At 52.0% G+C, this 57,671-nt stretch carries 54 protein-coding genes (1 of these 54 running past the window's edge); 39 read left to right on the top strand and 15 right to left on the bottom strand.

The features are described from left to right. The 7 genes from HMPREF3119_RS14605 to HMPREF3119_RS14575 all read left to right on the top strand — a co-directional run. Positions 1-43, top strand: the 3' end of a protein-coding gene (locus HMPREF3119_RS14605) for a FecCD family ABC transporter permease (RefSeq protein WP_004238048.1). It extends 1,055 nt beyond the left edge of the window; only the last 43 of its 1,098 coding nucleotides appear in the window; its start codon lies beyond the left edge, outside the window; it ends in the stop codon at positions 41-43. A gap of 1 nt (position 44) precedes the next feature. Continuing rightward, positions 45-863: an ABC transporter ATP-binding protein gene (locus HMPREF3119_RS14600; RefSeq protein WP_032098688.1), complete on the top strand. Its 819-nt coding sequence runs from the start codon at positions 45-47 to the stop codon at positions 861-863. A gap of 276 nt (positions 864-1,139) precedes the next feature. Then, entirely contained in the window at positions 1,140-3,107 is a 1,968-nt protein-coding gene (locus HMPREF3119_RS14595; protein WP_070580119.1) for a ligand-gated channel protein, read from the top strand. A gap of 582 nt (positions 3,108-3,689) precedes the next feature. Then, a complete protein-coding gene (locus HMPREF3119_RS14590) occupies positions 3,690-5,069 on the top strand; it encodes an APC family permease (RefSeq protein WP_036406025.1) in 1,380 nt (459 codons plus the stop codon). Positions 5,070-5,192: 123 nt separating this feature from the next. Next, positions 5,193-5,978, top strand: coding sequence for a sulfite exporter TauE/SafE family protein (locus tag HMPREF3119_RS14585; protein ID WP_004238053.1), 786 nt, complete (start codon positions 5,193-5,195; stop codon positions 5,976-5,978). 112 nt (positions 5,979-6,090) lie between these two features. After that, a complete protein-coding gene (gene dld, locus HMPREF3119_RS14580; RefSeq protein WP_070580117.1) occupies positions 6,091-7,836 on the top strand; it encodes a D-lactate dehydrogenase in 1,746 nt (581 codons plus the stop codon). A gap of 57 nt (positions 7,837-7,893) precedes the next feature. Then, positions 7,894-8,190 (top strand): hypothetical protein, encoded by a 297-nt coding sequence (locus HMPREF3119_RS14575; RefSeq protein WP_225902840.1) that lies wholly within the window; start codon positions 7,894-7,896, stop codon positions 8,188-8,190. A 40-nt stretch (positions 8,191-8,230) separates the two neighbouring features. Here HMPREF3119_RS14575 and sbcB read toward each other — a convergent pair whose 3' ends face one another. Then, positions 8,231-9,649, bottom strand: a complete 1,419-nt coding sequence (gene sbcB / locus HMPREF3119_RS14570) for an exodeoxyribonuclease I (RefSeq protein ID WP_070580115.1) — start codon at positions 9,647-9,649, stop codon at positions 8,231-8,233. Between the two features lie 277 nt (positions 9,650-9,926). Between sbcB and tmaR the strand changes: the two genes are divergently transcribed. Then, positions 9,927-10,253: a PTS system regulator TmaR gene (gene tmaR, locus HMPREF3119_RS14565; protein WP_015422834.1), complete on the top strand. Its 327-nt coding sequence runs from the start codon at positions 9,927-9,929 to the stop codon at positions 10,251-10,253. A gap of 109 nt (positions 10,254-10,362) precedes the next feature. Here tmaR and rne read toward each other — a convergent pair whose 3' ends face one another. Next, entirely contained in the window at positions 10,363-13,518 is a 3,156-nt protein-coding gene (rne, locus tag HMPREF3119_RS14560) for a ribonuclease E (RefSeq protein WP_070580113.1), read from the bottom strand. A 533-nt stretch (positions 13,519-14,051) separates the two neighbouring features. Between rne and rluC the strand changes: the two genes are divergently transcribed. Then, the gene (rluC, locus tag HMPREF3119_RS14555; protein WP_004238062.1) at positions 14,052-15,011 is read left to right on the top strand and encodes a 23S rRNA pseudouridine(955/2504/2580) synthase RluC; all 960 of its coding nucleotides are present in this window, start codon (positions 14,052-14,054) and stop codon (positions 15,009-15,011) included. 67 nt (positions 15,012-15,078) lie between these two features. On the opposite strand, the gene HMPREF3119_RS14550 is transcribed toward rluC, so the two are convergent. Further along, the gene (locus tag HMPREF3119_RS14550; RefSeq protein WP_004238063.1) at positions 15,079-15,405 is read right to left on the bottom strand and encodes a hypothetical protein; all 327 of its coding nucleotides are present in this window, start codon (positions 15,403-15,405) and stop codon (positions 15,079-15,081) included. Positions 15,406-15,442: 37 nt separating this feature from the next. After that, positions 15,443-16,033, bottom strand: coding sequence for a Maf family protein (locus HMPREF3119_RS14545; protein WP_070580112.1), 591 nt, complete (start codon positions 16,031-16,033; stop codon positions 15,443-15,445). Positions 16,034-16,187: 154 nt separating this feature from the next. Between HMPREF3119_RS14545 and yceD the strand changes: the two genes are divergently transcribed. The 19 genes from yceD (at position 16,188) to HMPREF3119_RS14455 (ending at position 31,952) form a co-directional block, all read left to right on the top strand. Beyond that, a complete protein-coding gene (gene yceD, locus HMPREF3119_RS14540; protein ID WP_004238065.1) occupies positions 16,188-16,712 on the top strand; it encodes a 23S rRNA accumulation protein YceD in 525 nt (174 codons plus the stop codon). A 12-nt stretch (positions 16,713-16,724) separates the two neighbouring features. Beyond that, on the top strand, positions 16,725-16,895 hold the full coding sequence (gene rpmF / locus HMPREF3119_RS18880; protein ID WP_004240653.1) for a 50S ribosomal protein L32: 171 nt from the start codon (positions 16,725-16,727) through the stop codon (positions 16,893-16,895). Positions 16,896-16,923: 28 nt separating this feature from the next. Further along, the gene (plsX, locus tag HMPREF3119_RS14535; protein ID WP_071592728.1) at positions 16,924-17,958 is read left to right on the top strand and encodes a phosphate acyltransferase PlsX; all 1,035 of its coding nucleotides are present in this window, start codon (positions 16,924-16,926) and stop codon (positions 17,956-17,958) included. A gap of 5 nt (positions 17,959-17,963) precedes the next feature. After that, complete coding sequence (locus HMPREF3119_RS14530; RefSeq protein WP_004238069.1) at positions 17,964-18,917, top strand: beta-ketoacyl-ACP synthase III; 954 nt, start codon at positions 17,964-17,966, stop codon at positions 18,915-18,917. A 19-nt stretch (positions 18,918-18,936) separates the two neighbouring features. Continuing rightward, on the top strand, positions 18,937-19,869 hold the full coding sequence (fabD, locus tag HMPREF3119_RS14525; protein ID WP_004238071.1) for an ACP S-malonyltransferase: 933 nt from the start codon (positions 18,937-18,939) through the stop codon (positions 19,867-19,869). A 7-nt stretch (positions 19,870-19,876) separates the two neighbouring features. Beyond that, positions 19,877-20,611: a 3-oxoacyl-ACP reductase FabG gene (gene fabG, locus HMPREF3119_RS14520; protein WP_004240650.1), complete on the top strand. Its 735-nt coding sequence runs from the start codon at positions 19,877-19,879 to the stop codon at positions 20,609-20,611. 155 nt (positions 20,612-20,766) lie between these two features. Continuing rightward, complete coding sequence (gene acpP / locus HMPREF3119_RS14515) at positions 20,767-21,003, top strand: acyl carrier protein (protein ID WP_004238075.1); 237 nt, start codon at positions 20,767-20,769, stop codon at positions 21,001-21,003. Positions 21,004-21,071: 68 nt separating this feature from the next. After that, positions 21,072-22,316: a beta-ketoacyl-ACP synthase II gene (fabF, locus tag HMPREF3119_RS14510; protein ID WP_015422831.1), complete on the top strand. Its 1,245-nt coding sequence runs from the start codon at positions 21,072-21,074 to the stop codon at positions 22,314-22,316. A 159-nt stretch (positions 22,317-22,475) separates the two neighbouring features. Beyond that, entirely contained in the window at positions 22,476-23,315 is an 840-nt protein-coding gene (gene pabC, locus HMPREF3119_RS14505; RefSeq protein ID WP_064483522.1) for an aminodeoxychorismate lyase, read from the top strand. Between the two features lie 20 nt (positions 23,316-23,335). Then, on the top strand, positions 23,336-24,358 hold the full coding sequence (gene mltG, locus HMPREF3119_RS14500) for an endolytic transglycosylase MltG (protein ID WP_004238078.1): 1,023 nt from the start codon (positions 23,336-23,338) through the stop codon (positions 24,356-24,358). Beyond that, positions 24,355-24,993 (top strand): dTMP kinase, encoded by a 639-nt coding sequence (gene tmk / locus HMPREF3119_RS14495; protein WP_004238080.1) that lies wholly within the window; start codon positions 24,355-24,357, stop codon positions 24,991-24,993. Before mltG ends, tmk begins: the two co-directional genes overlap by 4 nt. Continuing rightward, a complete protein-coding gene (holB, locus tag HMPREF3119_RS14490; protein WP_070580110.1) occupies positions 24,993-25,991 on the top strand; it encodes a DNA polymerase III subunit delta' in 999 nt (332 codons plus the stop codon). The genes tmk and holB overlap by 1 nt, the downstream gene beginning before the upstream one ends. 10 nt (positions 25,992-26,001) lie before the next feature. After that, positions 26,002-26,781: a metal-dependent hydrolase gene (locus HMPREF3119_RS14485; protein ID WP_004238082.1), complete on the top strand. Its 780-nt coding sequence runs from the start codon at positions 26,002-26,004 to the stop codon at positions 26,779-26,781. Positions 26,782-26,824: 43 nt separating this feature from the next. Continuing rightward, the gene (gene hinT / locus HMPREF3119_RS14480; RefSeq protein WP_004238084.1) at positions 26,825-27,175 is read left to right on the top strand and encodes a purine nucleoside phosphoramidase; all 351 of its coding nucleotides are present in this window, start codon (positions 26,825-26,827) and stop codon (positions 27,173-27,175) included. A gap of 21 nt (positions 27,176-27,196) precedes the next feature. Continuing rightward, positions 27,197-27,784, top strand: a complete 588-nt coding sequence (lpoB, locus tag HMPREF3119_RS14475; protein ID WP_004238085.1) for a penicillin-binding protein activator LpoB — start codon at positions 27,197-27,199, stop codon at positions 27,782-27,784. Continuing rightward, entirely contained in the window at positions 27,774-28,616 is an 843-nt protein-coding gene (locus HMPREF3119_RS14470) for a protein kinase family protein (protein ID WP_004238086.1), read from the top strand. Before lpoB ends, HMPREF3119_RS14470 begins: the two co-directional genes overlap by 11 nt. A gap of 18 nt (positions 28,617-28,634) precedes the next feature. Continuing rightward, positions 28,635-29,657, top strand: coding sequence for a beta-N-acetylhexosaminidase (nagZ, locus tag HMPREF3119_RS14465; RefSeq protein ID WP_015422830.1), 1,023 nt, complete (start codon positions 28,635-28,637; stop codon positions 29,655-29,657). Further along, complete coding sequence (ycfP, locus tag HMPREF3119_RS14460) at positions 29,654-30,202, top strand: alpha/beta hydrolase YcfP (protein WP_004238088.1); 549 nt, start codon at positions 29,654-29,656, stop codon at positions 30,200-30,202. The genes nagZ and ycfP overlap by 4 nt, the downstream gene beginning before the upstream one ends. A gap of 445 nt (positions 30,203-30,647) precedes the next feature. Next, positions 30,648-31,952 carry an NAD(P)/FAD-dependent oxidoreductase gene (locus HMPREF3119_RS14455; protein ID WP_004238091.1) on the top strand — a complete coding sequence of 435 codons (1,305 nt, stop codon included), beginning with the start codon at positions 30,648-30,650 and terminating at the stop codon, positions 31,950-31,952. Positions 31,953-32,275: 323 nt separating this feature from the next. Here the strand turns inward: HMPREF3119_RS14455 and HMPREF3119_RS19185 are convergent, their stop codons facing one another. After that, positions 32,276-32,500 (bottom strand): hypothetical protein, encoded by a 225-nt coding sequence (locus HMPREF3119_RS19185; RefSeq protein WP_125460926.1) that lies wholly within the window; start codon positions 32,498-32,500, stop codon positions 32,276-32,278. On the opposite strand from HMPREF3119_RS19185, the gene umoD reads away from it, so the two are divergent. After that, the gene (gene umoD / locus HMPREF3119_RS14450; RefSeq protein ID WP_004240640.1) at positions 32,403-32,840 is read left to right on the top strand and encodes a UmoD family flagellar biogenesis regulator; all 438 of its coding nucleotides are present in this window, start codon (positions 32,403-32,405) and stop codon (positions 32,838-32,840) included. The two genes, HMPREF3119_RS19185 and umoD, sit on opposite strands and share 98 nt — an antisense overlap. An 84-nt stretch (positions 32,841-32,924) precedes the next feature. Here the strand turns inward: umoD and HMPREF3119_RS14445 are convergent, their stop codons facing one another. After that, on the bottom strand, positions 32,925-34,094 hold the full coding sequence (locus HMPREF3119_RS14445; RefSeq protein WP_070580108.1) for a pyridoxal phosphate-dependent aminotransferase: 1,170 nt from the start codon (positions 34,092-34,094) through the stop codon (positions 32,925-32,927). 148 nt (positions 34,095-34,242) lie between these two features. Beyond that, positions 34,243-37,683: a transcription-repair coupling factor gene (gene mfd, locus HMPREF3119_RS14440; protein ID WP_070580177.1), complete on the bottom strand. Its 3,441-nt coding sequence runs from the start codon at positions 37,681-37,683 to the stop codon at positions 34,243-34,245. A gap of 239 nt (positions 37,684-37,922) precedes the next feature. On the opposite strand from mfd, the gene lolC reads away from it, so the two are divergent. The 9 genes from lolC (at position 37,923) to HMPREF3119_RS14395 (ending at position 48,301) form a co-directional block, all read left to right on the top strand. Further along, positions 37,923-39,125, top strand: a complete 1,203-nt coding sequence (gene lolC / locus HMPREF3119_RS14435; protein WP_024473420.1) for a lipoprotein-releasing ABC transporter permease subunit LolC — start codon at positions 37,923-37,925, stop codon at positions 39,123-39,125. Continuing rightward, the gene (gene lolD, locus HMPREF3119_RS14430; protein ID WP_004238099.1) at positions 39,118-39,813 is read left to right on the top strand and encodes a lipoprotein-releasing ABC transporter ATP-binding protein LolD; all 696 of its coding nucleotides are present in this window, start codon (positions 39,118-39,120) and stop codon (positions 39,811-39,813) included. Before lolC ends, lolD begins: the two co-directional genes overlap by 8 nt. Further along, positions 39,810-41,057: a lipoprotein-releasing ABC transporter permease subunit LolE gene (gene lolE, locus HMPREF3119_RS14425; protein WP_036422738.1), complete on the top strand. Its 1,248-nt coding sequence runs from the start codon at positions 39,810-39,812 to the stop codon at positions 41,055-41,057. Before lolD ends, lolE begins: the two co-directional genes overlap by 4 nt. Positions 41,058-41,142: 85 nt before the next feature. After that, a complete protein-coding gene (gene cobB, locus HMPREF3119_RS14420; protein WP_024473418.1) occupies positions 41,143-41,991 on the top strand; it encodes a Sir2 family NAD+-dependent deacetylase in 849 nt (282 codons plus the stop codon). Between the two features lie 51 nt (positions 41,992-42,042). Further along, positions 42,043-43,275, top strand: a complete 1,233-nt coding sequence (gene pepT, locus HMPREF3119_RS14415) for a peptidase T (RefSeq protein WP_004238103.1) — start codon at positions 42,043-42,045, stop codon at positions 43,273-43,275. Between the two features lie 262 nt (positions 43,276-43,537). After that, a complete protein-coding gene (locus HMPREF3119_RS14410) occupies positions 43,538-44,110 on the top strand; it encodes a fimbrial protein (RefSeq protein ID WP_049241132.1) in 573 nt (190 codons plus the stop codon). A gap of 49 nt (positions 44,111-44,159) precedes the next feature. Continuing rightward, positions 44,160-44,828, top strand: a complete 669-nt coding sequence (locus HMPREF3119_RS14405; RefSeq protein WP_015422828.1) for a fimbrial biogenesis chaperone — start codon at positions 44,160-44,162, stop codon at positions 44,826-44,828. Between the two features lie 7 nt (positions 44,829-44,835). After that, positions 44,836-47,238, top strand: coding sequence for a fimbria/pilus outer membrane usher protein (locus tag HMPREF3119_RS14400; RefSeq protein ID WP_046025127.1), 2,403 nt, complete (start codon positions 44,836-44,838; stop codon positions 47,236-47,238). 151 nt (positions 47,239-47,389) lie between these two features. Beyond that, on the top strand, positions 47,390-48,301 hold the full coding sequence (locus tag HMPREF3119_RS14395; protein WP_246829286.1) for a fimbrial protein: 912 nt from the start codon (positions 47,390-47,392) through the stop codon (positions 48,299-48,301). Positions 48,302-48,362: 61 nt separating this feature from the next. On the opposite strand, the gene HMPREF3119_RS14390 is transcribed toward HMPREF3119_RS14395, so the two are convergent. From HMPREF3119_RS14390 to rluE, 8 genes are all read right to left on the bottom strand, one after another. Then, positions 48,363-49,484, bottom strand: coding sequence for a ribosomal protein uL16 3-hydroxylase (locus HMPREF3119_RS14390; protein ID WP_004238108.1), 1,122 nt, complete (start codon positions 49,482-49,484; stop codon positions 48,363-48,365). 112 nt (positions 49,485-49,596) lie between these two features. Further along, the gene (gene phoQ, locus HMPREF3119_RS14385; protein ID WP_070580104.1) at positions 49,597-51,066 is read right to left on the bottom strand and encodes a two-component system sensor histidine kinase PhoQ; all 1,470 of its coding nucleotides are present in this window, start codon (positions 51,064-51,066) and stop codon (positions 49,597-49,599) included. 32 nt (positions 51,067-51,098) lie between these two features. Continuing rightward, complete coding sequence (gene phoP, locus HMPREF3119_RS14380; protein WP_032098669.1) at positions 51,099-51,773, bottom strand: two-component system response regulator PhoP; 675 nt, start codon at positions 51,771-51,773, stop codon at positions 51,099-51,101. A 173-nt stretch (positions 51,774-51,946) separates the two neighbouring features. Next, entirely contained in the window at positions 51,947-53,314 is a 1,368-nt protein-coding gene (gene purB / locus HMPREF3119_RS14375; protein ID WP_070580102.1) for an adenylosuccinate lyase, read from the bottom strand. A gap of 21 nt (positions 53,315-53,335) precedes the next feature. After that, positions 53,336-53,965: a high frequency lysogenization protein HflD gene (gene hflD / locus HMPREF3119_RS14370; protein ID WP_004238114.1), complete on the bottom strand. Its 630-nt coding sequence runs from the start codon at positions 53,963-53,965 to the stop codon at positions 53,336-53,338. A 2-nt stretch (positions 53,966-53,967) separates the two neighbouring features. Next, positions 53,968-55,071: a tRNA 2-thiouridine(34) synthase MnmA gene (gene mnmA / locus HMPREF3119_RS14365; protein WP_004238115.1), complete on the bottom strand. Its 1,104-nt coding sequence runs from the start codon at positions 55,069-55,071 to the stop codon at positions 53,968-53,970. Positions 55,072-55,241: 170 nt separating this feature from the next. Then, entirely contained in the window at positions 55,242-55,706 is a 465-nt protein-coding gene (locus HMPREF3119_RS14360) for an NUDIX domain-containing protein (RefSeq protein WP_070580175.1), read from the bottom strand. Then, a complete protein-coding gene (rluE, locus tag HMPREF3119_RS14355) occupies positions 55,660-56,349 on the bottom strand; it encodes a 23S rRNA pseudouridine(2457) synthase RluE (RefSeq protein WP_070580100.1) in 690 nt (229 codons plus the stop codon). The genes HMPREF3119_RS14360 and rluE overlap by 47 nt, the downstream gene beginning before the upstream one ends. Positions 56,350-56,489: 140 nt before the next feature. On the opposite strand from rluE, the gene icd reads away from it, so the two are divergent. Then, on the top strand, positions 56,490-57,671 hold a 1,182-nt coding region (gene icd, locus HMPREF3119_RS14350), incomplete at its 3' end, for an NADP-dependent isocitrate dehydrogenase (RefSeq protein WP_246829285.1).

Raw genomic sequence — 57,671 nt, 5'->3', positions numbered from 1 at the left:
GTTCTTCCTGAGCATGATCCTGCGTCATAAAGGGAGCATGTAAGATGGATTTGAATGCAATGTCTGCTCAGAGCGGGTTACAGATTAAACACTTCAATGCCGGTTATCCGAAACGGAAAATCATTGAAGACCTGAATGTTGAGCCTCTGCCGCGCGGTAAAATCACCGTGCTGCTCGGGCCGAACGGCAGCGGGAAATCCACCCTGCTGCGCTCCCTGGCCGGTCTGAACAAGGCAGAGGGGCAGTTACTGCTCGACGGTCATGATCTGACGCGGATGAATTTTGCCGAACGCGCGAAGCAGGTGGTTTATCTGCCGCAGACACTGCCTGCCGGGGTGCACCTGCATGTGCTGGAATCCGTGATTGTTGCACAGCGGGCTTCAGGCGGTATTTCTGACCGCGACAGTGAGCAGGAAGTGATGTCTCTGCTGTCACAATTAGGCATTGAACATCTGGCGCTGCATTATCTGGATCAGTTATCCGGCGGTCAGAAACAATTAGTCGGGCTGGCGCAATCATTAATCCGTCAGCCGACACTGTTATTACTGGATGAGCCGTTAAGTGCGCTGGATTTAAATTATCAGTATCACGTAATGGATTTGGTACGCCGTGAAACTCAGCGCCGGAATATTATTACGGTGGTGGTTGTGCATGATATTAATATCGCACTGCGTCACGGTGATCATATATTAATGCTGAAAGACGGGAATTTAATTGCGGAAGGGGATCCGGAAGCGGTTATTACGCCGGACAGCCTGGCAACCGTTTATGGTGTGCGCGGCCGTATTGAGCACTGCTCGCAGTCTGTGCCGCATGTTGTTATTGATGGTCTGGTGCCGCGCGCGGTTGCGACACTGGCATAATAAAACCGGTTTATATTACATATTCTTTTTTATTCTCTGCGGAATATATTTCCGCAGAGGGTGATTATCTGCATGCTGCATATATTTTATGCGCTGATAATACATTGTTTTCTGTATGATTTATTTTTATAAAAACAAATAACCTTATAAAAGGTAATAAAATAATGACGGATGCCTGCAATGGCAGGGTCATTATTATTTAAAAAAAGGGATATAAATCCCTCAGAGCGAATGTCGATTGTCCATAAATATATTATCTCTTGGAGAATCAAAAGAATGGTTATTTTTTCAAAAAGAAAAGTGGCGGTATGTGTTATGGCAGCACTCGCCGCTCAGGTGATGGCTGCTCAGGCTGCAAATAAAGAAGACGTGATTGTGGTTACCACCGCATCCGGCTTCCAGCAGAAAATTGAGGATGCTCCGGCATCAATTTCTGTTATCTCTCGTGAGCAACTGGAAAATAAGGCTTATCGTGATGTAACTGATGCATTAAAAGATGTTCCCGGCGTATTAGTTACCGGTGGCGGCAGTAAATCAGATATCAGTATCCGCGGGATGGATGCGAAATACACTATGATCTTAGTCGATGGCAAACGGGTTGATACCCGGGGCACCCGTCCTAATAGTGATAACTCCGGTATTGAACAGGGATGGTTACCGCCGCTGACTGCGATTGATCGCATTGAAGTGGTGCGCGGACCGATGTCTTCACTGTATGGTTCGGATGCCATGGGCGGGGTTATCAATATTATCACGAGAAAAATCCAGTCAAAATGGGTCGGTAGTGTCAGAGCTGAAACAACTCTGACAGAACGAAAAAATGAAGGTAACAGCGTACAGAGCAGTTTATATGCAGCAGGTCCGCTAATTGACGGCAAGTTGGGTATGAAAGTCAATGCGCTTTATTCTCATCGTGGTGAAGACAAAATTATTGATGGTTTTAACCGCCAGATTATCCGCAGTGGTGGCGGTACATTGTCGTGGACACCGGATGAACAAAATACTTTAGATTTTGATTTCAAAGTTGATCGGCAAAACCGTGACTATCATCAGGGCAAATCCACAGAAGGTGAAGATGGTTATAGCCGTTATGAACGTACAAATTATGCGTTAACTCATGATGGTGTATATGACTGGGGGAATATCAATACGTTTGTTCAGCGTGATGAGTCTAAAAACCCGGGGCGTCAGATGAAATATACAGATACTCTGGTAAAAAATCAGACGGTATTTAATTTTGATACGCATACATTAAGTATTGGCGGACAATACCGCTATGAAGATCTGAAAGATGATAGTTCAAATCAGCTGGAAGGCGGTGCGAACGCATTAAATCGCTACAGCTGGGCATTATTCATGGAAGATGACTGGATGCTGACCAATGATTTTACCCTGACCGGCGGTTTACGTATGGATAAGGATGAAAACTTTGGTTCCCATTGGACACCGCGTGTTTATGGTGTATGGCATATTGATGAAATGTGGACATTGAAAGGCGGAGTCTCTGCGGGCTACCGTTCTCCGGATCTTCGCCAGGTATCACCAAACTGGGGACAAATTACCGGTGGTGGTGGTGACCCTGCCATTATCCTCGGTAATGCCAATCTGAAACCGGAAAAAAGCGTTACTGAAGAAATTGGTATTATCTGGAATAATCAGGATAACCTGAATCTTGGTTTGACGGTTTATAACACTGATTTTAAAGATAAAATCATGGAGACTCGGGCTTGTACTGATGGCGATGGCAAAAAAGCGCGGGGCGAGTGTGTTTACCAGGGGAAAAAATATAAATTTATCAGTACCCGTGAAAACGTAGATAAAGCCCGGATTACCGGTGTGGAAGCCACGATGAATTGGGATATTATTGATAATCTTGATTTGGCAGCGAACTATACCTTCACAGATTCTGAACAGCGCAGCGGCGATTTTACCGGTAAACCATTAAATAAATTACCGAAACACATGGGTAATGCCACGTTAACCTGGAATATAGATGCTGACTGGGAAACATGGACCCGCTATAACTTCCGCGGTAAAACATCTGATTTCCGTGGTCGCCGCGGCATGAGTGACGGTACGCCATCATACGGTTTCATGGATATCGGAGCCAGCTATAAGGCATGGAAAGATGTGACGATAGCTGCCGGGGTATACAATATCTTCGATAAACGTGTTGATTCCGAAAATTATGGTGCAGCTCTTGAAGGCCGCCGTTACAATATCGGCCTGAATTATAACTTCTGATGTAACCCTCATTCATTATTATGTGTCGAAACACGGCGTCCTTTTCCGGGCGCCGTGTTTTTTTATGACAGGCAGAGTGACTGCGAAATACACGATTAGCCGGATTTTTTAACGTTTCAGCTATAAATATTCAAAGTTTCATCACAGAAATTCTGCCGGTAAAGCGGTATGTAAAAAAATTACCGGATCAGGGCGAACAAAGCTTGAAATTTATGACTGAGGGGTGCAGAATGCGCCATCCAAAAAAATAACTGATGCATTTATACGCATCGGTTTTTTTTTTGCACTAAAATATTGTCACCGACAAAAAAAGGGGCCGATAGGCCGGATAACTGTTTACTGAATTACACCGGACGATAAACACCGGTATGAGGATGCGATAAATGGCGCAATTTTTCACTTTTGCACCTGTGCCAATCGGCGCTGGCTGCTGCAACGACGACTACGGAGCACGGCGCTCCTGCTCAGCACTCCAAACCCCTTCTTACTTCACTGCCTACAGGCAGATGCGAAGTCTTCCCGGTAACACGCCATCTGATAGTAGTATCAGTATGATTGTCGGTGTTACGGGAGGATTCGCTCATGTCGCATAATACTACCCTCGATATTGGCCTGAACCGTACAGCTGCCAATAACCGCGTACAACTCGCAAAAACACTTACCCTCGTTCAGGTTGTCATGATGGGGCTTGCGTACCTGCAGCCGATGACTATCTTTGATACGTTCGGGATTGTGTCCGAAATTACCAGCGGTCATGTTGCGACCTCTTATGCTATCGCACTGACAGCCATTCTTTTTACTGCGCTGAGTTACGGCAAACTGGTTAAACGGTTCCCGTCCGCAGGCTCGGCGTATACCTATGCCCAGAAATCCATGAGTCCGCATATCGGCTTTATGGTTGGCTGGTCATCGCTGCTGGACTACCTGTTCATGCCGATGATCAACATTCTGCTGGCAAAAATTTATCTTCAGGCAATCTTCCCTGACTGTCCGCCATGGATTTTCGTCGCGGGGCTGGTTTTCCTGATGACATTATTTAACCTGCGCGGCATCAATGTTGTGGCAAACCTCAATACCGGGATTGTACTGGTACAGGTTGCTGTGATGATTGTGTTTGTCGGTCTGCTGGTCCGTGGTGTGTCTGCGGGTGAAGGGGCGGGTACGCTGCTCTCCTTCCGTCCGTTTGCTTCCATTGATGCGGAACTGATCCCGATGATAAGCGGGGCGACCATACTGTGCTTCTCCTTCTTAGGATTTGACGGTATCAGCTCACTGTCAGAAGAAACACCGAATGCCGGGAAAGTGATCCCGAAAGCGATTTTCCTGACCGCACTGATTGGTGGTCTGATCTTTATCGCGGTGTCTTATTTCCTGCAGCTCTATTTCCCGGATGTATCCCGTTTCAACAATCCGGAAGAGTCACAGCCTGAAATTATGTACATGGTGGCCGGTGCCTTCTTCCAGTCTATCATCCTGGTGTTCTCCTGCGTGACCGTGCTGGCTTCCGGTATGGCGGCACAGGCAGGGGTATCCCGTCTGATGTATGTGATGGGCCGTGACGGCGTGTTCCCGGAGAAATTCTTCGGCTACGTGCATCCGAAATGGCGTACCCCGGCACTGAACGTGCTGTTGGTGGGTGTGCTGGCGATGAGTGCAGTCTGGTTTGATCTGGTTACCGCAACCGCACTGATTAACTTCGGGGCACTGGTGGCGTTCACCTTCGTCAACCTGTCTGTGATTTCACAGTTCTACATCCGCGAGCGCCGCAACAAGACGCTGGGCGACCAGATTAACTATCTGCTGCTGCCGATTATCGGTGCCGCGACAGTGACCGTGCTCTGGTTCAACCTCGATGCGAAATCGATGGAACTGGGTCTGAGCTGGGGCGCGCTGGGTCTGATCTATATGTTATGGCTGACCCGCCGTTTCCGCCGTCCGATGCCGCAGATGCCGGAACAGTAAGTCTTTAAGCAGTTATGTCGTGAAAACGGCGCACAGTTTGATGCTGTGCGCCGTTTTTTTATGTGTAATCGCGTATAGTAACCCGCTGAAAGTATAGAAAATGATAATAATTAAGGGATGCAGATGTATATTGAGCACAGTCTGATGGCAGACTATTTTTATGCGGGACTGGCACTGCTGGTCATCGCCTCTTTTGTGGCCGGATATATTGATTCCATTGCCGGCGGTGCAGGGCTGATTCTGATCCCGGCCTTTATGCTGACCGGTCTGCCGCCGCATATGGCGCTGGGACAGGAAAAACTGGTGAGCTCTGTCGGTACGCTGGCGGCCATTTCTAATTTCATTAAAAACAAATCGGTTTACTGGCAGATAATTCCGGCCGGGATTATTTCATCGTTCTTCGGGGCCTGGGTGGGCGCGAAAGCTATTATATATCTGCCGTCTGAAACGATTACCTATATTATTATCTGTATGCTGCCGATCGGCCTGCTGGCGGCCTTTTTTAAAGGAAAACTCGGTGGTGCACAACAGGGCAGCGCCGTGCGCAAATCTGTATGGCTGGTCTTTTTCACCTGCTTTATTGTCGGTTTCTATGACGGCTTTTTCGGGCCGGGTACCGGTAGTATCTTTATTATCTGTCTGTTTCTGATCAATAACCTCGATTTACTGAAATCCTCCGCGACCTCGAAAATCTTTAACCTGGCATCAAATGCCGGCGGACTGGTCGCCTTTATTATGGCCGGGCATATCGCGTTCCTGCTCAGTATCCCGATGATCGCCGCCAGTCTGCTCGGGAATCACCTCGGCAGCCAGCATGCTATCCGCACCAACGGAGAAATTGTCCGTAAAATCCTGATCCTGACAGTCGGGATTATGATGGTGACGCTGCTGATCAACCTGTTCAGATAAGCCGGATTCGTGGTTAATCTGTTAAATTTGTTAAAAATAGTATTTGTATTATAAATAAGATAAGAGGCATAATTACTTAGTGAACAATAAGTAATCTGAATCGGGGTAAAGTATGATCAACAATCAACAACCTGACGGCGCACGTCTTATTCAGGCACTGACAGATATTGTCAGTCACAAACACATTTTAACAGAGCCGCGTAAGACGGAGCGATACCGCAAAGGCTTCCGTTCCGGAGAAGGCAGCGCGCTGGCGGTGGTGTTCCCCAGCACGCTGTATGAACTGTGGCAGGTGTTTAAAGCCGCTGTTGAAGCTGACAGAATTGTGATCATGCAGGCGGCCAATACCGGTCTGACCGAAGGCTCCACCCCGAGCGGGGATGATTATGACCGCGAAATTATCATTATCAGCACACTGCGCCTGGATAAAATTCAGGTACTGACAAAACAGCAGCAGGTAGTGGCACTGCCGGGCAGCACCCTGTGGCACCTGGAAAAAGTCCTGAAACCGCTGGGTCGTGAGCCGCATTCAGTGATCGGTTCTTCCTGTATCGGGGCTTCCGTGGTCGGCGGGATTTGTAATAACTCCGGCGGTTCACTGGTGCAGCGCGGTCCCGCTTATACCGAACTGGCGCTGTACGGCCGCGTTAATGCGGACGGCAGCGCAGAACTGGTTAACCATCTGGGGATTGATTTAGGATCCACGCCGGAAGAAATTCTGAATTGTCTGGAATACCGTCAGTATCAGGATGCGGATATTGAGGACACGGATAAACCGGCCTCTGACCATGATTATCATCAGCGTATCCGTGATGTGGATGCGGACACCCCATCCCGTTTCAACGCCGACGAACGCCGCCTGTTTGAAGCCTCCGGCTGTGCCGGTAAGCTGGTGGTGTTTGCAGTGCGCCTTGATACCTTCCCGTCTCAGGGAGAGAACAAAGTTTTCTATATCGGCACCAATACGCCTTCTGTGCTGGAAGATATCCGCCGTCATATTCTCGCGGAGTTTGAGCATCTGCCGGTGGCCGGTGAATATATGCACCGCGAATGTTATGACATCGCAAAAGTCTACGGCAAAGACAGCTTCCTGATGATTGATAAACTCGGCACTGAAAAAATGCCGAAGCTGTTCACAATCAAAGGGCGGATGGATGCTGTTTTCAATAAAATCCCGCTGCTGCCGAAAAATCTGATTGACCGCACAATGCAGTTATTCAGTCATCTGTGGCCGAACCATCTGCCGCGCCGGATGGAAGAGTACCGCGATAAATATGAGCATCACCTGATGCTGAAAATGGCCGGAGAGGGGATTGATGAAGCCCGTAACTGGCTGAGCACTTTCTTTGACAATGCAGAGGGTGCTTTCTTTGAGTGTGATGCCAAAGAGGGGGCGGATGCTTTCCTGCACCGCTTTGTGGCCGCCGGTGCCGCCATCCGCTATCACGCGGTCAACAGCAGCAAAGTGGAGGATATCCTCGCACTGGATATTGCACTGCGCCGTAATGATCAGGCGTGGCTGGAAGTCCTGCCGCCGGAAATTGAGAGCAAACTGGTGCATAAACTCTACTACGGACATTTTTTATGCCACGTTTTCCATCAGGACTATATTGTGAAGAAAGGCGTGGATCCGCATGCGCTGAAAGAGGAAATGCTGGAAATCCTGAACACGCGCGGGGCGGAATATCCGGCAGAGCATAATGTCGGCCATCTGTATAAAGCGAAACCTCAGCTGAAAGCCTTCTATAAAGCCACCGATCCGACCAACACCCTGAACCCGGGACTGGGCAAAACCAGTAAATTAAAATATTGGGGGGAAGGGCACGAAGGATGTGGCTGCGGAAAGTATAATCAGTAATGTTAATAAGGGATTAAATTCACTATAATCAGCTTTTCTCCCTGTTTACTGATGATTATGTTTAAAAGACTCAAGAATGCCTTCGGCAAAGCGGTTCCGGTCAAGTGCCATAAAGCAGAGGTGCTGCATAACCTCAGCACGGATGAGCGGGCGCTGATTGTGTATATCCTGAATGCCCGTGGTGAAAATGTCAGTATCGGCATTAAGCACAGCAGTGCGGATTCACTGATCACCAAAGGGGTGCTGAAAGAACTGGGGCGGGATACAGAGAGCCGCACGCGGCTGGTCTCTGTTTGTCCGAAGTACAGGGAATCCCTGTGCCGGGTATTCTATACCGCCAATAAAGCGGGATGATTTCACTGCCGGGAGTCTCCCTCCCGGCAGTCTGTTCTGATTACTGCGCCAGGTGCTGCGCGTACTGCACCAGCTTCTTCAGTAATTCTGTCTTGTTTGCATCATGCTGATATTCCTGCATCATTTCACCAATCTGCTCAAAATAACGGGTTAAATTATCCTGATTAAAGACCTCACGGCGATGGGCAAGCCAGCGCTGCTGCTCATGCTCATCCAGTGTGCCGGGGAAATTCCGGGCGCGGTAGCGGAACAGTAACTCCGGCAGACGGGCATCCTGGTAACTCAGCGCCAGTGCCGGCAGATTCTTTGGAGCCGTTTCGCGGATAATCGTCATGGCCGCTTTATCCGAATCACTGAAAAAGCCCTGATAAATCATGCGATCCACATCATTCTGCGGCGGAAACTCACGTGGTTGTGCGAACACTGCCACGACTTTTTCGCGGATCTCCGGATGCTGATGCAACAGTTCTGCATTACGGGCACACAGGTCTTTATCCAGCCCGATACGCTGTGCATCCTGCGGGCGCAGGGTATTTTCCGGTGCCAGGATCGGGCACTTATTGATATGCACCAGTTTGAGCGGTACCGGGGACGCGCCTTCCGGCAGTTCATCACGGCGGGTGTACAGGGGTTCGCGCAGCGTATCCGCATCCAGCGTCAGCAGCGGGGTCAGGTCACCGGCGAGATCACACATAATCACGGCATTGCGGTTATCCGGATGCCATGCCAGCGGGGCTACCAGGCTGGTATTGGCGCGGACAGCCCCGAACATTCCGGAGACATGCACCAGTGGTTTCATGGACGGAATATCAATCAGTGCCGCGAGTTTGCGCTTATCGCGCAGACTGAAGAAATAATCGAACAGACGCGGCTGTGCACCACGCAGCTGTTTCGCCATGGCAATGGTGGCATACACATCCGCCATCGCATCGTGGGCATTTTCATGGGCGATACCGTTAGCGGCAGTCAGGTGTTCCAGCTTAAAGCTCGGCAGTCCTTCGTCATTCTCCGGCCAGTTTGTGCCATCCGGGCGCAGCGCATAGCAGGCGCGGGTGATATCAATCAGATCCCATCGGGAATTGCGGTTCATCCAGCTGTAGGCATACGGGTCGTAAAAGTTCCGGTAGAAAATATTACGGGTGACTTCATCATCAAAACGAATGCTGTTATAGCCGAGAATACAGGTGTCCGGCTGTGTAAAGGTGTCATGAATCAGCTTAGCAAACTGCGCTTCATTAACCCCTTTCTGCAGGGCTTCCTGTGGCGTGATGCCGGTTATCATCACAGCAGCGGGCTGCGGCAGATAATCATCCGCCGGGGCGCAGTAGGCGATCACCGGGTCGGCGATAATATTGAATTCACTGTCAGTGCGGACACCGGCAAACTGCGCCGGGCGGTCACCGGCAGGATCCTGCCCGAAGGTTTCGTAATCGTGAAAGAAAAATTGTGCTGAAGACACCGTATGGCCTGTTTTCTGATAAATGATGGGCTACAGGGTAACAAATCGGGAACAAAATACCAATTTCAGTCCTGATTATCCCGGCAATACGATTTGATGGCAGATCTCACAAAATGGCGGTAATTTGTGCGGAATTTATATTAGCTGAAACAATTCCGCTCAGAAATACGCTACACTGAAGAAAACCGCAGAAAACCGGCGGAATTGCTTGTCGGCAGTCATGGTTAACCTGTATTGTTTAATGAATCACATTTCAGATATGACTAAGGGTAGAATAATGGACAACACAACCAAGCCTTCCTTTCACAATGTCCTGGAGTTCGTTCGTATGTTTCGCCGTAAAAACAAAATACTGCGTGAAATAACTGACAACGAAAAGAAAATTCGTGATAACCAGAAACGTGTACTTCTGCTTGATAACCTGAGTGAATACATCAAGCCGGGCATGTCCATTGAAGATATCCAGGCTATCATTGCCAATATGCGCAGTGACTATGAAGATCGTGTGGATGAGTACATTATCAAGAATGCGGATCTGTCAAAAGAGCGCCGCGAAATCTCCAGAGAACTCAAAGCGATGGGCGATATCAAAGATATTAAGTAATCGCATACACTGAACAGCAGAAACCGTGAATTGAATATTCGCGGTTTTTTTTATCTTTTCCATAAAAAAATGGCTCCCGGGGGAGCCATTTTCAGTTCAGTGCGGATTATCAGAGCAGGGTTTTTGACGGCTCTGATGCGGCATGGTTAGTGGCCGCATGACCGCCTGCACCGTGCAGCGCATAGGCTTCGCGGGCTTCACGCTGGTATTCAGTGATAATAAAGGCTTCGCCGGTGGTTGCCGGAGCAGGGGCTTTGGTCATCGGTGAATAAGCATGACGGCCGGCAGCAACGACAGTTGTTTCAGTAACCGGAGCCGCAACCGGTGCGGTAACAGGTTCAGCCACAACAACTGCCTCAGGCTCTGCAATAACTTCTGGTTCTGCAACAACAACCGGTGCAACAGGTTCTGTGACAGCAACAGGCTCAGTAACAATCACGTCAGTCACAACAGGCTCATCAGCGATAATGTCAGCGGTTTCCTGTACAGGCTCTTCTGCCGGTACAGATTCAGTGACAGTATCCACAACCGGTGTTTCTTCCGGCGCTGTGGTCTGAGGCGCCTCAGATGCGACAGTCAGAGAGAACTGTTCTGCCACAACGGTGGTTTCTGCCGCTTCAGTCATCACCTGAGCGACAACCGCGGTTTCGGTAATCACAGCTGTTGTTTCGGTGATTTCCGGTGTCTCAGCTGCGATTTCCTGTTCTGCCTGTGCAGCAGGTGTCACAACCGGATACTGGATCCACACTTTACCGGAAGCCAGTTCAGGGGAAAATACAGCCATTTCCAGCGGAACCGGAGACTGCGTCAGCTGACGGTCTTCACGGTAACGGCGGCGGCGCTGACCACTCACACGCAGATGACGTGGTGAGCGGCGGGAGCGGCGCGGCAGGATGTTATCGCTGTGTGCTTCATCACCATTATTTTCAGCCGCTGCCGGTACGTCGGTATCCGCAGGAACTGCCACTGGTACATTATCGATAACAACCGGAACCGGTGCTGCAACAGCCGGTTTAGTCTGTGTTTCACCATCAGTGATACGGACAGAACCGTTCAGCTGGCGGCGGGTACGGCGCTGACGAACCGGTGTCGGTGCATCATCATCTTCCGTATTGCCGTCACTGTTCAGTGCATCCTGATCTTCCTGCTGGGCGCGCAGTTTCTTCGCATCCTGCTGGACACGTTTTTCGTCCTGACGGCGGCGCTGACGCTCTGCACGCTGTTCACGGCGTAACTGCTGCTGTGCTTCGCGGGCGGCCAGCTCTTCCGGTGTCAGATCTTCGTTCGGGGTATTCTGATTACGGCCTTTACGCGGCTCATTCACAGTATCGCGATCGCGTTTGTTGCGCGATTCGTTATCACTGCGTTCAGGGCGGTCAGCACGCTCGGTACGTTCGCCGTTGCGATCATTACGGTCACGGCGGTTACGGCGCTGTTTGTTACGATCATTCCCGCTGCGGCGGTTGTTGTCGTTAGTTTGTTTTTTCTCTTTCTGTTCAGTTTCTTCCTGCACAGCAGGTGCGGAGCCGAACAGTTTTTTGATGAGACGGCTGAAGAAGCCACCTTCAGAAGCCGCAGGTGCCTGCTTATCCTGACGGTTATCGCGTTTGCTTTCCGGTTTGCGGGTGGCGGCAGTCTGTGCCGGTACCGGTGCATCGGATGTGATAGCAAAGGCATTGATAGCCGGTTGTTCCGGTGCACGGCGTTCCTGAGTTTCCTCTTCTTCACCGGCAGCGGATTCCGCTTCGTATTTCTCCGGCAGGCGGTAGCTCAGGGTACCGATTTCATCACCTTTACGGACACGGACCACACGGAAGTGCGGGGTTTCCATCTGGTTGTTCGGCACGATAATCACGCTGACACCGGCCTGACGTGCTTCAATCGCACTGACAGCCTGGCGTTTTTCGTTCAGCAGATAAGAGGCGACCGGTACCGGCACAATTGCATGTACCTGATGGGTATTCTCTTTCAGCGCTTCTTCTTCAATCAGACGCAGAATGGAGAGCGCCAGTGATTCGTTATCACGCACAGTCCCGGTGCCGCTGCATCGCGGACACACATGATGGCTTGATTCACCCAGTGACGGGCTCAGACGCTGACGGGACATCTCCAGCAGACCAAAGCGGGAAATGCGGCCAATCTGGATACGGGCGCGATCCTGACGGACAGCTTCGCGCATGCGGTTTTCCACTTCGCGCTGATGACGGACCGGGGTCATATCGATAAAGTCGATAACAATCAGGCCGCCGAGGTCACGCAGGCGCAGCTGGCGGGCGATTTCATCCGCCGCTTCCAGGTTGGTGTTAAAGGCAGTTTCTTCGATATCACCGCCGCGCGTTGAGCGGGAGGAGTTGATATCGATAGCAGTCAGGGCTTCGGTGGTGTCGATAACAATCGCACCGCCGGACGGCAGACGGACTTCGCGCTGGAAAGCGGATTCAATCTGCGACTCAATCTGATAGTGACTGAACAGCGGCACTTCGCCCTGATACAGTTTAATTTTGCTGGCAAAATCCGCACGGCCGATAGCAGTGATGTGCTTGCGTGCCAGTTCCAGAATTTTCGGGTTATCGATGAGGATCTCACCGATGTCCGGGCGCAGGTAATCACGAAACGCGCGGACGATAACATTACTTTCCTGATGGATCAGGAACGGTGCAGGGCGGCCTTCAGCAACTTTTTTGATGGCTTCCCAGTGCTTGATACGGTACTCGAGATCCCAGCGCAGGGCATCGGCTGATTTACCGACACCGGCGGTGCGGACAATCAGACCCATTCCATCCGGGATATCCAGGGCAGACAGGGCTTCTTTCAGCTCGGTGCGGTCATCCCCTTCGATACGGCGGGAGATCCCCCCGGCACGCGGGTTATTCGGCATCAGAACCAGATAGCTGCCGGCCAGGCTGATAAAGGTGGTGAGTGCAGCCCCTTTATTACCGCGCTCTTCTTTGTCCACCTGAACAATGACTTCCTGACCTTCTCTCAGGACATCTTTGATATTCGGGCGGCCGGAAGCGTGGTAATTAGCAGGGAAATACTCGCGGGCAATTTCTTTGACGGGAAGGAAACCGTGACGCTCTGCGCCATAGTCAACAAAAGCAGCTTCTAAACTCGGTTCAATACGGGTGATTTTCCCTTTATAGATGTTTGCTTTTTTTTGTTCGTGACCGGGGCTTTCGATATCCAGATCATACAAGCGCTGCCCGTCGACAAGGGCAACACGCAACTCTTCCTGCTGAGTTGCGTTGATTAACATTCTTTTCATTATAAGTTACTCAATTTTTTCATTTAATTAGTGCGCTGCGGGCAATTTCGTTGCTACCGGAACCGATGACCTCGTGGCTTTTACCGCACCGTCAGCCTCCCGGCTGTCGATCGTATAGAGGTGCAAATTGTGTCGGTGAGGTTCAGTCTTGTCTGAATCCCCGTTGCCGGCTGAAAATCACGTTTATACGCGATACCGGCCCGGTAAGCTGCAACCCGCAGCCCGCTGATTATCTGACCGGAAATAACGTCTTACGCCATTGCTGCGTTGTCATCGGTCAGACAAAGATAAAATATCTGTTTTGCCAAAATCGGCGCATGCATTATTCCATTGCCGGTGTGGTTATAGCAAGGTGACATTGCATGTTTCGGTGAAAATTATGCAGAAATTTGTTAATGACGTTAATCCTTGGTCTTTTTCCGGAAAAAATGGGAAAATAGCCGTGTAAAACATTGATGCACATTTGCCGCCTGTTTCACCGGAAAAATATACCGGTTTACGGAGCAACGGTTCAGAGGATAGCCCCCCGTTTCATGAAAACTGATAATCAGACAGTTCAATTTGTTGTTGTGTCCGGCGATGAAGCCGGCCAGCGTATTGATAATTTCCTGCTCGCGCGCCTTAAAGGAGTGCCGAAGAGCATGATTTACCGCATCATCCGTAAAGGGGAAGTGCGTGTCAATAAAGGCCGGATTAAGCCGGAATACAAAATCGCGGACGGGGACAGCATCCGTATCCCGCCGGTGCGTGTGGCTGAGAAAAACGATGCCCCGGTGTCGGCGAAACTGGATAAGGTTTCTGCACTCGCAGAGTGCGTATTGTATGAAGATGATCATATTCTGGTGATTAATAAACCGGCGGGTACGGCGGTACACGGCGGCAGCGGTCTGAGTTTCGGTGTGATTGAGGCGATGCGCGCACTGCGTCCGGAGGCGCGCTTCCTGGAACTGGTGCACCGGCTTGACCGCGATACTTCCGGTATTCTGCTGATCGCCAAAAAACGTTCCGCGCTGCGGGCACTGCATGAGCAGCTGCGTCTGAAACAGATGCAGAAAGATTATCTGGCACTGGTGCGCGGCCAGTGGCAATCTTCAGTAAAAGTGGTGCAGGCACCGCTGCTGAAAAATATTCTCCAGAGCGGCGAGCGCGTGGTGAAAGTCAGCCCGGAAGGCAAGCCATCGGAAACACGCTTTAAAGTGGAGGAGCGGTTTGAGGCTGCCACGCTGGTCAAAGCCAGTCCGGTCACCGGGCGCACACATCAGATTCGTGTGCACACACTGCATGCAGGGCATCCTATTGCCTTTGATAACCGTTACGGTGATGCGCAGTTTGATGCTCAGCTGAAAGGGACAGGGCTTAACCGGCTGTTTTTACATGCGGCGGCACTTGCCTTTACCCATCCGTCCACCGGCGAGGCGATGCGCCTTCAGGCACCGCTGGATGAAAAACTACGCCACTGCCTGACGGTACTGCGGTCGAAACAGGCAAAATAAGCAGAGAGCAGAAATAAAGAACCCGCGCAGAACGCGGGTTTTTTCTTATACAGAAGGTATTCTGCGGTTACTGCGGCTGTACACCGATAATCTTTGTGGTACAGCTCTGTGCAATCTCTCCGATCGCCTGAGAGTCCTGTTCGGTCAGCGCCTGACCTTTGCGGACCCGGTCATCCAGTTTTTCCAGCCCGTCTTTGCCGAATTTCGCCAGTGAGTTGTCATACACACACTCACAGACTGCCGGGACTTTGCTGCGGTTATCCGGGTTTTTCAGGTTGGTCACAGCGCCTTTTGTACAGTCGGCAACAAAGGTTGTTTTATCCGCCAGTGACGGGGCAGCCAGACCGGCAGCACTGAACAGCAGCGTTGCGGCAGCGATCATTTTCAGCTTCATGTCAGTTCCTCAGAATCATCGGATGCCCCGGCGTGTGTCAGCGGGGGATCCGCAGTGGGTTGTATCCGGCCTGAATCAGTAATTCTGTCAGACGGATCAGCGGTAAACCTATCAGTGTATTAGGGTCATCTCCCTGAAGTTTTTTAAATAAGGCGATTCCTAAACCTTCAGATTTAAAGCTTCCGGCACACTGATAGGGCGTTTCCGCCAGCAGATAGGCACGGATTTCTTCATCATCCAGTGTACGGAAATGCACACAGTAAGGTTCACATATCGTGTGATCTTCCCCGGTGGCACTGTTGTACAGGCTCAGCCCGGTATAAAAGGTGATGCACTGACCGGAAGCTTTGCGCAGTTGTGCAAAGGCGGCATCATAATGATGCGGCTTACCGGTGATTTCCCCGTCCAGCACACAGACCTGATCAGAGCCGATAATCAGGCTGTCAGGGTACTGCTGCGTTAATGAACGGGCCTTTTCGCGCGCCAGGCGCATGACCAGAGACTGCGCGTCTTCTGCCGGATGCGGGGTTTCATCCGTACCCGGGGCTGCGGATACAAACGGGATGCCGAGTTTTTCCAGCAGGGCTTTGCGGTACAGGGAGGTGGAGGCGAGAACCAGTGAGATCATAAATATTCCGAAAGTCGTGGTAAAAAGAATAAACTCATTCTAAACTATGCGCCGCTTATTGAGTGTATTTTTAGCGGGAAGGCAGGTTACCGCCCTCTTTGCTGTCTATATTTTCTTTGACTATATCGTCTTACGAATATAAGATGCGCGCCTTATGCAAAAGATAAAATTACCTCTGACTATTGATGCAAAGCGCGCCGCGCAGAAGCGTCTGGATTACCGGGGGTGCTATGCACCTGAGCAGGTTACGCGGTTAGCCGAATCGGTAGTCAGTGTGGACAGCGATGTTGATGTTGATTTGACGTTTGAAATCGATCCGCAGCGTCTGACAGTCATTAAGGGAACAGCAGAAACTGATGTTTCACTTGAGTGTCAGCGGTGTGGTAATATCTTCCCGCTTCATGTCCGCGCAACGTATTGTTTCAGCCCGGTTGTCAGCGATGAACAGGCTGAGGCATTACCGGAAGAGTATGAGCCAATTGACGTAAATGATTTTGGTGAGACAGATTTACTGGCAATGATTGAAGATGAATTAATTCTTTCTCTGCCTGTGGTTCCGGTACATGATTCTGAACACTGTGAAGTGTCCGACGCGGTGAAAGTCTTTGGTGAGCTTCCTCCGGAAGCAGAAAAGCCAAATCCGTTTGCCGCATTAGCCAGTTTAAAGAAAAGTACTTAAGGAGTAAGGTCAATGGCCGTACAACAAAATAAACCAACTCGTTCCAAACGTGGTATGCGTCGCTCTCATGACGCACTGTCAGCAACTCTGGTTTCTGTTGACAAAACCTCTGGTGAAACTCATCTGCGCCACCATGTGACCGCTGATGGTTACTACCGTGGTCGTAAGGTAATCAACAAGTAATCTGCTGCTTTTTAAGCACGTTGATATCTTGACTAATCTAACCATCGCGTTAGATGCCATGGGTGGGGATATCGGCCCCCATGTCACAGTGCCTGCCTCGCTGCAGGCACTGGCATCTAATCCAAAGCTCACCCTGTTGCTGGTCGGGCACCCTGACTCCATTTCTCCTCTGCTTGCAAACCAGAATGCTGAGCTGCTCAGTCGTCTGCGGGTGATCCCTGCCTATGAGACGATTGCCGGTGATGCCAAACCTTCTCAGGCTATCCGCCAGAGCAAAGGCACATCCATGCGTATCGCGCTGGAACTGGTGAAAGAGGGGGAGGCACAGGCGTGCGTCAGTGCCGGAAACACCGGGGCGCTGATGGGGCTGGCAAAACTGATGCTGAAATCGATTGAAGGCATCGAGCGTCCTGCACTGATGACCGTGGTGCCGAATCAGAAGAAAGGCAAAACGGTGCTGCTTGATCTGGGCGCAAATGCGGAGTGCAGCAGTGAGATGCTGGTGCAGTTTGCTGTTATGGGCGCGGTGATGGCAGAAGATGTGGCCGGGATCCCGCATCCGCGTGTGGCATTACTGAACATCGGCGAAGAAGAAACCAAGGGACTCGACAATATCCGCGAAGCAGCCACTGTGCTGAAATCGATACCGGACATCAATTATATCGGCTATGCGGAAGGCAACGAACTGCTGACCGGTAAAACCGATGTGCTGGTCTGTGACGGCTTCGCGGGTAACGTTACCCTGAAAACCATGGAAGGGGTGATTCGTGTGATCCTTTCTATGTTTAAATCACAAAATGAAGGCAAATCCTCATCTCTGCTGTACAAACTTGTGAAGAAAGTGGTGACAAAATGGCTGAATAAACGCTTCAGCCACCTGAACCCCGACCAGTATAACGGTGCTTCTCTGTTAGGATTACGCGGCATTGTGATTAAGAGTCACGGTGCGGCGAATGTAAGTGCATTCAACGCTGCCATAACGCAGGCGGTTCAGACTGTTGAAAAGCAGGTGCCTGAACGAATCGCATCCCGTCTCGCTATGGTATTACCCAAGAGTAACTAACTAATATGTATACGAAAATTTTAGGAACCGGGAGCTATCTTCCTGCACAAATCCGCACAAATGCTGATCTGGAAAAAATGGTCGACACAACCGATGAGTGGATTGTTACTCGTACGGGTATCCGTGAGCGCCGTCTGGCCGGTGATGATGAAACCGTTGTTACAATGGGCCACCAGGCAGCACTGAACGCACTGGATATGGCGGGTATTCCTGCCGGTGATATCGATCTGATTGTTGTGGGCACCACTTCTTCCACGCACGGTTTCCCGAGCGCGGCCTGTGAAATCCAGAAACTGCTGGGCATTGACAGCTGCATCTCTTTTGATGTGGCGGCGGCATGTGCCGGTTTCAGCTATGCCATCAGTGTGGTGGATCAGTTCATTAAAACCGGGATGGCGAAAAAAGCCCTGGTGATCGGTTCGGATGTGCTGGCGAAAACGCTGGATCCGGCAGATCGCGGTACGGTTATCCTGTTTGGTGACGGCGCAGGTGCTTTTGTGGTTGAAGCCTCAGAAGAGCCGGGCATTCTCTCCACCCATTTACATGCAGACGGCCGCTACGGCGACCTGCTGACATTACCGAATAAAGATCGCAAAGACAGCGAAAAACCGGCGTACCTGACAATGGCAGGTAACGAAGTATTCCGTGTGGCGGTCCGTGAATTAGCCAACGTCGTTGAAGAAGCGCTGGTGGCGAACAATATTGATAAATCAGAACTCGACTGGCTGGTACCGCATCAGGCAAACCTGCGCATTATCAGTGCCACAGCAAAAAAATTAAATATGGGCATGGATAAAGTGGTGGTTACCCTGGATCGTCACGGCAACACCTCTGCAGCCTCTGTACCGACTGCATTCGACGAAGCGGTTCGTGACGGGCGCATCAAACGCGGTCAGCTGATTCTGATTGAAGCCTTCGGCGGCGGTTTTGCCTGGGGTTCTGCATTAATTCGTTTTTAATTTTTCAGGAAGCTAAATCATGTCTGCATATGCAATGGTATTTCCGGGACAGGGTTCTCAGTCAGTCGGTATGCTGGCGGACCTCGCGGCAAATTTTCCGGTCGTTGAGGCAACCTTTGCCGAAGCATCCGCTGAACTGGGCTACGATTTATGGGCACTCGTTCAGAACGGGCCGGAAGAAGAACTGAATAAAACCTGGCAGACCCAGCCTGCACTGCTGGCGGCCTCTGTGGCCATCTGGCGTGTCTGGCAGGAAAAAAACGGCGCCATGCCTGCCATGATGGCCGGTCACAGCCTGGGGGAATACTCCGCGCTGGTGTGTGCCGGTGTGATGGATTTTAAAGAAGCTATCAAACTGGTGGAATTACGCGGCCGCCTGATGCAGGAAGCTGTTCCGGCCGGTACCGGGGCAATGTATGCCATCATCGGTCTGGACAATGATGCTATCGCCAGAGCCTGTGAAGAAGCTGCACAAGGTCAGGTCGTATCACCGGTTAACTTTAACTCGCCGGGCCAGGTGGTTATCGCCGGTGAGAAAGACGCCGTTGAGCGTGCCGGGGCATTATGTAAGGAAGCCGGAGCAAAACGTGCGCTGCCGTTGTCGGTCAGTGTGCCGTCACATTGTGCATTAATGAAGCCGGCTGCTGATAAATTAGCCGTTGCGCTAAAAAATATCACATTTAATACACCAATCTTTTCTGTTGTGAACAATGTTGATGTTAAGATAGAGACTTCCGCCGATGCAATTCGTGATGCATTAGTCCGTCAGCTTTATAATCCGGTGCGCTGGACAGAAACTGTTGAGTTTATGGCCGCGCAGGGTATTGAAGATCTGCTGGAAGCAGGGCCGGGCAAAGTACTGACCGGGCTGACTAAGCGTATTGTGAAAACATTAACATCATCTGCTGTCAATGATATGTCATCATTGGAAACAGCACTTGAAAATCGCTGAGGTTGAGATGAGCTTTGAAGGCAAAATTGCCCTTGTCACCGGTGCGAGCCGCGGAATCGGCCGTGCAATTGCTGAGAAATTAGCAGCACGTGGTGCAACTGTGATTGGTACTGCGACCAGCGAAAGCGGTGCGGCTGCTATAAGTGAATACTTAGGCGCAAAGGGTAAAGGCCTTGCCCTGAACGTGACCGACAGCGCATCCATTGACCATGTATTAGAAAATATTCGCGCTGAGTTTGGCGAAATTGATATTTTGGTTAATAATGCAGGTATCACACGTGACAACTTACTGATGCGTATGAAAGACGATGAGTGGCAGGATATCCTCGACACTAACCTTTCATCCGTATTCCGTCTGTCCAAAGCGGTTATGCGCGCCATGATGAAAAAACGTTGCGGGCGCATCATCACCATCGGTTCTGTTGTCGGAACGATGGGGAACGCCGGACAGGCTAACTATGCGGCGGCGAAAGCCGGGCTGATTGGTTTCAGTAAATCACTCGCCCGTGAAGTCGCGTCGCGCGGCATCACCGTCAACGTCGTTGCCCCGGGTTTTATCGAAACCGATATGACTCGTGCATTGACAGACGACCAGCGTGCAGGCATTTTATCTCAGGTTCCTGCTAACCGTTTGGGTGATGCTGAAGAGATTGCCAGTGCTGTAGCCTTCTTAGCTTCTGATGAAGCGGCTTACATCACAGGCGAGACATTGCATGTCAATGGTGGCATGTACATGATTTAATGTTTGAGCTAACCATTTGCTGTTTTTGTGTAAACACACGCAAAAGTGAGTATTTATATGGTTAGACCAGCCGGGATTGGGTTGCATCTTTTCCTGTATTTTATAAACTACGAAAACCATCGCATATAGCGAGTTTTGATAGGAAATTTAATAGTATGAGCGCTATCGAAGAACGTGTTAAGAAAATCATCGTTGAACAACTGGGTGTTAAAGAGGAAGAAGTAAAAAACGAAGCTTCATTCGTTGATGACTTAGGCGCTGATTCTCTTGACACAGTTGAGCTGGTGATGGCTCTGGAAGAAGAGTTCGACATCGAAATCCCAGACGAAGAAGCAGAAAAAATCACAACTGTACAGGCTGCTATTGACTACGTTGAGAACGCAGGCAAGTAAGCATCCCTCATGTCCAGGCGGTCACCCGACCGCCTTGTTTCTTTTATTTTCCCCCCCGGAGGATAAGCGTGTCTGAGCGTCGTGTAGTCGTGACCGGACTTGGCATGTTATCTCCTGTCGGTAATACAGTCGATTCATCCTGGAAAGCTGTGTGTGCCGGGCAGAGTGGTATCAGCCTGATTGATCATTTTGACACCTCTAACCATGCGACCAAATTCGCAGGTATGGTAAAAGATTTCAATCACGAAGATTTTAATATTTCGCGCAAAGATGCCCGGAAGATGGATCTCTTCATTCAATACGGTATTGCAGCCGGTATCCAGGCAATTGCGGATTCCGGAATCGAAGTAACAGAAGCCAATGCAACCCGTATCGGAGCTGCGATTGGTTCTGGTATTGGTGGTCTCGGACTGATTGAAGAAAACTGCAGCTCTCTGGCTGCCGGCGGCCCGCGTAAAGTGAGCCCGTTCTTTGTTCCCTCAACTATCATCAATATGGTTGCCGGACACTTAAGTATTATGTACGGCCTGCGCGGACCAAGCATTTCCATTGCCACTGCCTGTACATCCGGCGTGCATAACATTGGTCATGCTGCCCGGATCATCGCTTACGGTGATGCGGATGTGATGGTTGCCGGTGGTACTGAAAAAGCCAGCACACCATTAGGTGTTGCCGGGTTCGGTGCTGCGCGTGCCTTATCCACCAATAATGACAATCCTCAGGGCGCAAGCCGTCCGTGGGATAAAGATCGTGACGGGTTTGTGCTCGGTGACGGTGCCGGTATGCTGGTGCTGGAAGAGTACGAACACGCGAAAAACCGCGGTGCGAAAATCTATGCGGAACTGGTCGGTTTCGGGATGAGCAGCGATGCTTATCACATGACATCACCACCGGAAAACGGTGACGGTGCCGCACTGGCCATGGCAAATGCGATTCAGGATGCAGGCATTCCTGCTGACAGCATCGGCTATATCAATGCGCACGGCACATCCACCTCTGCGGGTGATGTGGCGGAAGCGAAAGCCGTTGAAACGGTATTTGGTGAAGGAACCAACGTTCTGGTCAGTTCCACCAAATCCATGACTGGTCACCTGCTGGGTGCGGCCGGTGCAGTGGAATCCATTTTCACCATTCTGGCACTTCGTGATCAGATTGTACCGCCGACCATCAACCTGGATAATCAGGATGAAGCGGTCTGCAAACTCGACTTTGTACCGGGCAAAGCCCGCAAAGTGGAAGGTATGGAATACGCACTCTGTAACTCTTTCGGCTTCGGCGGCACCAACGGTTCCCTGATTTTCCGTAAGATCTGAGTCTGTTTTCTGAGAGAAAAGCGCCTGACGGCGCTTTTTTTTTACCTGACGGGTGACGCTATCGCAGTTTTGCACAAAAATCACAGCTGTACTATTATACAGGTCTGTCCGCATACTGAGTGACGGTTAAATAATAACCGTTAAAACAATGAGTTGGCTATGACACAACAGACGCATTACTGGGTCAATGGTGTACCGCAGCACACCATTGCGATTTCTGATCGCAGTGTGCAGTTTGGTGACGGCTGTTTTACCACGATGCGCATTGTGAACAGCAAACCGTCGCTGCTTTCACGTCACCTGCACCGGCTCCGCAGTGGTTGTGCCGGGCTGGGGCTGACACCGCCGGATGACGCGCTGCTGCCCCAGTGGATAATGCAGGCCGCAGAGGGTACAGCGGATGGTGTGCTGAAAGTGATTGTTTCCGCTGGTGAGCAGGGACGCGGTTATCTGCGTGCGGATGTACCGCCGCTGGTGATCCTGATCCGCTCCGCATATCCGGAAAGCTATCCGGTATTGCAGGAGCGCGGGTTATCGGTGGTGAAAAGCCAGGTGCCATTGTCGGTCAATCCGTATCTGGCCGGTATCAAACACCTGAACCGGCTGGAGCAGGTGCTGATCCGCCGTTATACGGCAGAACAGCAGGCCGATGAAGCCATTGTCTGTGATACTGACGGCCTTCTGACCGAAGGCTGCAGCGCCAATCTGTTCTGGCGCTGCGGCGATGATGTGTTTACCCCGTCACTGAGCAAATGTGGTGTGGCCGGTGTGATGCGCGCGCATATCATGGATGTGCTGAAAGGCAGCCGTTACCGCTGTTATGAAACCGAACGTTTTCCGCAGGTGCTGGCAAAAGCGGATGAAGTGATTATGTGCAACGCGCTGATGCCGGTCATGCCGGTCAATGATATCCGCGCGGATGCCCGTCATCACTGGCATTATACCTCCCGCTCGCTCTTTACCTGGCTTTTGCCGCACTGTCCGGCAGCAATACCCTGAATTAACAGAGTTAATGACTGATGAAAAAAACACGGATTTTCCTTGTGACATTTTTGGTGCTGCTCGCAGTTGCGGGCGGCGTGGCGTACTGGCTTTATCATCAGGTGAACGCATTTTCCGGACAAAAAATTTCTGTCACTGAAGAAACCATTTTCACCATTCCGCCGGGCACCGGTCGTGTGGCGCTGGAGAAAAAACTGGCGGAAAGCGGGATTATCCCGGAATCACACAATTATGACTGGCTGCTGCAACTGGAGCCGGATCTGGCAAAAATCAAAGCCGGTACTTACCGACTGACGCCGGATATGACGGTCAAAAGCATGCTGCAACTGTTTGTCAGCGGTAAAGAGGCACAATTTAGTATCCGTTTTGTTGAGGGCAGTAAATTAGCGGACTGGCAGAAAATCTTGTCAGAAGCCCCTTACCTGAAACAGACCCTCGCGGATTTACCGGCAGATAAACTGACAGAAATGCTCGGCCTGCCGGCCGGCAGCCACCTGGAAGGGCGTTTCTACCCGGATACCTATCTCTATACAGCCGGAACAGAAGACACGCAAATCCTGAAGCGGGCACATCAGCAGATGGAAACCAAACTCGCGGCAGCCTGGAAGACCCGTAATACCGACTTACCGTATGCGGATCCGTATGAAATGCTGATTATGGCCTCGCTGATTGAAAAAGAGACCGGCGTGGACGGTGAACGTAAAAAAGTGGCGTCGGTCTTTATGAACCGGCTGAAACTGAAAATGCGCCTGCAAACCGACCCGACGGTAATTTACGGCATGGGTGAGCGTTATCAGGGCACGATTTACCGCAGCGACCTGGTGCGGGTAACGCCGTATAATACGTATCAGATTGACGGCATGCCGCCGACACCTATCGCCATGCCGGGCAGTGCCTCGCTGGATGCGGCAGCCAAACCGGACACCACGGGTTACCTTTACTTTGTCGCGGACGGCAAAGGCGGACATGTATTTACCACGAATCTGCGGGATCACAACCGGGCGGTTGCGGATTACCGTAACGGATTAAAAAAACAATGACAGGCAAATTTATTGTAATTGAAGGGCTTGAAGGTGCCGGAAAAACCACGGCACGTCAGGTGATTGTTGATACGTTGCGTGAAAACGGCATCACTGACCTGGTCTATACCCGTGAGCCGGGCGGCACACCGCTGGCAGAAAAGCTGCGCACCCTGATTAAAGACGGAATCGACGGCGAAACGGTTACTGATAAAGCGGAAGTACTGATGTTATATGCCGCGCGTATTCAGCTGGTGGATAATGTTATCAAACCGGCACTGGCGCGCGGACAATGGGTGATCGGCGACCGTCATGATCTCTCCTCTCAGGCCTATCAGGGCGGCGGACGCGGTATCGACCGCAAACTGATGGAGTCACTGCGTGATACCGTACTGGGGGATTTTTATCCTGATTTCACCCTGTATCTCGATCTGCCGCCGGAAACCGGCCTGGCCCGCGCCCGCAGCCGGGGCGAGCTGGACAGAATCGAACAGGAATCACTGGATTTCTTCCGCCGCACCCGGGCCCGTTATCTGGAGCTGGCTGAATCCGATCCGCGCATTGTAACCGTTGATGCTTCGCAATCAATAGATAACGTCCATCAATCAATCCGCACTGCCGTACTGAACTGGCTGGCACAGCAGGAAGAGGCGTAATGAACTGGTATCCGTGGCTTAATCCGGTTTACCGCCAGCTGGCAACCGCGTGGATGTCCGGTCAGGGGCATCATGCTCTGCTGCTGTACGGTATGCCCGGCACCGGCACTGATGAGCTGGCCTATGCCCTGACACGGCTGCGGATGTGTCAGCAGCCGCAGGGCATCAAAAGCTGCGGGGAGTGCCACAGCTGTAAACTGATGCTGGCAGGCACCCATCCGGATTTTTATCTGCTGCAGCCGGAAAAGGGTAAATCCGCCACCGGGATTGATGCTGTGAGAGCCGTGACAGAAAAACTGTATGAGCACGCCCAGCAGAGTGGTGCCAAACTGGTGCATATTCCGCAGGCGGAACTGCTGACCGAAGCAGCCGCCAACGCCTTACTGAAAACCCTGGAAGAGCCGACAGAGAATACCTGGTTTGTGTTACAGAGCCTGCGGGCGGAGCAGTTGCTGCCGACACTGCGCAGCCGCTGTTTTGCTTATCATCTGGCACCGCCGTCAGCGGAGACCGGTTTACAGTGGTTACAGCGCGAGCATCCGCCGTCTGATGCGGTGTCGCGGCAGACTGCGCTGAATCTTTGCCACAATGCCCCGGCGGCGGCACTGTCACTGCTGACCACCGCTGACTGGCAGAACCGGCTGAATCTGTTTACCCGGCTGGCAGAATCCGTGCGCAGCGGGGATTTTCTGTCGCTGTTATCTGAACTGAATCATCAGGATGCGGAAAAGCGCATCAGCTGGCTGACCACCCTGTTTATGGATGCGGTAAAATATCAGCAGAATATGGCACCTGCCTGTCTGAATCAGGACCAGTCTGCTCTGATTGCACAACTGGCAGCGCATTACAGCAGTGCACACTTACTGAATGCAGCGGAAAGCTGGCTGACCTGCCGCCACCGGCTGATGACCATCACCGGCGTGAATCAGGAACTGCTGCTGACAGAACAATTGTTACACCAGGAAACCCTGTTTTCTGCATCACCTAATTTAAAATAATGAGTTAATTATGTTTTTAGTAGATTCCCACTGCCACCTCGATTGCCTTGATTATGAAAAAAAGCATGAAAGTGTGGATGATGTTATGCAAAAGGCCGCGCAGCGAGATGTGAAATACGCACTGGCGGTGGCGACAACCCTGCCGGGTTACACAAAAATGCGCGAGCTGATTGGTGAGCGCCCGGATGTGGCCTTTTCCTGTGGTATTCATCCGCTGAATCTGGATGAGCCGTATGATTTCACACAGCTGCGTGAACTGGCGGCGGATAAACGGGTGGTGGCCCTCGGCGAAACCGGGCTGGATTACTACTATCAGAAAGAGAATGCCGCGCTTCAGCGTGAGGTTTTCCGCGAGCATATCCGTATCGGACGTGAGCTGAATAAACCGGTGATTGTGCACACCCGGGATGCCCGTGAGGATACCCTGGCGATTATCCGCGAAGAACAGGCCGGGGAGTGCGGCGGCGTGTTACACTGCTTTACCGAAGACAAAGAGACGGCATCAGCGCTGCTGGATGAAGGTTTTTATATCTCCTTTTCCGGCATCGTGACGTTCCGCAATGCGGAGCAGATCCGCGAAGCCGCCCGCATTGTCCCGCTGGATCGCATTCTGGTGGAAACCGATTCGCCGTATCTGGCCCCGGTACCGTTTCGCGGTAAAGAGAACCAGCCCGCGTATGTGCGTGATGTGGCGGAGTATATGGCTGTATTAAAAGGGGTGAGCGTTGAGGCGCTTGCTGAGATCACCACTGACAATTTCTGCCGTCTGTTTCAGGTGTCTGTCCGGTAAATCCGCACACATCTGTCAGGCTGATTAATTACAGGAGCAGGTTATGGCCGAAGAAACTATTTTCAGTAAAATTATTCGTCGTGAAATTCCGTCTGATATCGTCTATCAGGATGACAGCGTGACGGCGTTCCGGGATATTTCCCCGCAGGCACCGACACATATTCTGATTATTCCCAACCATCTTATTCCTACTGTGAATGATGTTACGCCGGAAGATGAACAGGTTCTGGGTCATATGATCACGGTCGCGGCCAAAATCGCACAGCAGGAAGGTATTGCGGATGACGGCTACCGCCTGATCATGAACTGTAACCGCCACGGCGGACAGGAAGTGTTCCATATTCATATGCATCTGGTCGGCGGCCATCATCTGGGGCCGATGCTGGCGAAATAACCGGCTGACAGGAGAACGGTGATGAAACGTCTTTTATGTGTGATAGCGTCAGTCTGGCTGCTCGCCGGGTGTCCTTCAACGGCACCGGTAACACCCCCGGTACCGGTGGGTACCGTAACACCGCCGCCGGATACCACGCCGCCGCCACTGCCGCTGCCGCCGCCGGATACGGTGCCGGTTCCGCCGAAAATGAAAAAAATCGAGTGGGAACAGAGTATTACACCACTGGTTAATCAGATGGTTCACAGCGACGGCGTGAATCAGGGCCGTACGCTGCTGGTGAATAAAGTCGGTAATAAAACCAACAGCAGCCTGCAGACCAGCGTTGCGACCGGTGCGCTGATGAATACCATCGGAAAAACCGGAGTACTGAATGTGATCCCGGCCGGTGCGGTCAGCAGTGCCATGTCGGTGCTGGGTATGGGTGATAACGATACACTGACCCTGCGCAGCAAAGCTATCGGTCTGGCGCGTTATCTGAATGCCGACTATGTGCTGTACAGCGTGGTGACCGGTACCCGTGATGCCCGTCAGATGGAGATGCAACTGATGTCTGTCAGCAGCGGTGAAATCATCTGGTCCGGTAAGGGCGCGGTGCTTGAGCAGTAACCGCGCGTTACTGTTATGCCTCGCTGAACACTTTCCCGCACTGCCTGCCGCCGGCTGGACAATCCGTCCGCTGAACGGGCTGACGCGGGAAAGTGTCAGTATTGAACAAAAAGGTGTATCTCTGATTGGCAGAGCACAGACCGTGCACAGTGCGGATATCGGTGTCAGCCGTCAGAAAGAGGCGCGTATCCTGCACCGGCTGCGTGACAGCGGTCTTGCTCCGCGCGTGGCCGGGTTCAGCCACGGCTGGCTGCTTTTGTACCGGGTGGAGGGTGAAACACTGCCGCCGGAACGGATACAGCAACCGGATTTTATTCCGCAGCTGGCGGCGCTGGTCAGCAATCTGCATAATCAGCCGCTTACCGGGTATCGTCTGCCGCTCAAAGCGCAGGCAGACCGCCACTTTCACCTGACCGACAAACGCCGCCGCACCCCGCAGCTGTTGCGTATTCATCGTCACTTTATGCGCGAAGCAGAGCCTCAGCCGCTGAAACTGGCGCCTGCACATATGGATATCCACCCCGGCAACATTGTGACGGCGGCAGGGGAACTGCATCTGATTGACTGGGAATATGCTGCTGATACCGATATCGGTCTGTCTCTCGCCACACTTTTTCGTGCCAATCACTGGTCACTGACGTTAATTCACACTTTTCTGCGTTATTATTCTGCTTATCACTGTCCGCAGCGCGTACTGGCGCAGACCTGCCGCTGGCAGGCACGGGCAGATTATATGATGGTTATGTGGTTCGAGAGCCGCTGGGGACAAACCGGCGACCCGCAGTTTCTGCAATACCCGGCCGCGCTGAAAGCCGCCGCCGGGCTCAGGTAAATACAACGAGGTTTCACCATGGGTCCTGTAATGTTAGATGTTGAAGGGTATGAGCTGGACAGCGAAGAGCGCGAGATCCTGCGCCACCCTTCAGTCGGGGGAGTGATTCTCTTTACCCGTAATTTCCATGACACGGCACAGCTGCGGGAACTGACGCGGCAGATCCGTGAAGCCACCCGCGACAACCGGGTTGTGATTGCGGTTGACCAGGAGGGCGGCCGCGTCCAGCGGTTTAAAGATGGCTTTACCCGCCTGCCGGCGGCACAGTCTTTTGCACAGTTTAATGACCTGCTCACCGGCTCTGCGCTGGCGGAAGAGGCGGGCTGGCTGATGGCGGCGGAAATGATCGCTATGGATATTGATATCAGTTTCGCGCCGGTGCTGGATCTGGGGCACGGCAGCGCGGCTATCGGCTCACGCGCGTTCCATGAGGACGGCGACATTGCGGCGCAGATGGCGGAACGCTTTGTGCGCGGTATGCGCAGTGCCGGGATGTCGAGCACCGGTAAACACTTCCCGGGGCACGGCGCAGTCAGTGCGGATTCTCACAAGGAAACGCCGCGTGATGAGCGCGACCCGGCGGTGATCCGTGGTAAAGACATGGCGATTTTCCGCGAATTTATCCAGCGCGGCCTGCTTGATGCTGTGATGCCCGCACATGTGATCTACACACAGATTGATGATCGTCCGGCGAGCGGTTCATCTTACTGGCTGAAATCGGTGCTGCGTCAGCAACTCGGGTTTGACGGGGTGATTTTCTCGGATGACCTGTCAATGGAAGGGGCGGCGGTGATGGGCGGCTATGCAGAGCGTGGTCAGGCATCACTGGATGCGGGCTGCGATATGATCCTGGTCTGTAATAACCGCAGAGGTGCTGTGACTATCCTTGATAATTTGCCTGTTATCACGGCACAACGTATTGATAAGTTGTATCATCGGGGTAAAGGTTATGATCTGACCGAACTGCAGCGCAGTGAGCGCTGGCAGCAGGCGAACAAAACCCTATCCGTATTACACGAACAATGGCAGGAGCGAGCATGATTATTTATCTTCATGGATTTGATTCAACCAGCCCGGGCAATCATGAAAAAGTGATGCAGCTGAAATTTGCGGATCCGGATGTCCGTTTTATCAGTTACAGCACGCTTCATCCGCGTTATGACATGAAATATCTGCTGACCGAAGTGGATAAAGCGGTAAAACAGAGCGAAGGACCGGCCATTGTGCTGGGCGTGGGTCTGGGGGGCTTCTGGGCTGAGCGTGTCGGATATCTGTGCGGGATCCGCCAGGTGATGGTGAACCCTAACCTGTTCCCGTATGAAAATATGGAAGGCAAAATCGACCGCCCGGAAGAGTATCTGGATATCATGACCAAGTGTATCTCGGATTTCCGCGAACTGAACCGGCAGAACTGTCTGGTGCTGTTGTCCCGCAATGATGAGGCGCTGGATAACCAGCGTGCGCATGACACGCTGTCACCGTACTATCAGGTTATCTGGGATGAAGAACAGACCCACAAGTTTAAGGATCTGTCCCGTCATCTGCAGGAAATCAAAGGGTTTAAAACCGCGTTTAAAAAAGCCTGATATCACCGCCTCTCTGTAAAACGGCCGCGCCTGCGGAAGGCGCGGTATTTTTTCCTCTGCAACTGAAGCGATTCCCGTCTCAAATCTGCCTCTCCTGTGATCTTTCTCTTACGTATCTTTCCGGTCATTGCGTTACATCAATAACTTTCTGGTGCTGAATCAGCAAGATAACAGGCTTTTTTCATCTGCTGTCACGAAAAGTTAATCCGGTGATTAAAGAAAGCATCAGAGGTAAACCAAAAGTAAAATAGTTTTGTTAAATTTAAAATAATGTTTGCATTTTTCCGCCGGATTACCCAGAATTTGATTATGATCAAATATGGTATGACCAAATTACCTGTTGTGGTATACCATGGTGTGACACGATTCAGTTTTATCTGATGTTATCTCACTGTTTTTCCTGAAGAGCCCTGAGATAACGTTAGATTATTTTTCAGAGGATGTTATGACTACACCGAATACGAAGATTGTGATTATCGGCGGTGGCGCAGGCGGGCTGGAACTGGCAACGCAACTCGGCCACAAATTAGGTAAGAAGAAAAAAGCGGAAATCACTCTGGTCGATCGCAACAGCAGCCACCTGTGGAAACCGCTGTTACACGAAGTGGCGACCGGTTCTCTGGATGACGGCGTGGATGCCCTGAGCTACCTGGCGCATGCCCGCAATCACTATTTCAATTTCCAGCTGGGGTCAATGACCGGGCTGGATCGCGACAGTAAAAATATCACCCTGGCGGAAATCCGTGACAACAACGGTGATCTGCTGGTACCGGAGCGTGAGCTGGATTATGACATTCTGGTGATGGCGCTGGGCAGTACCTCCAACGATTTCGGCACACCGGGGATCAAAGAAAACTGTATCTTCCTCGACAGCCCGTCACAGGCAAACCGCTTCCATAATGAGATGCTGAACCTGTTCCTGAAATACTCCGCCAGCCACGGCGAAGGCGACAAAGTGAATATCGCGATTGTCGGCGGCGGGGCGACAGGAGTGGAACTGTCAGCGGAACTGTATAATGCCGTTGAGCAGCTTCACAGCTACGGTTTTAAAGGCCTGAATACCGATGCACTGAATGTGACGCTGGTGGAGGCGGGTGAGCGTATTCTGCCTGCTCTGCCGCCGAAAATTGCCGGTGCCGCTCACCAGGAGCTCACCAAACTGGGTGTGCGTGTGATGACGCAGACCATGGTCACCAGCGCCGATGAATCCGGCCTGAACACCAAAGACGGCGAGCATATCACGGCGAGCCTGATGGTCTGGGCGGCAGGTATCAAAGCGCCTGATTTCCTGAAAGAGATTGGCGGGCTGGAAACCAACCGTATTAATCAGCTGGTGGTCAAACCAACACTCCAGACCACCCGTGATGACGCAATTTTCGCTATCGGTGACTGCTCATCCTGCCCGAAAAAAGAGGGCGGATTTGTTCCGCCGCGCGCGCAGTCAGCACATCAGATGGCGACCCGCTGCTATCACAACATCCTTGCGGTACTCAATGATAAGCCGCTGAAGGATTATGTGTTTAAAGATCACGGCTCACTGGTTTCCCTCTCCCGGTTCAGTACGGTCGGGAGCCTGATGGGTAACCTGATGCGCGGGAATATGATGATTGAAGGGCGTATTGCCCGTGTGATGTATATTTCTCTGTATCGTATGCATCAGATTGCGCTGCACGGTTATATTAAAACCGGGCTGATGATGCTGGTTGGCGGTATAAACCGGATTATCCGTCCGCGGCTGAAATTACATTAATTGATCTTCCCCAAAAATGACGCTTCCGGGCGTCATTTTTTATAATAATAAACCCTGCTCAGAACAGGGAAATATACATTGTACAGATTTGATATAAAGCCGGAAAATGCATTATTTAACAGGAGTTCAGTATCATCACTAACAGATAATTCCGGTGGTAATGAACAAAATAAGGCAGATACTGCTCTTTATTAATTATTGTTGATCGTTGTCAGTACACACACAGTCAGGTTGAATTAATAAATTACAGGGACAGAATTATTGTTTCATCATTATTATTTAACTTTTATTTAGCGGTGCTGTGGGAATATAGTCCGGTAAGATTAATCGTTAAAAATAAAACCGGGTTTGATAGGAATAATCCCAATTATTACCGCTGGATATTTATATAATTTGACAATGAATAAAAATGAACGAAAACCATTATCACGAATAACATTCACAGGGCTTGTGCTTCTGTTTGTTATTTTTGCGGTAATCATTTCTTTTGCTGTGACAAAGAATAAACATCCCGCTGTTGCTGAGGTTCTCTCATCCGAACCTATCATGGCAACGGTGCCTGTACGCCATGAATACTGTGACCTGACAACCATGCCGGGTCCGTACAAGCGTGAACTCCTGGATATCGTCCACCCGACTGAGCAGGTCTGCACCCCGTACCTGCTGTATGAAACCCTGCTGCATGCACCGAAGGTGTACGGTGGCCCGACATACCGCTCCTGTACGACGGCATACACCTATGAGCACCGGATTGTCGGCTATGATGTGGTGTATAGAATCAATGACACCGTCGGTAAGGTCAGAATCAATTATAATCCGGGTGATGTCATGCCGGTGGATAATACCGGGCGGCTGATCATTTTACCCGGGCTGAATACAGTAAAATAAAGTGTGTTACAGACAAAAAATAAGAATACCGGTTTATGTCATAAACCGGTATTCACCACGTTTTTTATTTAATGTAACCGGAAATTAAACCCAGCCCTTCTGACGAAACTGCTTTAATACCGCCACAAATTGCTGCATCTCTTCCGGCGTGCCTAATGTCAGGCGGCTCCAGCCGGTTACCGGCGGAAATTCACGGCCGACCATTATATGGTTTTCTTTCATCCGCTGCTGATAGGTTTTTACATCTCCGGTCACCTTATGGAAGATGAAATTAGCCTGTGAGGGCGCATAAGGCAGATTTAATTCCTTCAGTGCGGCAACCACAATTTCCCGTGAAACATCCGTTGAATGGCGGCTGTAATCAATAAACGGTTTATCATTCAGGGATACCAGTGCGGAAACTGCACCTGCTATATTAGTATTATCGATAGAATTGAAAATATTTACCTGTTCCGTTACTGCCGGTACGGAAATACCGTAACCGACACGAAGCCCGGCCAGGGCAAATATTTTCGAGAAAGTGCGTGTCACGATAATATTGGATTTTCCGGCAGCCACCCATTCAACCGCACTTTTAAATTGCGGATCAGACACAAATTCCGCATATGCCTCATCAATAATAAAATTCTGCTGCGGCGGTGCCTGGTTTACCCACTGTGCGAGTTGTGATGCCGGGGTGATCATAGCGGTCGGGTTATTCGGGTTACAGATATAGATAACGGAATGACCGGCAAAGTTATCGGCGATCGCCTGCATGGCTGTGAGGTCGAAAGAGAGATCGGCTTTCAGCGGCACTTTGACAATATTGACGCCCAGCGGCTCAGCATACAGTTCGGCATAATTGAATGTCGGATCCGGCACAATCAGCTGCACCGGCTGCTGTTTTTTCTGTGCATCCGCCACCAGCATCTGCACAGCCGCCTGAATGGTTTCCGAGGAACCATTTCCGAGGCTGATGTGTTCCGGTGTCAGTGAGAAATGCGCGGCAATCTGCTCAATCAGCGCTTCGCGGGCAGCATCCGGATAGCGGAACGCGCCGGGAAGGGCATCAATAATCGCCTGACGGGCTTTCGGAGACATCCCCAGTGAGTTTTCATTGAAGTTCAGCAGCAACGGATTTTCCGCGCTGAGCGGCGCTGCTTTGGCAGCTGGTGAGACAGTACCGGTGGCGGCTTGACTGGTGGTGACCAGAGAGGCGGCGGTTAATCCGCCGAGCGCGATCCCTGTTGATTTCAGAAACGAACGACGATCCATAGTATTTACCCTGTTGTTGTCATTATATTTTGGTAAATACTAACCGAACTAATAATCACCTTGCAAATTAATATTCACAATAAATGGATTTTTATTCATTTTTAAGGTGCCGGCCGAAACCGGCACCTGACATAGAGGATGTTGTACGTTATAGCGGATGGACGGCAAACGCGGTCAGTAAATCCGCGACGAACTCAATGCGTTTGGTGCGGTCGGTCAGGTCACAGATAAATTTCAGTTTTGACGGGCCGTCCAGCCGGTACTGTTTCGGGTTATTTTGCAACAGCCCGATAAGATACGCGGGGTCGACATGATTTTTCTCACTGAACTCAACAAAACCGCCTTTCTCCTGCGCCTCAATCCGGCGGATCCCCAGTTCCTGTGCCTGTAAACGCAGACCCGCTGCCGCCAGCAGATGACGACCGGCATCCGGCAGCAAACCGAAGCGGTCAATCAGCTCAATTTTCAGCTCGGTCAGTTCGGTATCGCTGCGCGCGCTGGCAATCCGTTTGTAGAAGGAGAGGCGCATGTTTACATCCGGCAGGTAATCTTCCGGCAGCAGGGCCGGCATACGCAGCTCCACTTCGGTCTGGCTCTGCGTGAGATCTTCCAGTGACGGCTCTTTGCCGCTTTTCAGGGAATCAACCGCACTTTCCAGCATTTCCATATAGAGTGTGAAACCAACGCTGGCCATCTGGCCGCTCTGATCCTCGCCCAGCAGCTCACCCGCACCACGGATTTCCAGGTCATGAGTGGCGAGAGCAAATCCGGCTCCTAAATCTTCCAGAGAAGCAATTGCTTCCAGGCGTTTATGGGCATCGGTGGTCATGGCTTTCGGGTGTGGCGTCAGCAGATAAGCATAGGCCTGATGGTGTGAACGCCCGACACGGCCGCGCAGCTGATGCAGCTGTGCCAGCCCGAAATGATCGGCCCGTTCGATGATAATGGTATTGGCGCTGGGAATATCGATACCGGTTTCAATAATCGTGGTGCATACCAGCACATTAAAACGCTGATGGTGGAAATCGGTCATGACCCGTTCCAGCTCGCGCTCACGCATCTGTCCGTGGCCGACTGCCACACGGGCTTCCGGTACCAGTTCCGCAATACGGTTGCGGGCTTTTTCAATATTCTCCACATCATTGTAGAGATAATAGACCTGGCCGCCGCGCAGTACCTCACGCAGAATCGCCTCCCGCACCACCAGCTCATCATGCTGACGGACAAAGGTTTTCACCGCCAGCCGTCTTGCCGGCGGGGTGGCGATAATAGAAAGGTCCCGCATGCCGCTCATCGCCATATTCAGGGTACGCGGAATCGGGGTGGCGGTGAGGGTCAGGATATCCACATTGGCGCGCATTGCCTTGATGCGCTCTTTATGGCGGACACCAAAGCGGTGCTCTTCGTCCACCACCAGCAGGCCGAGATCATGCCAGTGCACATCGCTCTGCAACAGCTTATGTGTGCCGATAATGATATCCACTTTTCCTTCTCTGGTATCATCCAGCACCTGCTGCTGCTCTTTGGCGCTGCGGAAACGGGACAGAACTTCAATCCGCACCGGCCAGTTGGCGAAACGGTCACGGAAGTTATCATAATGCTGCTGCGCGAGCAGAGTGGTCGGCACCAGCACAGCAACCTGCTTGTGGTTATGGACGGCGAGGAAGGCCGCCCGCATTGCGACCTCGGTTTTACCGAAACCGACATCACCGCACACCAGCCGGTCCATCGCCACCGGCTGACACATATCGCTCAGCACGGCATTAATAGCCTGCTCCTGATCCGGAGTGGTTTCAAACGGGAAAGACTGGCAAAACTCGCGGTACTGTTCGCGATCATGTTTAAAGGCAAAGCCGGGTTTGACGGCCCGCTGTGCATAAATATCCAGTAACTGTGCCGCCACATCGCGGACTTTTTCCGCTGCTTTCTGACGTGCTTTGCTCCAGGCTTCACCGCCGAGTTTATGCAGCGGGGCGCTTTCATCTGCCCCTCCGGCATAGCGGCTGATCAGATGCAGCGATGACACCGGGACATACAGTTTGTCTTCCCCGGCGTAGGTGAGGATCAGGTATTCTGCCTTGATCCCCCCGGCCTCCAGGGTGGTTAATCCCTGATAGCGGCCGACCCCGTGCTCCAGATGCACTACCGGCTGACCGGGGCGCAGTTCCGCGAGGTTGCGGATCAGGGTGTCGGTGTTAATTGTGCGGCGGGTGTCCTGGCGGCGGCGCACCACTCGCTCACCCAGCATATCGCTTTCGCAGATCAGGACGCGCTGACGGTTGTTATCAACAAAACCGTGCTCGGCGGCACCGATCATGACATAAATACCCGGCACGGTAGCATCCGTCAGACTGCGGATTTCCGCCGGTTTGATTTTGATGCGCGCCAGCAGTTCCTGTACGCTTTCGCGCCGTCCCTCACCTTCCACCGAGAAAATCACGGCAGCCTCTGTGCTTTCCAGGAAGCGGCGCAGCGGGTCAAGCGGGGATTTCAGCTGCGGATTGACTTTCAGATCCGGCAGAGCGGTATAGCCGAGGTTGGTATTGGCGGCTTTGCGTGGCAGTTTGTCATTATTGAGCTGCACACGCGGCAGCGTTTTCATCTGCTGATTGAGTTCTTCCGGTGTCAGCCACAGCTGTGACGGCGGCAGTAACGGGCGCATCGGATCCACACCCCGGCTCTCAAAACGCTGTTGCACATCACGGCGGAAGCGGTCGGCGGATTCCTGTAAATCCTGGGTCACCAGCAGGGTGTTATCCGGCAGATAGTCAAACAGCGGTACCAGCGGTGCGGTGAAAAACAGCGGCTGCCAGTACTCGATACCGGCGGGCAGGGTACCTTTGCTGACCTGCTGATAAACATGCTCCGGGTCGCGGCGCACCTCAAAGGTTTCCCGCCACTGACTGCGGAACAACTCGATAGCATCTTTATCCGTCGGGAATTCGTGAGCAGGCAGAAGATTGATCGCATTCACTTCATCGAGGGTGCGCTGGGTGTCGACATCAAAGGTGCGCAGGCTGTCGATTTCATCATCAAAGAAATCAATCCGGAACGGCAGTTCGCTGCCCATCGGAAACAGATCCAGCAATGCGCCGCGAATGGCAAACTCGCCGTGCTCCAGTACTTGTTCGACACTACGGTAGCCGCCCTGAACCAGCTCTTCACGCAGCTTATCCCGCGACAGCTTTTCCCCTTTGGCCATCACCAGCGCATGACTGGTGAGAAATTCAGGCGGACACACTTTCTGCATCAGTGTATTGACCGGCAGAATCAGTGCGCCTTTTTCGAGGGTCGGCAGACGGTATAATGTGGATAACCGGTTGGAGATAATCTCCTGGTGCGGCGAAAAGCTGTCATACGGCAGAGTTTCCCAGTCGGCAAGGGTTTCTGCCGGGAGCGCGGTAAACTGGCGGATCTCATCCCGCAGCCGCAGGGCATTCTGCATATCGCGGGTCACCAGGATGACGGGGCCGTCGTGTTGTTCAATTATCGACGCGGTTTCCACCGCACAGGCTGCACCGGTCATTTCACCGAGCTGGCGGGTGTCTGCGGCACGGGCCGGGAGTTCATAGCGTGTTTTCAGCGACATTCGGTTTTCCATCGGGCTGCGTGTTTCTGTCAGGTAACAAGGTTCTGCCATACCGGAGTGGCTTGTCCGGGCAATAAAAGGCCGCCGCGCTGCCGGTCCGGAGGTGGTCTGATACCGGCAACACGCTGACCGTCAATGAAAAAAAACTGCCGCAAACGGGCGGGAGTGGTTCCATTCATCAACCGGAGCCTTTATTATCCCTGAACACTTCGCTTTGGCAACAGGGGCGTTCAGATTTCATGTTTCAGTCTGTCTCATTTTTAATCGGTCTGCGTTACATGCGGGGACGCGGCACGGATCGCTTTGCCCGTTTTGTCTCGCTGCTTTCCGCCATCGGCATCACGCTGGGGGTGACAGCACTTATCACCGTGACATCCGTGATGAACGGTTTTGAACGCTCATTGCAGCAGAGTATCCTCGATTTTATGCCGCAGGCGGTAATCACCACCGGAAACGGTGTGCTGGATCCGCAGACACATCCGGTCTCACAATTAGCCGGGCTGCGTGATGTGGTAAAAACCGCCCCGATTGTCACCGGTGATGTGGTATTGCAGAGCACCGGCAATGTGGGGATCGCCTCCGTGACCGGAATTGATCCGCTGGGGGATGAACCGCTGATGAATTATCTGGTGAATACCCGGCCGTCTGAGCTGGCGGCAGGTCAGTATCATGTGGTGGTCGGCGAGGGCGTGGCGAAACGCATGGGACTCAAACGCGGGGATAGTGTCCGTATCCTGGTGCCGAATGTGTCACAGCTGACGCCGATGGGACGCATCCCGAGCCAGCGCCTGTTTACCGTGGCGGGCTTTTTCTCCTCCGGCAGTGAATCCGATAACACCCAGGTGCTGATGAATCAGGAGGATGCGGCACGTCTGATGCGCTATCCGGCGGGTAATATTACCGGCTGGCGTCTCTATCTGTCACAGCCGTTACAGGTGGACAGCCTCAGTCAGCAGACATTGCCGGAAGGGCTGGTCTGGACAGACTGGCGCGTGCAGAAAGGTGAGTTTTTCCAGGCGGTGCGCATGGAGAAAAATATGATGGGGCTGCTGCTCAGCCTGATTATCGCTGTGGCCGCGTTTAATATCATTACCTCACTGGCCTTGCTGGTGATGGAAAAACAGACCGAAGTGGCCATCCTGAAAACCCTGGGAATGACACGCGGCAAAATTATGCTGATCTTTATGATTCAGGGGGCGGGGGCAGGGATCCTCGGCTCGGTGATCGGCGTTCTGCTGGGCACGCTGCTTTCGTCACAACTGAATATTCTGATGCCGCTGCTGGGGCTGATCCCAAAAGGAATCGCGCTGCCGACGGTCATTGAGCCGCTGCGCGTCATCACTATCGGCGCGGCTGCCATGCTTATCTCTTTATTATCCACACTCTGGCCTGCGTGGCGGGCGGCAGCGGTACAACCCGCGGAGGCTTTACGTTATGAGTGAGTTATTACTGGCATGTCGTCAGTTATGCAAATCCTATCATGAGGGCACAGTGGAAACTGATGTCCTGAAACAGGTTAATTTTGAACTCCGGCGCGGGGATATGCTGGCGATTGTCGGCAGTTCCGGTTCAGGGAAAAGTACGCTGCTGCATCTGCTCGGCGGGCTGGATTCCCCGACCTCCGGTGAGGTGATTTTTAACGGCACGGCACTTTCCGCCATGAGCCAGAACGCTCTGTCGGCGCTGCGTAATCAGGAAATGGGCTTTATCTATCAGTTCCACCATCTTCTGCCGGACTTCACGGCGGCGGAAAACGTGGCGATGCCGCTGCTGATCGGCGGTATGGCGCGGGATAAAGCGCTGGCACAGGCGGGGGAGATGCTGGAGCGGGTTGGTGTGGCAGCGCGTGCCCATCATCGTCCGTCTGAGCTCTCCGGCGGGGAGCGTCAGCGGGTGGCGATTGCCCGTGCGCTGGTGAATAAACCGTCACTGGTTCTGGCGGATGAACCGACCGGTAACCTGGATCAGCGCAATGCGCAGAGCATTTTTGATTTGTTATCCGAACTGAATAAAACCCTCGGCACAGCCTTCCTGGTGGTTACCCATGACCTCGCCCTGGCGGCGAAAATGGGGCGGCAGATGGAAATGCGCGACGGTATTCTGAATGCACAGCCGGAGACGGCGCTATGAATGCACTACCGCTGTCATTACTGACTGCGCTGCGTTTCAGCAAAGGGCGGAAACGGGCGGGAATGGTCTCGCTGATTTCCGTTATTTCCACCCTGGGGATCACGCTCGGGGTGGCGGTACTGATTATCGGGCTGAGTGCCATGAACGGCTTCGAGCGTGAGCTGGAGAACCGGGTGCTTTCCGTGGTGCCGCAGGGGCAGATTTCCACTGTTGAGCAGCCGTTTGATACCTGGGCGCAGAGCCTGCTGCGGATCAAAAATACTCCGGGTGTGGTGGCCGCCAGCCCGTATATTGAATTTACCGGGCTGGCAGAAAAAGGCAGTAAATTACAGGCCATGCAACTAATGGGTGTGGATCCGGTCACTCAGAAATTGGTGAGCGGATTGCCGGAATTTGTGGCGGATAATGCATGGGCGGATTTTCAGGCCGGGAAAAATCAGATAATCCTTGGTGACGGCGCGGCAAAATCCCTCGGTGTTGCGCAGGGTGACTGGCTCACCATCATGATCCCGAATCACGACAGCACGGAGCGCCTGTTACAGCCGAAACGCATCCGTTTGCAGGTCGCGGGGATTTTCCGCTTAAGCGGCATGCTGGATCACAGGCTGGCGCTGCTGCCGCTGGAAGATGCACAGCAGTATCTGGATTACGGTGAGGGCGTCACAGGTATCGAAATCCGCACGGATAATGTTTTCAATGCCAATGACGTGGTACTGCGGGCGGCGGAAGCCAGCCGTGAACATGTCTTCTATAAGAGCTGGATCAACGAATACGGTTACATGTACAGCGACATTCAGTTAGTGCGCAGTATTATGTATCTTGCCATGATTCTGGTGATTGGTGTGGCATGCTTCAATATCGTTTCCACCCTGATTATTGCCGTGAAAGACAAAAGCGGGGATATCGCCATTCTGCGCACCCTTGGTGCGAAAGACAGCCTGATCCGCGCCATTTTCCTCTGGTACGGACTGCTGACCGGCATGGTCGGCTGTATCAGCGGGGCGGTTCTCGGCACACTGGCGGCGCTGAATCTGACACCGCTTATCCGCGGTATTGAATTTCTTATCGGGCACAAACTGTTGTCCGGTGATGTCTATTTTATTGATTTTCTGCCGTCGGAGCTGCGGCTGACCGATCTGCTGTATGTGATCTTAACCACCATTGTGCTGAGCCTGCTGGCAAGCTGGTATCCGGCGAGACGCGCCTGCCGCCTTGAACCGGCACGTATTCTGAGCGGGCAGTAAAGCCCGCAGGAATTGTAATGATTTTTGAATCCGAAGTGCGGATGCATTACCCTGAACGGAGACAGTGATGAACAAAGGCCGGATTATGCGCAGAACGCACCGATTAAGAAAGTTACGCAAACAGCGGCGGATCCTGCGCCAGCGTTTTCACTTACGCTTTTTCTATCGCGATAAATGGATGGCCGGAAAAATGGATCAGTTTAAACCTAAAATTGTTGTGCTGACCGGCGCGGGTATCTCCGCCGAGTCCGGGATCCGGACATTCCGTTCGGAAGACGGGCTGTGGGAAGAGCACAACATCGAGGATGTGGCGACGCCGGAAGGCTATGCCCGCAATCCGCGTCTGGTGCAGCAGTTTTACAATGACCGCCGCCGCCAGTTACAGTCCCCTGACGTGCAGCCGAACCCGGCACATCTCGCCCTGGCGGAGCTGGAACAGGTGCTGGGGGATAACTTCCTGCTGGTCACCCAGAATATTGATAACCTGCATGAGCGGGCAGGTAGTCAGCGGATTATTCATATGCACGGCGAGTTGCTGAAAATTCGCTGTGCGATGTCCGGACAGGTTCAGTCGTGCACCGGTGACCTGTCAGCGGATGAGCGCTGCCACTGTTGTCAGTTCCCGTCACCGCTGCGGCCGCATATTGTCTGGTTCGGTGAAATGCCGTTCGGCATGGATGAAATCTATCAGGCACTGAATGATGCGGATATCTTTATCGCCATCGGTACCTCCGGGCATGTCTATCCGGCGGCCGGGTTTGTCCATGAGGCACGGCTGTGCGGGGCACATACAGTGGAACTCAATCTGGAACCGAGTAAGGTGCAGAGTGAGTTTGAGGAGTGTCACTACGGTCCTGCCGGGCAGGTGGTGCCGGAGTATGTCCGTCAGCTGCTGGCGCAGATTAACAACACTAAATCTGATTTGACGCAATAACTCAATTTATGTTTCCCCGATAATAAGAAATCAATGTTATTGGGGGAACACATGGATAAGTTATTAGAGCGCTTTTTCGGTTATGTCTCTTTTGACACGCAGTCGAAGCCGTCAGCCAAGCTGACACCAAGCAGCGACGGTCAGTTAAGGCTGGCGCGTGCTCTGGAAAAAGAGCTGAAAACGCTGGGGTTATCAGATGTCTCGCTGGATGATAACGGCTGCGTGATGGCAACGTTACCGGCGAATGTTGACTGGCCGGTACCGGTTATCGGTTTTATTTCTCACCTTGATACCTCACCGGATTTCTCCGGGCGTAATGTGAATCCTCAGGTTCTGGAAAATTACCGTGGTGGTGATATCGCACTCGGCATCGGCGATGAAGTGCTGTCGCCGGTAATGTTCCCGGTGCTGCACACCATGCTGGGTAAAACCCTGATTATGACCGACGGTAAAACCCTGCTGGGTGCGGATGACAAAGCCGGTATCGCAGAAATCATCACTGCCATGGTACGTCTGAAAAACAGTGATATTCCGCACGGTGATATCCGCATTGCCTTCACGCCGGATGAAGAAATCGGCCGTGGCGCGCAGTATGTGGATCTGAAAAAATTCGGTGCGCAGTGGGCTTATACCGTTGATGGCGGTGGTGTCGGTGAGCTGGAATATGAAAACTTCAATGCGGCGGCAGTTGCCATCCGTATTGAGGGCAATAACGTGCATCCGGGCAGTGCCAAAGGTGTGATGGTGAACGCGCTGTCACTGGCAACCCGCATCCACAGCGAATTACCGCCGGAAGAAACGCCGGAAAATACCGAAGGGTATGAAGGTTTCTATCATCTGCAAAGCATCAAAGGCACGGTTGAACGCGCGGAAATGAACTATATCATCCGTGATTTTGACCGTAACAATTTTGAAAAACGCAAAAGCAATATGATTGCGATTGCCGAGAAAGTCGGTAAAGGTCTGCATCCGGACTGCTATATCGAGCTGACGATTGATGACAGCTATTACAATATGCGCGACCATGTGGTGAAACACCCGCATGTGATTGAACTGGCCAAACAGGCAATGATTGACTGCGATATTGAACCGGATATCAAACCTATCCGTGGTGGTACTGACGGTGCGCAACTCTCTTACCGTGGTCTTCCGTGCCCTAACCTGTTTACCGGCGGTTATAACTTCCACAGTAAACACGAATTTATTTCACTGGAAGGCATGGAACAGGCAGTTTCCGTGATTATGCGGATTGCAGAATTAACCGCACTGGATATGAAGAAATAAATAATTCACATATCAATTAAATATTATAAAGGCCATCTTGCATAAGATGGCTTTTTTATTAAATAAACTGACTTAAATAAACAGTAAGATTCTTATGTTGATGTGATTTTTTATCACTCACTGATTAATCTTTGTTTTGTGTTTGTTTATCTCCTGCTGGTATAGTCATTCGCTTGTCAATATTTAGTGCATGATTATATCTGTTCAGATAATACATATCATAAGAAACATATATTTGTTGAATATTTAAAAGGTAATTGTTATGTCTTTATTTAAAAGAAAGTTAATTATTTCATCCTTGCTTTTATTTTCCTTTAATACATTTTCTGCGGATGATGATGTTAATGAAATAGCTCCGGAAATCGACGTCGCTGAGGCTAAAAAAATAACAGGGAATATCAAATTTACAGGGAAAATCACTGACTCAAGCTGTGATATTACACAAGAAGATAAAGATGTTTATCTGGGCGAGCATTCAGTCGCTAAACTGAAAAAAAATGATGACAGAACGGAAGAAAAAGCCTTTGATATTTCTCTGATTAACTGTTCATTAGCAATGACATCGCTGAAAATCAAAATGGAGGGCACGGCGCATGCAGACAATGCAACGCTGTATGCATTGGATGCCAATGAAAAAAGTGCCGGAAAAGTAGGGATCAGCATTGCGACTGCTGAAGGGCAGCAGGTAACGCCGGCAGGTGGCTATCGTGATATTCTGCTAAAGGCCGATTCCCGTGATTATACTCTGAATTATACCGCAGCGTATCAGGCTACCGGCCTGGCAACACCGGGTGAAGGTAATGCAACGGTGAATTACACTGTTTCTTATGAGTAACATTTAATACCGGCGGCAACAGGTGTTGCCGCCCCGGATAAACAGCATCATGAAAATCGGTTTTACTTTTCTTATTATTACTTTTCTGACAATGAGTCAGGCGATTGCTGCCGTGGTTGTCGGCGGCACCCGGTTTATTTATCCGCAGGATAAAAAAATGATCACAATTCCTGTTGATAATACGGATAAAAAATCAGCCTATTTAATTCAGAGCTGGGTTGAAAAAGAAGATGGCATGACGAAAAGTAAGGACTTTATTCTCACGCCGGTTATTTTTCAGCTGGATGCAGGAAAAAAAGGAATTTTGCGTGTCATGCTGAAAAAAACAGAATTTCCGGATGACAGAGAGTCATTACTCTGGCTGAATATAAAAGGCATTCCGGAAACAGATGAAAACAGAGAAAATAAACTTCAGATTGTTATTAATTCAAAGTTTAAATTATTCTATCGCCCTGCAGGATTAACTGAGCCTGATTATAATAAACTGAGGTATGAACGAAAAGGAAACAGAATAAAAATCATTAATGACTCACCTTTTCATATCACCGTCAGAAATATTTTGGTTAATAATAAGGAATATACTGTTTCGGAGATGATAGTTCCCTTTGAATCATTAACTGTACCGGTAACAACTATTCATAGTAATGACGAAATAACCATAAGCTACATCTCCGATTTTGGCGGGATTATTTCTAAACCTGTTGTTTTTGATAAATAATATTATTATGCAATTGAAAACACCTTATTTTTTTCTTCTGGCAGTGGTGATCGTTTTTCCTCCGGTAACCGTTTTTGCTGCACCTTATTTTAATCCGGCGGCGCTTGGTCTGGACGGAGATGATCCGGTGATGGATCCTGCACAGTTTCAGTATTTGCGGGAACGGCAATTTCAGGAAGAAGGCCGTTACTTCGTGGCTGTAACTGTCAATCAGCAGGCAGTCAGTGGTCAGTGGCTGGAGTTTCGTTATCATCCGCAGCAAAAAAGATTGCTGCCATGGGTGAACCGCAGGCAATGGCTGATATGGGGATTACGGCCGGATGCATCGCCGGCATTTGCAGAAACAGAAAATACAGCGCCGGTTGCGGATATTACTGCGCTGGTCAGCGGGGTCTCGCTGAGTTTTGACTCCGCGCGGCAGTCGCTGGATATTACTATCCCGCAACGTTTTTTTCTGACAGAAGCACAGCGGGCCGCAGATGCTTCGTTATGGGAACCGGGTATTACTGCATTTATGCTCAATTATGATTATCGCTTTTCGCGGGACAGTAACAGCTTCAGTCAGCGTACCGGACATACTCTTTTGCTGCAAAGTGGTGTTAATGCGGGGGACTGGCGGTTGCGGCATCACAGCAGGGCGGAACACCGTGAGGGTAAACTGACATGGCAGTCAGAGCGGTTGTGGATGTACCGTGCCATTGCTTCCCGGCGCAGCGAGTTACAGCTGGGGGAATTGTTCAGCGGGGATGTGCTGTTTGACAGCCGTGCGTTCAGAGGGATCCGGCTGGCTTCACAAAGTGATATGTATCCGCTGAATCAGCAGGGTTATGCACCGGTTATCCGCGGAATAACCGGTCAGAGTGCAGAACTGACTATCAGGCAGCAGGGAATGACTATCCGCCGTGAAACATTACCTGCCGGTGAATTTGTTATTGATGATCTGAATACGTCTTTTCAGGGAACAGAACTGGATGTCACCATTGAGGAGGCGGACGGCACTGTACAGCGTTTTACACAGCACGGAACCTCAGTTCCGGTTATGCAGCGGGAGGGCCGGCTCAGCTACACGCTGGATACAGGAAAATACAGAGGAAACAGAAATAATAACAAAGACCTGTTTGTGAAAAGTACGGCAGCATACGGCATTAATTCAGTCCTCACACTGTACGGTGGCGGCTATGCAGCACAACACGCTCTGAGCAGCGGTGTGGGGGCAGGTGTCAATATGGGAGCAGCAGGCGGGGTGTCCGCTGATATTCTGATGCGGCATACAACAGCAACGCAGCATCCGCGTTACCGGCTGAATTATCAGAAATTTTTTCCGCTGGCCGGAACATTGGTGAATACAGGGGCTGCACATGAGCAACAATCCAGGCAATGGCAGGTCCGGTTGCTGCAACCGCTGCCGGGGGATAACGGTACGCTGTCGGCAGGCTATCACTATAACCGCACAGGCCATGACGGGCGCGGATACCGGGCGATGATTAACAGGGATGCCGGCTATTCCGGTCACATCGGCCGGGTACATTACGGAGTGAATGCACAATACCGTACAGGCGGGCATTTTCGGAAGGCAGATAAACGGGTGTCTGTTGCGTTGTCGGTGCCGCTGGATTTTGCCGGACAACAAGCCCGCAGTCATTTTCATTACCACCAGCGGGCAGGAAAGGCTTCTCTGCAAACATCCGTGAATGGTTTGCTCGGAGATGAACAACGTCTCGGGTATTCAGTTACACACAGTTATCAGCAGCAGGGGGCTGCACATTACCGCGGGGCGGAGCTGCGCTGGCGTCACGACCTGGCCGATATCCGGGGACGTATTAATCACAGTCAGGGACACAATACCCTGAACGGGGATATACAGGGCGGGCTGATTATTCACGGTGACGGTATCACATTGTCACGTCCGCTGGGTGAAACCAACGGGCTGGCAGATACCGGCGGTACCGGGGGGATCCGTGTGGCCTCAAGGGCAGCGGCGCAGACTGACAGTGCGGGGTTCAGTGTTATTCCGCAACTGAGTCATTATCATCAGAATGTTATCCGTATCGACCCCGAAACCCTGCCGGATAATGCGGATGCGGATGATCCGGTCGTACAGGTGATCCCGTCAAAAGGAGCGCTGGTGCCGGTTCGTTTTGCAGTGAATACCGGTTATCGCGTGATTTATGCACTGCGGACTGCACAAGGCCCGGTACCGTTCGCCGCACGGGTGAAGGTGAAAAAAGCAGATGACAGCAGCGTCAGCGGTATTACCGGTGAGGACGGGGAAGTGTATCTCAGCGGGTTACCGGCTCAGGGGCATTTACAGGCTGTCTGGGGGAAAGGAATGCATGAGCAGTGCGGGGCGGATTTTACTGTCCCGGAAGATCAGCAGGGACTGATAACTCTCCCTCTGATATGCCGGTAAAGGAGAAGCAATGTTTACTCAGATCAGAGCACTATGCCGGGCAGTTTTTTTCCTGTGGCTGACAGCCGGATATATTCCGGCCGCTCCGGCCGGGGAAACCTGTGCACTTATCACACCGGAAACGACTCTCCGCATACCAGCCGGCTATATCATGGCTGCGTATAATGTACCGGTTGGCGGTATTATCGGGGAGACAATATTTTCGGATAGTATTGATGTCTCTCAGTGCCGGATCGACAGCGGCAGAGAGGTTGAATTTGTGCTGGTTGGCGGAATGCCGGGTAACAGAACACAAAATGCGTCGGGACACACTATCTATGAACTCTCCGGTGGTATCGGCTACAGCCTGGGGGCGGTGGCGGAGCATCCGGAATGCATGAAATCGTCGCGCTATGTGGACGGTCGTGATTCACCTGACAACAACACGGCCAATAAACGACTGTGTACGATCAGCAGCGGAATGGATCCGTCTCAGCCATATCGGGTACGGGCAGCGGTGACACTCTATAAACTGGAACATGAAATAGCTGTTCACCATCCGGGAGGCTATCTGGGTGAAATTGCTATGCGTGTGGGCGGGCACTGGGCTGCGGGATTGTATAGTATGCCGGAAACCAAAATCTATCTGGACGGATTTACTGTCCGGCAACATTCCTGTGATCTTGATCCACAAACAGAAACAGATGTGGATTTAGGTGTCGTATCGCGGACTGATTTCAGCGGCAAAGGGTCTGTTGCCCCGGGAAGCATCCGTAACCTGACTATTGCACTGCAGTGCAGCCATGTGACAACGGCGGATATCCGGTTAACAGGCAATGTATTTACTGCCAGAAACAGTCCCGGAACACTGAAGTTACAGCGGAGAAACGGCAGTGCATCCGGTGTGGGAGTCCGGCTGACAAATAAGGGGCAGCCGGTCACTTTCGGAGAGCCACTTTTATTTGATGAAATCACCACTCAGCGGGCCGTATTGCGGTTACAGGCCGCCTTTATACAGACGAGGGATACTATTGAGCCGGGCACGGCGGAAACAATTCTGAATTACACCATTCGTTACCAGTAAAAAAACGCCGCATAATGGTGCGGCGCTTTTATCTGAACGATGAATACAATTTTATTGCGGATTAATCATCAAAATACCAGTAACCGTTATTAATCAGCACTGTCAGCAGGGTCACAAATTCCGGATCGCTGAAGGCAACTCCCAGCATTTCGGCAGTGACTTCATCATACTGGCAGAGCACATCCGCTGCTTCAATATGCGGGGTTTTCAGGGCTTCGCCGTTAACGAAACAGGTATCACCGACACGCAGTACCCGCAGTCCATTGAGGCGGAACAGAGATTCCCCCTGTGACAGCAGTTCCTGAATTTCATCCGGGCTGTATGCCGGCTCCGGCGGTGCCAGATCCAGCTCATGGCGGGACTGGGAAATAAATTCACCGAACCACTTGCGGAACACATCCGGCTGGTCGAGCAGATCCTGCATCATACCATGCAGCTTGGTCAGTTCGCCCTGCTGAATCAGCGCCGGATTATCACGGAACGCCAGATCCGGGTCGCTGTAGCGGTAACTGCCGAGCTCATTGGCAATCACATAGTCGGCAAAGCCGCTGAACAGTTCGCGGGCATTCGGGGCGCGGAAACCGACAGAATAGTTCAGTGATTCCTCAATGGCATAGCCTTCGTGCGGGAATCCCGGCGGAATATAGAGGATATCGCCCGGCACCATTTCATCATCAATAATGGCATCAAACGGATCCACCTGTAACAGATCCGGATGCGGCGCGTGCTGTTTCATCGGGATTTTTTCCCCGACACGCCAGCGGCGGCGTCCCTGGCCCTGAATAATAAACACATCATACTGATCCAGATGCGGACCCACACCGCCACCCGGAACAGAATAGGAAATCATCAGGTCATCCATCCGCCAGTCAGACAGGCAGCGGAACGGCTTCATCAGTGCGGCAGACGGAAAATGCCAGTGATCAACGGCCTGAACCAGGATAGACCAGTCTTTCTCGCCCAGCCCGTCAAACTCCTGAAACGGCCCGTGGCGCACATCCCATTTTCCGCTGAAACGGGTGACGATACGGCTGTCGATTTCATCTTCCATTGCCAGCCCCGCCAGTTCATCCGGGGAAATGGTGTCGCGGAAATTGCGGAAACCGCCTTTGATCAGTAACGGACGTTTTTGCCAGTGGCTTTCCATAAAGGTCTGCCAGTCTATATTCAGTTCATAATCCATGTGTTCGTCCTCAATAAACGCCGTGATCAGGCAGATGAAGGGAGTATAACGGAAAAAGACATATTATATTCATGCATATATTTATAACTTGCCGGCAACAACAGACTGACTCTCAGTCTGTGTCTTCGTCGTGAACAGTCTGACGCCGGAATGTCACAGTAATACGGGCACCGCCCAGCGGGCTTTCAGTGACAACTGCGCCGCCGTCATACTGTTCCAGAATATCGGTGACAATTGCCAGCCCCAGTCCCTGACCCGGCCGCAGGGTATCAACCCGCTGACCGCGGCTGAAAATCAGTTCCCGTTTCTCCTCCGGCACACCCGGACCATCATCATCGACAATCAGAATAACCGCATCATGCTGCCACTGCGCCGTCACCTCGACAAACTCCAGACAGTATTTGCAGGCATTTTCCATAATGTTGCCCATGACTTCCATAAAGTCATTCTGCTGTCCCAGCCAGGTGATATCCGGCGGAATATCGACGGTAATATCCACGCTCTTGCGCTGATACACTTTTGACAGCGCACTGGCGAGACTGTCAATCAGCGCCGGAACGGAGGAAATGTCCCGCATCAGCACGGTATTGTCACCGCCGATACTGGCGCGGTGCAGATAATAACCGACCTGCTGGGAAATTCGTCCGATCTGCTCAAGCATGACAGGCTCGGCGGTTTCAATCGTCATATCTTTGCCGCCGCGCAGTGAGCGCAGGGTACTCTGCAGCACTGCCAGCGGGGTTTTCAGGCTATGAGTCAGATCAGAAAGCGTGCGCTGATAGCGGGTATAGCGCTCCCGCTCACTGTGCAGCAGCAGGTTCAGGTTACGCACCAGTCCGCGTAGTTCGCTGGGCGGGGTTTCATCCAGATCTTCCCGCTCGCCTTTTTCAAGTGCGCTGATCTGCCCGCTGAGAGCATTAATCGGCCGCAGGCTCCAGTGTGCGGCCAGCCAGATCAGCGGTGTGAGCAGAAACAGGTTGGCGAGCACCACGTAACCGAACCATTCCCAGACACGGAAGGTCTTCTGCAGATTCTGCGGGATGGTATCCACCACCACAATCGTCAGCGGCGGCAAGGTACCGGTTTTGCCGTAACGGCTGACAGACACGGAGTGGATCATCCGTCCGTCGTGATCATCATCCAGGTCATTAATCCGGATATCTTCCGTGGCAAAGAGCGGGGTATTGACCAGCAGGGATTTGGTGGCTTCCAGCGAGGTATTCAGATCATACAACCCCTCTTTGGTCAGCCATTTGGCCGGAATGGCTCTCTCCAGCGCGTCAATATGATACTGCCGCCAGAGCAGATTCTGATTGTCATCATAAATCAGCACCACAGACGGGGCATTCAGGGAGAAATTCGGCGGAAAACGGATATTGAGTTTTCCGTCATCCCACTGCGACAGGCTGTAGAACAGATTGCTCTGGCTGCGCAGCATGGTGTAGGTGGTTTTATCAAAGCTGACCAGGTAACCGACCAGCGCCACGGCGCCGTAAGAGAGCGTCATGGCGAGGATCACGGCAAACGTTGCCAGTAAAAACCGGGTCCGCAGAGAGAAAGGGCGCGTTGTCCGCCTGGTCATGCGCAATACCTCAGTGGCTTAAGCCGTGTCTGTTATTTCCCGGCGTCGAAACGGTAGCCCTGTCCGCGGACAGTGACGATGGCATCAATATCGGTAAATGCCTGGATTTTCTTGCGCAGACGGCCCATCAGCACATCAATGGTATGGCTTTCACGCAGTTCGGCATCCGGATAGAGCTGGCGCATCAGGGAATCTTTACTGACGACTTTACCATTATTCCGCATCAGTGTTTCAATAATGGTGTATTCAAATGCGGTCAGTTTGACGGCGTTACCGTCAACGAGGAATTCTTTGCGGGAAAGATCGATCACAAAAATGCCCAGTTCCAGTGTCTGGGAGGCGAGGCCACTGTTACGGCGCATCAGTGCCTGCATACGGGCAACAATCTCTTCCAGCTGGAAAGGCTTGGTGACATAATCATCCGCCCCGGCATTCAGCGCGGCGACTTTTTCCTGCCAGCTTTCACGGGCGGTCAGCACCATAATCGGGATTTTGACCTGCTGCTGACGCCAGCGGGCAATCATCACCATGCCGTCCTCGCCGGGCAAACCGAGGTCAACCACTGCGATATCCGGCTGACTTTCCTGAAGAAAATAATCTGCTTCTTTTGAATCTTCCGCCGCATCAACCTGATGGCCGAGCTCGCGGAGCTGAACCGTCAGATGATGACGGAGTAAATTGTTATCTTCCACGATGAGCACGCGCATACATAATTCCTTACAAAGACAGACATCCCAACAGGAAACGATGTGAATTGTAACAGTTTATATGAAGGATAGGGAACTTGTACGCCAAATAATACGCGCGATATGCGTTTAATCATAAAAAAAGAGGCAGATATCCTCTGCCTCTGTGTGATTAATTATCAGTGAGTTAATAATTACAACTCATCTGCCAGACGGATAGCGTCCCCGAGATAGTTTTGCGGGGTCAGGGTTTTCAGCCGGGCTTTTTCTGCGTCAGGCAGCTCCAGTCCGTCGATAAAGACCTGCATCGCCTGAGCATCAACACGCTTGCCGCGGGTCAGCTCTTTGAGTTTTTCATACGGTTTTTCGATACCGTAGCGGCGCATCACGGTCTGAATCGGCTCTGCCAGTACTTCCCAGTTCTGATCCAGTTCATCACGCAGATGTTTTTCGTTCACTTCCAGCTTGCTCAGGCCTTTTTGCGTGGACTGATAAGCGATCAGCGAGTAACCGATCCCCACACCCAGGTTACGCAGCACAGTGGAGTCCGTCAGGTCGCGCTGCCAGCGGGACACCGGCAGTTTGGTTGCCAGATGGCCGAGTACCGCGTTAGCCAGACCCAGGTTACCTTCTGAGTTTTCAAAATCAATCGGGTTGACTTTGTGCGGCATGGTGGACGAACCGATTTCACCGGCGATCGTCTTCTGTTTAAAGTGATTGAGGGCAATGTAACCCCAGATATCACGGTCGAAATCGATCAGAATGGTGTTAAAACGCGCCACGCAGTCAAAAAACTCAGCGATATAATCGTGCGGCTCAATTTGTGTGGTGTACGGGTTCCACTGAATACCCAGCGAGCTCACAAAGTCACCGCTGAATTTATGCCAGTCAATATCCGGATAGGCAGATAAGTGCGCATTATAGTTACCGACCGCACCGTTGATTTTGCCGAGGATTTCGGTCTGCTGTAACTGGCGGTACTGGCGCTCCATCCGGTAAGCGACGTTGGCAAACTCTTTACCGACGGTGCTCGGGGTCGCAGGCTGCCCGTGGGTACGGGAGAGCAGCGGTAGGTCGCGGTAGTCCGCCGCCATAGCACGGACAGTATCGATCATCTGGCGCCATGCCGGCAGCAGCACGGTTTCACGGGCGGTGCTGAGCATCAGGGCGTGAGAGAGGTTATTGATATCTTCGGATGTGCAGGCGAAATGGATAAATTCAGACACAGCGTGCAGGGCAGGCACGGCTTCGGCTTTTTCTTTGAGGAAGTACTCCACCGCTTTCACATCGTGGTTGGTGGTGCGCTCAATCTCCTTGATCCGCATTGCGTCGTTTTCGCCGAAATTCGCGACAATTGCATCCAGGTAAGCGATTGCGTCATCATCAAAAGCCGGAACTTCGGGGATGTCTGCACACGCCGCCAGTTTTTGTAACCAACGCACTTCGACCTGTACACGGAATTTCAGTAAACCGTATTCACTGAAAATATCGCGCAGTGCGCGTGTTTTGTCACCATAACGGCCATCGACAGGGGAAACGGCGGTAAGTGAGGATAATTCCATTGGTTGCAACTCCCGGTAATTTTAGTGTTGAGCGAGAAGATATTTAGCGGTGTCCACCAGGCGTGAACGGGAAAACAGCAACTGTAAACGGTTGCCGCCGACCTGGCGCCAGAGCACGGCGCTGCGGATCCCGCTCAGTAACAGCGAGCGGACTTTAGCCTGAATCAGGGTGTTACGCAGGATCTCCGGTGAGCCGGTCACCTGGATGCGCGGGCCGAGGCTGCTGATGTTGTCCACATAGATACCGGCGATGGTATTAAGCATAGCTTCCTGTGACAGCCCAAAATGGTCGCGCTGGTGTTCAAGATTATCAATACGGCGACCGAGCTCATCCATCGCGCCCGGCGCTTTGTTCAGGCGGCGCTCCAGCAGCATCACACCCAGCATATAGCGGGTCAGCTCGGCATTCAGCCCCTGAGAACCGGTCATATTGAACATCCCGGCGAACGCGGACAGGCCGGTATGCAGGTTCTGCACATTGTCGCCGTAGACATTCAGAACAGAAGACGGATTATTATTGATGATGCTGTTGATCATCACATCAACCGCATCATTATCTGTCTGACCTTCATGCGCCAGTTGCTGCACCAGGCGCGCGGCCTGGCAGATCCCGGCCAGGGCGAGGGTTATGTCTTCGTAATTTTTAGCCATAATCACTCCGTAATACGCGCTTCAATGACTCCGCCGCCCAGGCAGACTTCATCCTGATAAAAGACAGCGGACTGACCCGGTGTGACCGCAGCAACCGGGTTATCAAACCGGACACTGATTTTGTCATCACCGAGCGGGGTGACAGTACAGGGAATATCTTCCTGACGGTAACGGGTTTTCACCACACAGCGCATCGGCTGAGTCAGCGGCTCCCGCGATACCCAGTCCAGCTGCTGCGCGATAAGCCCTGCAGACATCAGACGCGGGTGTTCATGGCCCTGTGCGACAATCAGAATATTGTTTTCAACATCTTTATCGACAACATACCACGGCTCGTCGGAACCTTCACGGGTTCCGCCGATTTTCAGCCCTTTGCGCTGGCCGAGGGTATGGTACATTAGCCCGTCATGCTGACCGATTTCCTGACCATCAACCGTCATAATCGGACCCGGTTTGGCGGGCAGATAACGGGCGAGAAAATCACGGAATTTGCGCTCACCGATAAAGCAGATCCCGGTGGAATCTTTTTTCTTCGCGGTGATAAGCCCTAATTGCTCCGCAATCCGGCGGACTTCCGGTTTTTCCAGTTCCCCGACAGGGAACAGGCTTTGTGCCACCTGGTCGTGACTCAGTGTATACAGGAAATAGCTCTGATCTTTATTGCTGTCCAGGCCGCGCAGTAATTGCGTGGTACCGTTGATATCGCGGCGGCGCACATAATGTCCGGTGGCGATATAATCCGCCCCGAGATCTTCTGCGGCATATTCCAGGAAGGCTTTGAATTTGATTTCTTTGTTGCACAGAATATCCGGGTTCGGCGTGCGTCCCGCTTTATATTCTTCCAGGAAATGCTCGAACACATTATCCCAGTATTCCGCCGCGAAGTTGATGGTCAGCAGTTCAATGCCGAGTTTATCGCAGACGGCCTGTGCATCCGCAAGATCTGCGGCGGCGGAGCAGTATTCGGTATCATCGTCCTCTTCCCAGTTCTTCATAAACAGCCCGGTCACCTGATAACCCTGCTGTTGCAGTAAATAGGCTGAGACGGAGGAATCCACACCGCCGGACATTCCGACGATGACTTTTTTCTGGCTGTTATCTGACATGGCTGATCTCGCGGCGATTCGGTCTGCTCCGCAAACAGTGACGCGAAGAAGAACCGGGGAAAAAAACAAGCGCCGTACTTTACCATGATACGCACAGCGGCGCATCATTCAGGTGCGGGATCGGCACTTTTTTCGCAAAGAATTTTCCGCAGTCTGTTCCCCGCAATGCATTACGGCGCGACCGGTTCCCCGAACGCATCCCCGAACGTTCCCAGCAGCGAGAGTGGCAGCGGTTCGGCGGCAAACCAGGCAAACATACTTTCTTTTACCAGCGGGGAGCGCAGGATCGGACTGTGAATAATCTCATCCGCACTGACCCAGTGGCAGCGGTCGATATCGTTGTCCTGCGGGTGTGTCTCACATTCACTCTCCAGCAGCACACGGAACAGAAAACGGATAAACGGTGTGCCGTCCGGTGCAACCCACTGATGAATTTTCAGCAGGGCATCGGGAGCAGCACGGATCCCGGTTTCTTCATACAGCTCGCGCTCTGCGGCGGCAAGCAGGGTTTCCCCGGCTTCCAGATGCCCGGCGGGCTGATTCCAGGTGGTTTTGCCGTTAACGGTTTCTTCCACCACCAGAAATTTTTCACCGGCGCTGACCAGGCAGGCCACTGTCACATGAGGTCTGAATATCATTCACTTCTCTCCATTCGCCGGGGGCAAGGGTATCAAGGGCAAAATCACCAATCCGCACGCGGATCAGACGCAGGGTCGGGTGGCCGGTATGGGCGGTCATCCGGCGTACCTGGCGGTTACGGCCTTCCCGCAGTGTCAGTTTCAGCCAACTGACCGGTACCGATTTCCGCTCGCGGATAGGCGGATTACGCGGCCACAGCCAGTCCGGCTCATCCACCAGCTCAGCACCGGCAGGGCGGGTCGGGCCATCATTCAGAGTGATACCGTTACGCAACTGATTCAGCGCGTTTTCGTCCGGCACACCTTCCACCTGAGCATAATACACTTTCGGGGCTTTGTTCTCCGGCTGTGTCAGAGCTGCCTGCAATGCGCCGTCGTTGGTCAGGATAAGTAACCCTTCGCTGTCGCGATCCAACCGCCCGGCGGCGTACACATCTGTAACCGGAATGTAATCTTTCAGCGTGCTGCGTCCGGCTTCATCGGTAAACTGCGGCAGTACATCAAACGGTTTATTGAACAGAATAATTTTGCGCGGACCGCGCGGCCGGGGTTGGCGGGCAGCTTTCTGACGCGGATGGGCGCCTGCCGGACGGGATTGCGGCTTTCGGGAGATGCGGGAGTTCGTGGTTTTACCGGTCATTATCTTTTTTTTACATAAAAATGAGACTTACATTATAGCTTAAAACAGTTAGGATTTGCGTGATGCAATTATTCAAGTAGTATTGACAGGGCCATTACAAAAAATTAACAAAGCATTGCGCTTACATAAAGGAGAGGTTGATGGAAAGCAAAGTAGTTGTTCCGGCGAAAGGCGCTAAAATTACCATTGACGCAAAAGGCAAATTAATCGTTCCGGACAATCCGGTTATCCCGTTTATTGAAGGGGACGGAATCGGGGCTGATGTAACGCCAGTAATGATTAAAGTTGTTGATGCCGCTGTAAAAAAAGCCTACGGCGGTAAGCGTGAAATCTCCTGGATGGAAATCTACACCGGTGAGAAATCCACAAAACTGTATGGCAGTGATGTCTGGCTGCCGGATGAAACCCTCGATTTTATCCGTGACTACCGCGTGGCTATCAAAGGCCCTCTGACCACTCCGGTCGGCGGCGGTATCCGCTCCCTGAACGTGGCACTGCGCCAGATTCTGGATCTGTATGTTTGTCTGCGCCCGGTGCGTTACTACGCCGGCACGCCAAGCCCGGTAAAACAACCTGAACTGACTGATATGGTGATTTTCCGTGAAAACGCGGAAGACATCTACGCCGGTATCGAGTGGAAAGCCGGCTCTGCGGAAGCAGACAAAGTGATTAAGTTCCTGCAGGACGAAATGGGTGTGACCAAAATCCGCTTCCCGCAGGATTGCGGTATCGGCATCAAGCCGTGCTCTGAAGAAGGGACAAAACGCCTGGTCCGCGCAGCGATTAACTACGCGATTGATAACGACCGTGATTCCGTCACCCTGGTTCATAAAGGCAACATTATGAAGTTCACCGAAGGTGCCTTCAAAGACTGGGGATATGAACTGGCACGCGAAGAGTTCGGCGGCGAGTTACTGGATGGCGGCCCGTGGTTAAGCCTGAAAAACCCGAAAACCGGCAAACAGATCATTATCAAAGACGTGATCGCGGATGCGTTCCTGCAACAAATCCTGCTGCGTCCGGCAGAATATGACGTTATCGCCTGTATGAACCTCAACGGCGACTATATTTCTGACGCCCTCGCGGCACAGGTCGGCGGTATCGGTATCGCACCGGGCGCGAACATCGGTGATGAATGCGCACTGTTCGAAGCCACCCACGGCACCGCACCAAAATACGCAGGTCAGGACAAAGTCAACCCGGGCTCAGAAATCCTCTCAGCCGAGATGATGCTGCGCCACATGGGCTGGTTTGAGGCTGCAGACTTAATCGTTAAAGGAATGGAAGGGGCAATCGCTGCCAAGACCGTCACTTACGATTTC

Source organism: Morganella sp. HMSC11D09, assembly GCF_001807955.1.
GTDB lineage: Bacteria > Pseudomonadota > Gammaproteobacteria > Enterobacterales > Enterobacteriaceae > Morganella > Morganella morganii.
This window is presented reverse-complemented; position numbering and strand designations above follow the sequence as displayed.

Bases quoted from the DNA above. Each gene is read 5' to 3' on its own strand.
- HMPREF3119_RS14585 (WP_004238053.1), top strand. From the start codon at position 5,193: ATGTATATTGAGCACAGTCTGATGGCAGACTATTTTTATGCGGGACTG.
- tmaR (WP_015422834.1), top strand. From the start codon at position 9,927: ATGGACAACACAACCAAGCCTTCCTTTCACAATGTCCTGGAGTTCGTT.
- HMPREF3119_RS14400 (WP_046025127.1), top strand. From the start codon at position 44,836: ATGCAATTGAAAACACCTTATTTTTTTCTTCTGGCAGTGGTGATCGTT.
- acpP (WP_004238075.1), top strand. From the start codon at position 20,767: ATGAGCGCTATCGAAGAACGTGTTAAGAAAATCATCGTTGAACAACTG.
- cobB (WP_024473418.1), top strand. From the start codon at position 41,143: ATGCGCAGAACGCACCGATTAAGAAAGTTACGCAAACAGCGGCGGATC.
- HMPREF3119_RS19185 (WP_125460926.1), bottom strand. From the start codon at position 32,500: ATGATAGGTTCGGATGAGAGAACCTCAGCAACAGCGGGATGTTTATTC.
- fabG (WP_004240650.1), top strand. From the start codon at position 19,877: ATGAGCTTTGAAGGCAAAATTGCCCTTGTCACCGGTGCGAGCCGCGGA.
- lolC (WP_024473420.1), top strand. From the start codon at position 37,923: ATGTTTCAGTCTGTCTCATTTTTAATCGGTCTGCGTTACATGCGGGGA.
- HMPREF3119_RS14595 (WP_070580119.1), top strand. From the start codon at position 1,140: ATGGTTATTTTTTCAAAAAGAAAAGTGGCGGTATGTGTTATGGCAGCA.
- yceD (WP_004238065.1), top strand. From the start codon at position 16,188: ATGCAAAAGATAAAATTACCTCTGACTATTGATGCAAAGCGCGCCGCG.
- rpmF (WP_004240653.1), top strand. From the start codon at position 16,725: ATGGCCGTACAACAAAATAAACCAACTCGTTCCAAACGTGGTATGCGT.
- holB (WP_070580110.1), top strand. From the start codon at position 24,993: ATGAACTGGTATCCGTGGCTTAATCCGGTTTACCGCCAGCTGGCAACC.
- HMPREF3119_RS14485 (WP_004238082.1), top strand. From the start codon at position 26,002: ATGTTTTTAGTAGATTCCCACTGCCACCTCGATTGCCTTGATTATGAA.
- rne (WP_070580113.1), bottom strand. From the start codon at position 13,518: ATGAAAAGAATGTTAATCAACGCAACTCAGCAGGAAGAGTTGCGTGTT.
- HMPREF3119_RS14395 (WP_246829286.1), top strand. From the start codon at position 47,390: ATGGCTGCGTATAATGTACCGGTTGGCGGTATTATCGGGGAGACAATA.
- dld (WP_070580117.1), top strand. From the start codon at position 6,091: ATGATCAACAATCAACAACCTGACGGCGCACGTCTTATTCAGGCACTG.
- HMPREF3119_RS14530 (WP_004238069.1), top strand. From the start codon at position 17,964: ATGTATACGAAAATTTTAGGAACCGGGAGCTATCTTCCTGCACAAATC.
- pepT (WP_004238103.1), top strand. From the start codon at position 42,043: ATGGATAAGTTATTAGAGCGCTTTTTCGGTTATGTCTCTTTTGACACG.
- hinT (WP_004238084.1), top strand. From the start codon at position 26,825: ATGGCCGAAGAAACTATTTTCAGTAAAATTATTCGTCGTGAAATTCCG.
- HMPREF3119_RS14600 (WP_032098688.1), top strand. From the start codon at position 45: ATGGATTTGAATGCAATGTCTGCTCAGAGCGGGTTACAGATTAAACAC.
- mfd (WP_070580177.1), bottom strand. From the start codon at position 37,683: ATGTCGCTGAAAACACGCTATGAACTCCCGGCCCGTGCCGCAGACACC.
- rluC (WP_004238062.1), top strand. From the start codon at position 14,052: ATGAAAACTGATAATCAGACAGTTCAATTTGTTGTTGTGTCCGGCGAT.
- lolD (WP_004238099.1), top strand. From the start codon at position 39,118: ATGAGTGAGTTATTACTGGCATGTCGTCAGTTATGCAAATCCTATCAT.
- pabC (WP_064483522.1), top strand. From the start codon at position 22,476: ATGACACAACAGACGCATTACTGGGTCAATGGTGTACCGCAGCACACC.
- rluE (WP_070580100.1), bottom strand. From the start codon at position 56,349: ATGACCGGTAAAACCACGAACTCCCGCATCTCCCGAAAGCCGCAATCC.
- ycfP (WP_004238088.1), top strand. From the start codon at position 29,654: ATGATTATTTATCTTCATGGATTTGATTCAACCAGCCCGGGCAATCAT.
- HMPREF3119_RS14550 (WP_004238063.1), bottom strand. From the start codon at position 15,405: ATGAAGCTGAAAATGATCGCTGCCGCAACGCTGCTGTTCAGTGCTGCC.
- mltG (WP_004238078.1), top strand. From the start codon at position 23,336: ATGAAAAAAACACGGATTTTCCTTGTGACATTTTTGGTGCTGCTCGCA.
- lolE (WP_036422738.1), top strand. From the start codon at position 39,810: ATGAATGCACTACCGCTGTCATTACTGACTGCGCTGCGTTTCAGCAAA.
- hflD (WP_004238114.1), bottom strand. From the start codon at position 53,965: ATGGCTAAAAATTACGAAGACATAACCCTCGCCCTGGCCGGGATCTGC.
- tmk (WP_004238080.1), top strand. From the start codon at position 24,355: ATGACAGGCAAATTTATTGTAATTGAAGGGCTTGAAGGTGCCGGAAAA.
- mnmA (WP_004238115.1), bottom strand. From the start codon at position 55,071: ATGTCAGATAACAGCCAGAAAAAAGTCATCGTCGGAATGTCCGGCGGT.
- fabD (WP_004238071.1), top strand. From the start codon at position 18,937: ATGTCTGCATATGCAATGGTATTTCCGGGACAGGGTTCTCAGTCAGTC.
- HMPREF3119_RS14405 (WP_015422828.1), top strand. From the start codon at position 44,160: ATGAAAATCGGTTTTACTTTTCTTATTATTACTTTTCTGACAATGAGT.
- HMPREF3119_RS14445 (WP_070580108.1), bottom strand. From the start codon at position 34,094: ATGGATCGTCGTTCGTTTCTGAAATCAACAGGGATCGCGCTCGGCGGA.
- HMPREF3119_RS14390 (WP_004238108.1), bottom strand. From the start codon at position 49,484: ATGGATTATGAACTGAATATAGACTGGCAGACCTTTATGGAAAGCCAC.
- HMPREF3119_RS14410 (WP_049241132.1), top strand. From the start codon at position 43,538: ATGTCTTTATTTAAAAGAAAGTTAATTATTTCATCCTTGCTTTTATTT.
- lpoB (WP_004238085.1), top strand. From the start codon at position 27,197: ATGAAACGTCTTTTATGTGTGATAGCGTCAGTCTGGCTGCTCGCCGGG.
- purB (WP_070580102.1), bottom strand. From the start codon at position 53,314: ATGGAATTATCCTCACTTACCGCCGTTTCCCCTGTCGATGGCCGTTAT.
- HMPREF3119_RS14575 (WP_225902840.1), top strand. From the start codon at position 7,894: ATGTTTAAAAGACTCAAGAATGCCTTCGGCAAAGCGGTTCCGGTCAAG.
- phoQ (WP_070580104.1), bottom strand. From the start codon at position 51,066: ATGACCAGGCGGACAACGCGCCCTTTCTCTCTGCGGACCCGGTTTTTA.
- HMPREF3119_RS14590 (WP_036406025.1), top strand. From the start codon at position 3,690: ATGTCGCATAATACTACCCTCGATATTGGCCTGAACCGTACAGCTGCC.
- HMPREF3119_RS14455 (WP_004238091.1), top strand. From the start codon at position 30,648: ATGACTACACCGAATACGAAGATTGTGATTATCGGCGGTGGCGCAGGC.
- nagZ (WP_015422830.1), top strand. From the start codon at position 28,635: ATGGGTCCTGTAATGTTAGATGTTGAAGGGTATGAGCTGGACAGCGAA.
- phoP (WP_032098669.1), bottom strand. From the start codon at position 51,773: ATGCGCGTGCTCATCGTGGAAGATAACAATTTACTCCGTCATCATCTG.
- HMPREF3119_RS14545 (WP_070580112.1), bottom strand. From the start codon at position 16,033: ATGATCTCACTGGTTCTCGCCTCCACCTCCCTGTACCGCAAAGCCCTG.